The 53,500-nt window shown below is 69.7% G+C and carries 61 protein-coding genes (2 of these 61 running past the window's edge); 35 read left to right on the top strand and 26 right to left on the bottom strand.

The annotated features are described in order from the left end of the window. The 4 genes from astB to copD form a co-directional block, all read left to right on the top strand. Positions 1-1,307 carry the 3' portion of an N-succinylarginine dihydrolase gene (astB, locus tag AC1RRF_RS03515; RefSeq protein ID WP_492832851.1) on the top strand. Its footprint begins 28 nt before the window's first position, so only the last 1,307 of its 1,335 coding nucleotides appear in the window; its start codon lies off the left edge, out of view; its stop codon occupies positions 1,305-1,307. Positions 1,308-1,311: 4 nt separating this feature from the next. Next, a complete protein-coding gene (locus AC1RRF_RS03510; RefSeq protein ID WP_492832849.1) occupies positions 1,312-2,616 on the top strand; it encodes an MFS transporter in 1,305 nt (434 codons plus the stop codon). Between the two features lie 82 nt (positions 2,617-2,698). Then, positions 2,699-3,061 carry a copper homeostasis periplasmic binding protein CopC gene (copC, locus tag AC1RRF_RS03505; protein ID WP_492832847.1) on the top strand — a complete coding sequence of 121 codons (363 nt, stop codon included), beginning with the start codon at positions 2,699-2,701 and terminating at the stop codon, positions 3,059-3,061. A 6-nt stretch (positions 3,062-3,067) separates the two neighbouring features. Beyond that, on the top strand, positions 3,068-3,979 hold the full coding sequence (gene copD, locus AC1RRF_RS03500; protein ID WP_492832845.1) for a copper homeostasis membrane protein CopD: 912 nt from the start codon (positions 3,068-3,070) through the stop codon (positions 3,977-3,979). Between the two features lie 4 nt (positions 3,980-3,983). On the opposite strand, the gene AC1RRF_RS03495 is transcribed toward copD, so the two are convergent. From AC1RRF_RS03495 to AC1RRF_RS03485, 3 genes are read right to left on the bottom strand one after another with little or no spacing between them, the layout of a single operon-like run. Continuing rightward, a complete protein-coding gene (locus AC1RRF_RS03495) occupies positions 3,984-4,475 on the bottom strand; it encodes a YybH family protein (RefSeq protein WP_492832843.1) in 492 nt (163 codons plus the stop codon). A 34-nt stretch (positions 4,476-4,509) separates the two neighbouring features. Further along, entirely contained in the window at positions 4,510-4,989 is a 480-nt protein-coding gene (locus AC1RRF_RS03490; RefSeq protein ID WP_492832842.1) for a DUF411 domain-containing protein, read from the bottom strand. Continuing rightward, positions 4,986-6,083 (bottom strand): acyltransferase family protein, encoded by a 1,098-nt coding sequence (locus AC1RRF_RS03485; RefSeq protein WP_492832840.1) that lies wholly within the window; start codon positions 6,081-6,083, stop codon positions 4,986-4,988. The genes AC1RRF_RS03490 and AC1RRF_RS03485 overlap by 4 nt, the downstream gene beginning before the upstream one ends. 181 nt (positions 6,084-6,264) lie before the next feature. On the opposite strand from AC1RRF_RS03485, the gene AC1RRF_RS03480 reads away from it, so the two are divergent. From AC1RRF_RS03480 to AC1RRF_RS03455, 6 genes are all read left to right on the top strand, one after another. Then, the gene (locus AC1RRF_RS03480) at positions 6,265-6,543 is read left to right on the top strand and encodes a hypothetical protein (protein WP_492832838.1); all 279 of its coding nucleotides are present in this window, start codon (positions 6,265-6,267) and stop codon (positions 6,541-6,543) included. Beyond that, entirely contained in the window at positions 6,540-6,980 is a 441-nt protein-coding gene (locus AC1RRF_RS03475; protein WP_492832837.1) for a Spy/CpxP family protein refolding chaperone, read from the top strand. The genes AC1RRF_RS03480 and AC1RRF_RS03475 overlap by 4 nt, the downstream gene beginning before the upstream one ends. Positions 6,981-6,988: 8 nt before the next feature. After that, positions 6,989-7,558 carry an RNA polymerase sigma factor gene (locus AC1RRF_RS03470; RefSeq protein WP_492832835.1) on the top strand — a complete coding sequence of 190 codons (570 nt, stop codon included), beginning with the start codon at positions 6,989-6,991 and terminating at the stop codon, positions 7,556-7,558. 96 nt (positions 7,559-7,654) lie between these two features. Further along, on the top strand, positions 7,655-9,442 hold the full coding sequence (locus AC1RRF_RS03465; RefSeq protein WP_492832833.1) for a copper resistance system multicopper oxidase: 1,788 nt from the start codon (positions 7,655-7,657) through the stop codon (positions 9,440-9,442). Then, entirely contained in the window at positions 9,439-10,557 is a 1,119-nt protein-coding gene (locus tag AC1RRF_RS03460) for a copper resistance protein B (protein WP_492832831.1), read from the top strand. The genes AC1RRF_RS03465 and AC1RRF_RS03460 overlap by 4 nt, the downstream gene beginning before the upstream one ends. 17 nt (positions 10,558-10,574) lie before the next feature. Further along, complete coding sequence (locus AC1RRF_RS03455) at positions 10,575-10,958, top strand: copper resistance protein CopC (RefSeq protein WP_492832829.1); 384 nt, start codon at positions 10,575-10,577, stop codon at positions 10,956-10,958. Positions 10,959-10,985: 27 nt separating this feature from the next. On the opposite strand, the gene phhA is transcribed toward AC1RRF_RS03455, so the two are convergent. Next, the gene (gene phhA / locus AC1RRF_RS03450; protein WP_492832827.1) at positions 10,986-11,861 is read right to left on the bottom strand and encodes a phenylalanine 4-monooxygenase; all 876 of its coding nucleotides are present in this window, start codon (positions 11,859-11,861) and stop codon (positions 10,986-10,988) included. 86 nt (positions 11,862-11,947) lie between these two features. Further along, positions 11,948-12,262, bottom strand: a complete 315-nt coding sequence (gene hspQ, locus AC1RRF_RS03445) for a heat shock protein HspQ (RefSeq protein WP_492832825.1) — start codon at positions 12,260-12,262, stop codon at positions 11,948-11,950. A gap of 148 nt (positions 12,263-12,410) precedes the next feature. Here hspQ and AC1RRF_RS03440 point away from each other — a divergent pair, with 148 nt between their 5' ends. Next, positions 12,411-13,547, top strand: a complete 1,137-nt coding sequence (locus tag AC1RRF_RS03440; protein ID WP_492832823.1) for a Ppx/GppA phosphatase family protein — start codon at positions 12,411-12,413, stop codon at positions 13,545-13,547. On the opposite strand, the gene AC1RRF_RS03435 is transcribed toward AC1RRF_RS03440, so the two are convergent. Genes AC1RRF_RS03435 through gyrA form a run of 5 tightly spaced genes read right to left on the bottom strand, consistent with a single transcriptional unit; the run spans position 13,529 to position 19,442 of the window. Continuing rightward, a complete protein-coding gene (locus AC1RRF_RS03435) occupies positions 13,529-14,437 on the bottom strand; it encodes a peptidylprolyl isomerase (RefSeq protein WP_492832821.1) in 909 nt (302 codons plus the stop codon). The two genes, AC1RRF_RS03440 and AC1RRF_RS03435, sit on opposite strands and share 19 nt — an antisense overlap. 23 nt (positions 14,438-14,460) lie before the next feature. Further along, on the bottom strand, positions 14,461-15,330 hold the full coding sequence (locus tag AC1RRF_RS03430) for a peptidylprolyl isomerase (RefSeq protein ID WP_492832820.1): 870 nt from the start codon (positions 15,328-15,330) through the stop codon (positions 14,461-14,463). Position 15,331: 1 nt separating this feature from the next. Then, positions 15,332-15,814 carry a pantetheine-phosphate adenylyltransferase gene (gene coaD, locus AC1RRF_RS03425; protein WP_492832818.1) on the bottom strand — a complete coding sequence of 161 codons (483 nt, stop codon included), beginning with the start codon at positions 15,812-15,814 and terminating at the stop codon, positions 15,332-15,334. A gap of 50 nt (positions 15,815-15,864) precedes the next feature. Further along, on the bottom strand, positions 15,865-16,647 hold the full coding sequence (locus AC1RRF_RS03420) for an aminotransferase class IV (protein ID WP_492834135.1): 783 nt from the start codon (positions 16,645-16,647) through the stop codon (positions 15,865-15,867). A gap of 14 nt (positions 16,648-16,661) precedes the next feature. Continuing rightward, positions 16,662-19,442, bottom strand: coding sequence for a DNA gyrase subunit A (gene gyrA, locus AC1RRF_RS03415; RefSeq protein ID WP_492832816.1), 2,781 nt, complete (start codon positions 19,440-19,442; stop codon positions 16,662-16,664). A 123-nt stretch (positions 19,443-19,565) separates the two neighbouring features. Here gyrA and AC1RRF_RS03410 point away from each other — a divergent pair, with 123 nt between their 5' ends. Continuing rightward, on the top strand, positions 19,566-20,132 hold the full coding sequence (locus AC1RRF_RS03410; RefSeq protein ID WP_492832814.1) for a superoxide dismutase family protein: 567 nt from the start codon (positions 19,566-19,568) through the stop codon (positions 20,130-20,132). A 46-nt stretch (positions 20,133-20,178) separates the two neighbouring features. Next, entirely contained in the window at positions 20,179-21,222 is a 1,044-nt protein-coding gene (locus AC1RRF_RS03405) for a 2OG-Fe(II) oxygenase family protein (protein WP_492832813.1), read from the top strand. Here the strand turns inward: AC1RRF_RS03405 and AC1RRF_RS03400 are convergent, their stop codons facing one another. Then, positions 21,223-22,485: a hypothetical protein gene (locus tag AC1RRF_RS03400; protein WP_492832811.1), complete on the bottom strand. Its 1,263-nt coding sequence runs from the start codon at positions 22,483-22,485 to the stop codon at positions 21,223-21,225. It abuts the gene before it with no gap. 213 nt (positions 22,486-22,698) lie between these two features. On the opposite strand from AC1RRF_RS03400, the gene AC1RRF_RS03395 reads away from it, so the two are divergent. The 3 genes from AC1RRF_RS03395 to AC1RRF_RS03385 all read left to right on the top strand — a co-directional run bounded on the left by AC1RRF_RS03395 (position 22,699) and on the right by AC1RRF_RS03385 (position 24,888). Beyond that, positions 22,699-23,991 (top strand): S41 family peptidase, encoded by a 1,293-nt coding sequence (locus AC1RRF_RS03395; RefSeq protein WP_492832809.1) that lies wholly within the window; start codon positions 22,699-22,701, stop codon positions 23,989-23,991. A gap of 15 nt (positions 23,992-24,006) precedes the next feature. Further along, positions 24,007-24,462: a MarR family transcriptional regulator gene (locus tag AC1RRF_RS03390; RefSeq protein WP_492832807.1), complete on the top strand. Its 456-nt coding sequence runs from the start codon at positions 24,007-24,009 to the stop codon at positions 24,460-24,462. 108 nt (positions 24,463-24,570) lie between these two features. Then, positions 24,571-24,888: a hypothetical protein gene (locus AC1RRF_RS03385; RefSeq protein ID WP_492832805.1), complete on the top strand. Its 318-nt coding sequence runs from the start codon at positions 24,571-24,573 to the stop codon at positions 24,886-24,888. An 82-nt stretch (positions 24,889-24,970) separates the two neighbouring features. Here the strand turns inward: AC1RRF_RS03385 and AC1RRF_RS03380 are convergent, their stop codons facing one another. Next, entirely contained in the window at positions 24,971-26,821 is a 1,851-nt protein-coding gene (locus AC1RRF_RS03380) for an ABC transporter transmembrane domain-containing protein (protein ID WP_492832803.1), read from the bottom strand. 134 nt (positions 26,822-26,955) lie between these two features. Here AC1RRF_RS03380 and rpmE point away from each other — a divergent pair, with 134 nt between their 5' ends. After that, complete coding sequence (rpmE, locus tag AC1RRF_RS03375) at positions 26,956-27,180, top strand: 50S ribosomal protein L31 (protein WP_291833002.1); 225 nt, start codon at positions 26,956-26,958, stop codon at positions 27,178-27,180. Between the two features lie 172 nt (positions 27,181-27,352). Further along, positions 27,353-28,915 carry a L,D-transpeptidase family protein gene (locus tag AC1RRF_RS03370; RefSeq protein ID WP_492832801.1) on the top strand — a complete coding sequence of 521 codons (1,563 nt, stop codon included), beginning with the start codon at positions 27,353-27,355 and terminating at the stop codon, positions 28,913-28,915. A gap of 6 nt (positions 28,916-28,921) precedes the next feature. Here the strand turns inward: AC1RRF_RS03370 and AC1RRF_RS03365 are convergent, their stop codons facing one another. The 3 genes from AC1RRF_RS03365 to AC1RRF_RS03355 form a co-directional block, all read right to left on the bottom strand. Beyond that, positions 28,922-29,290, bottom strand: coding sequence for a hypothetical protein (locus AC1RRF_RS03365; protein WP_492832799.1), 369 nt, complete (start codon positions 29,288-29,290; stop codon positions 28,922-28,924). Further along, positions 29,287-29,805 (bottom strand): protease adaptor protein RcdA, encoded by a 519-nt coding sequence (gene rcdA, locus AC1RRF_RS03360; RefSeq protein ID WP_492832797.1) that lies wholly within the window; start codon positions 29,803-29,805, stop codon positions 29,287-29,289. Before rcdA ends, AC1RRF_RS03365 begins: the two co-directional genes overlap by 4 nt. A 112-nt stretch (positions 29,806-29,917) precedes the next feature. After that, on the bottom strand, positions 29,918-30,142 hold the full coding sequence (locus AC1RRF_RS03355; RefSeq protein ID WP_492832795.1) for a DUF1192 domain-containing protein: 225 nt from the start codon (positions 30,140-30,142) through the stop codon (positions 29,918-29,920). 62 nt (positions 30,143-30,204) lie between these two features. Between AC1RRF_RS03355 and AC1RRF_RS03350 the strand changes: the two genes are divergently transcribed. Next, on the top strand, positions 30,205-31,176 hold the full coding sequence (locus tag AC1RRF_RS03350) for an NAD(P)H-quinone oxidoreductase (RefSeq protein ID WP_492832793.1): 972 nt from the start codon (positions 30,205-30,207) through the stop codon (positions 31,174-31,176). A 4-nt stretch (positions 31,177-31,180) separates the two neighbouring features. On the opposite strand, the gene AC1RRF_RS03345 is transcribed toward AC1RRF_RS03350, so the two are convergent. Further along, positions 31,181-32,215 (bottom strand): beta/gamma crystallin-related protein, encoded by a 1,035-nt coding sequence (locus AC1RRF_RS03345; protein ID WP_492832791.1) that lies wholly within the window; start codon positions 32,213-32,215, stop codon positions 31,181-31,183. Positions 32,216-32,437: 222 nt separating this feature from the next. On the opposite strand from AC1RRF_RS03345, the gene AC1RRF_RS03340 reads away from it, so the two are divergent. After that, on the top strand, positions 32,438-33,109 hold the full coding sequence (locus AC1RRF_RS03340; RefSeq protein WP_492832789.1) for a DUF1013 domain-containing protein: 672 nt from the start codon (positions 32,438-32,440) through the stop codon (positions 33,107-33,109). A gap of 74 nt (positions 33,110-33,183) precedes the next feature. Here the strand turns inward: AC1RRF_RS03340 and AC1RRF_RS03335 are convergent, their stop codons facing one another. After that, entirely contained in the window at positions 33,184-33,357 is a 174-nt protein-coding gene (locus AC1RRF_RS03335) for a YdcH family protein (RefSeq protein ID WP_492832787.1), read from the bottom strand. A gap of 128 nt (positions 33,358-33,485) precedes the next feature. Here AC1RRF_RS03335 and AC1RRF_RS03330 point away from each other — a divergent pair, with 128 nt between their 5' ends. The 3 genes from AC1RRF_RS03330 to AC1RRF_RS03320 are packed head-to-tail and all read left to right on the top strand — an operon-like array spanning position 33,486 to position 34,813. After that, on the top strand, positions 33,486-34,088 hold the full coding sequence (locus AC1RRF_RS03330; RefSeq protein ID WP_492834134.1) for a UbiX family flavin prenyltransferase: 603 nt from the start codon (positions 33,486-33,488) through the stop codon (positions 34,086-34,088). Further along, positions 34,085-34,549 carry a TIGR02444 family protein gene (locus AC1RRF_RS03325; RefSeq protein ID WP_492832785.1) on the top strand — a complete coding sequence of 155 codons (465 nt, stop codon included), beginning with the start codon at positions 34,085-34,087 and terminating at the stop codon, positions 34,547-34,549. The genes AC1RRF_RS03330 and AC1RRF_RS03325 overlap by 4 nt, the downstream gene beginning before the upstream one ends. Before the next feature lie 39 nt (positions 34,550-34,588). Then, positions 34,589-34,813, top strand: a complete 225-nt coding sequence (locus AC1RRF_RS03320; protein WP_492832783.1) for a YdcH family protein — start codon at positions 34,589-34,591, stop codon at positions 34,811-34,813. A 3-nt stretch (positions 34,814-34,816) separates the two neighbouring features. Here the strand turns inward: AC1RRF_RS03320 and AC1RRF_RS03315 are convergent, their stop codons facing one another. Then, positions 34,817-35,245 carry a GNAT family N-acetyltransferase gene (locus AC1RRF_RS03315; protein ID WP_492832781.1) on the bottom strand — a complete coding sequence of 143 codons (429 nt, stop codon included), beginning with the start codon at positions 35,243-35,245 and terminating at the stop codon, positions 34,817-34,819. Beyond that, positions 35,242-35,805 (bottom strand): GGDEF domain-containing protein, encoded by a 564-nt coding sequence (locus AC1RRF_RS03310; RefSeq protein WP_492832779.1) that lies wholly within the window; start codon positions 35,803-35,805, stop codon positions 35,242-35,244. Before AC1RRF_RS03310 ends, AC1RRF_RS03315 begins: the two co-directional genes overlap by 4 nt. 116 nt (positions 35,806-35,921) lie before the next feature. Here AC1RRF_RS03310 and purE point away from each other — a divergent pair, with 116 nt between their 5' ends. The 3 genes from purE (at position 35,922) to AC1RRF_RS03295 (ending at position 39,393) form a co-directional block, all read left to right on the top strand. Next, a complete protein-coding gene (gene purE, locus AC1RRF_RS03305) occupies positions 35,922-36,413 on the top strand; it encodes a 5-(carboxyamino)imidazole ribonucleotide mutase (protein WP_291841058.1) in 492 nt (163 codons plus the stop codon). Continuing rightward, the gene (locus tag AC1RRF_RS03300; RefSeq protein ID WP_492832777.1) at positions 36,414-37,493 is read left to right on the top strand and encodes a 5-(carboxyamino)imidazole ribonucleotide synthase; all 1,080 of its coding nucleotides are present in this window, start codon (positions 36,414-36,416) and stop codon (positions 37,491-37,493) included. 145 nt (positions 37,494-37,638) lie between these two features. Continuing rightward, positions 37,639-39,393, top strand: a complete 1,755-nt coding sequence (locus AC1RRF_RS03295; protein WP_492832775.1) for a DUF885 domain-containing protein — start codon at positions 37,639-37,641, stop codon at positions 39,391-39,393. Positions 39,394-39,410: 17 nt separating this feature from the next. Here the strand turns inward: AC1RRF_RS03295 and AC1RRF_RS03290 are convergent, their stop codons facing one another. Then, positions 39,411-40,112, bottom strand: coding sequence for a COQ9 family protein (locus AC1RRF_RS03290; RefSeq protein ID WP_492832773.1), 702 nt, complete (start codon positions 40,110-40,112; stop codon positions 39,411-39,413). A gap of 187 nt (positions 40,113-40,299) precedes the next feature. On the opposite strand from AC1RRF_RS03290, the gene rpsU reads away from it, so the two are divergent. Next, a complete protein-coding gene (rpsU, locus tag AC1RRF_RS03285) occupies positions 40,300-40,551 on the top strand; it encodes a 30S ribosomal protein S21 (protein WP_291840936.1) in 252 nt (83 codons plus the stop codon). An 82-nt stretch (positions 40,552-40,633) separates the two neighbouring features. Here rpsU and AC1RRF_RS03280 read toward each other — a convergent pair whose 3' ends face one another. The 3 genes from AC1RRF_RS03280 to AC1RRF_RS03270 all read right to left on the bottom strand — a co-directional run bounded on the left by AC1RRF_RS03280 (position 40,634) and on the right by AC1RRF_RS03270 (position 43,496). Next, a complete protein-coding gene (locus AC1RRF_RS03280; RefSeq protein ID WP_492832771.1) occupies positions 40,634-40,984 on the bottom strand; it encodes a hypothetical protein in 351 nt (116 codons plus the stop codon). A 161-nt stretch (positions 40,985-41,145) separates the two neighbouring features. Further along, positions 41,146-42,537, bottom strand: a complete 1,392-nt coding sequence (locus AC1RRF_RS03275) for an ABC transporter permease (protein ID WP_492832769.1) — start codon at positions 42,535-42,537, stop codon at positions 41,146-41,148. Further along, positions 42,534-43,496, bottom strand: coding sequence for an ABC transporter ATP-binding protein (locus AC1RRF_RS03270; RefSeq protein WP_492832767.1), 963 nt, complete (start codon positions 43,494-43,496; stop codon positions 42,534-42,536). Before AC1RRF_RS03270 ends, AC1RRF_RS03275 begins: the two co-directional genes overlap by 4 nt. 151 nt (positions 43,497-43,647) lie before the next feature. Here AC1RRF_RS03270 and AC1RRF_RS03265 point away from each other — a divergent pair, with 151 nt between their 5' ends. The 7 genes from AC1RRF_RS03265 to AC1RRF_RS03235 all read left to right on the top strand — a co-directional run bounded on the left by AC1RRF_RS03265 (position 43,648) and on the right by AC1RRF_RS03235 (position 50,958). Continuing rightward, complete coding sequence (locus AC1RRF_RS03265) at positions 43,648-45,063, top strand: sensor histidine kinase (RefSeq protein WP_492832765.1); 1,416 nt, start codon at positions 43,648-43,650, stop codon at positions 45,061-45,063. Positions 45,064-45,200: 137 nt separating this feature from the next. Continuing rightward, positions 45,201-46,631, top strand: coding sequence for a phosphate ABC transporter permease subunit PstC (pstC, locus tag AC1RRF_RS03260; RefSeq protein ID WP_492832763.1), 1,431 nt, complete (start codon positions 45,201-45,203; stop codon positions 46,629-46,631). Beyond that, on the top strand, positions 46,624-47,928 hold the full coding sequence (gene pstA / locus AC1RRF_RS03255; protein WP_492832761.1) for a phosphate ABC transporter permease PstA: 1,305 nt from the start codon (positions 46,624-46,626) through the stop codon (positions 47,926-47,928). Before pstC ends, pstA begins: the two co-directional genes overlap by 8 nt. Before the next feature lie 5 nt (positions 47,929-47,933). Further along, positions 47,934-48,800: a phosphate ABC transporter ATP-binding protein PstB gene (pstB, locus tag AC1RRF_RS03250; RefSeq protein ID WP_492832759.1), complete on the top strand. Its 867-nt coding sequence runs from the start codon at positions 47,934-47,936 to the stop codon at positions 48,798-48,800. Continuing rightward, positions 48,800-49,510 (top strand): phosphate signaling complex protein PhoU, encoded by a 711-nt coding sequence (gene phoU, locus AC1RRF_RS03245; protein ID WP_291835803.1) that lies wholly within the window; start codon positions 48,800-48,802, stop codon positions 49,508-49,510. Before pstB ends, phoU begins: the two co-directional genes overlap by 1 nt. A 23-nt stretch (positions 49,511-49,533) precedes the next feature. Beyond that, positions 49,534-50,223, top strand: coding sequence for a phosphate regulon transcriptional regulator PhoB (gene phoB / locus AC1RRF_RS03240; protein ID WP_291835800.1), 690 nt, complete (start codon positions 49,534-49,536; stop codon positions 50,221-50,223). A gap of 33 nt (positions 50,224-50,256) precedes the next feature. Next, on the top strand, positions 50,257-50,958 hold the full coding sequence (locus AC1RRF_RS03235) for a DUF4336 domain-containing protein (RefSeq protein ID WP_492832757.1): 702 nt from the start codon (positions 50,257-50,259) through the stop codon (positions 50,956-50,958). Positions 50,959-50,981: 23 nt separating this feature from the next. Here the strand turns inward: AC1RRF_RS03235 and AC1RRF_RS03230 are convergent, their stop codons facing one another. Then, positions 50,982-51,509 (bottom strand): dihydrofolate reductase family protein, encoded by a 528-nt coding sequence (locus AC1RRF_RS03230; RefSeq protein ID WP_492832755.1) that lies wholly within the window; start codon positions 51,507-51,509, stop codon positions 50,982-50,984. Between the two features lie 66 nt (positions 51,510-51,575). On the opposite strand from AC1RRF_RS03230, the gene AC1RRF_RS03225 reads away from it, so the two are divergent. Then, positions 51,576-52,154: a TetR/AcrR family transcriptional regulator gene (locus AC1RRF_RS03225; RefSeq protein WP_492832753.1), complete on the top strand. Its 579-nt coding sequence runs from the start codon at positions 51,576-51,578 to the stop codon at positions 52,152-52,154. Positions 52,155-52,185: 31 nt separating this feature from the next. On the opposite strand, the gene AC1RRF_RS03220 is transcribed toward AC1RRF_RS03225, so the two are convergent. Further along, a complete protein-coding gene (locus AC1RRF_RS03220) occupies positions 52,186-53,286 on the bottom strand; it encodes a dipeptidase (RefSeq protein WP_492832751.1) in 1,101 nt (366 codons plus the stop codon). 53 nt (positions 53,287-53,339) lie between these two features. Next, on the bottom strand, positions 53,340-53,500 hold the 3' portion of the coding sequence (locus tag AC1RRF_RS03215) for a MarR family winged helix-turn-helix transcriptional regulator (protein ID WP_492832749.1). Its footprint extends 346 nt past the window's final position; only the last 161 of its 507 coding nucleotides appear in the window; the start codon falls outside the window, past its right edge; the stop codon is at positions 53,340-53,342.

The following is a 53,500-nucleotide window of genomic DNA, read 5'->3' as shown; positions in this document are numbered from 1 at the left end:
ACGGTCTGATCGGCCCGACCCACTCCTACGCGGGTCTCTCCCCCGGCAACCTCGCCTCCAGCCGCAACGAGGGCCAGGTCTCCAACCCGCGCGCCGCCGTCCTGCAGGGCCTGGACAAGATGAAGCGGCTGGCCGACCTCGGCCTGCCCCAGTTCGTCCTGCCGCCGCACGAGCGGCCCAACCTGCCCTTCCTGCGCGGGCTCGGCTTCTCCGGCACGGACGCCCAGGTCGTCGAAAAGGCCTGGAAAGAAGCGCCCACCTTCGCCGCCGCCGCCTTTTCGGCCTCGCCCATGTGGGCCGCCAACGCCGCGACGGTCACGCCCAGCGCCGACAGCGCCGACGGCCGGGTCCACTTCACCCCCGCCAACCTCGTCACCAACTTGCATCGCTCCCTAGAGCATGGACAGACGAAGCGCGCGCTGGACGCCCTCTTCCCCGACCCTGATCGCTTCGCCGTCCACGACGCCCTGCCCCCGGTCGCCCATCTGGCCGACGAAGGCGCCGCCAACCACGTCCGCCTGTGCGCCGACCACGGGGAGCCCGGCGTCAACCTTCTGGTCTGGGGTCGCGAAGCCTATGAGCCGTGGACCGGCGCCTATCCCGCCCGCCAGACGCGCGAGGCCTCCGAGGCCTTGGCCCGCCGTCACGGTGCATCCGGCGCCGTCTTCGCCCGCCAGTCCAGGGCCGCCATCGCCGGCGGGACCTTCCACAACGACGTGGTCTGTGTCGGCGCGCTGGAGACCCTGTTCCATCACGACCTGGCCTTCGAGGACACCGCCGGGACCCACGCCGCCATCCGCGCCGCCGCAAAGGGTTTCGAGCCGATCTTCGTCGAGGTCTCGTCCGCCGACCTGCCCCTGGCCGACGCCATCTCCAGCTATCTGTTCAACTCCATGCTGGTGCGGATCCCGGGCGAGGATCGCCTGACCCTGATCTGCCCGACCGAGACCCGCGACAACGCCCGCAGCCATGCGGTCGCCCAAGCGCTGACCTCGTCCAACGGCCCCATCGGCCGGGTCGAGTACGTCGACGTCCGCCAGTCGATGCGCAACGGCGGCGGCCCCGCCTGTCTCCGTCTCAGGGTGGTCCTGAACGACGCCGAACTGGCCGCGACCAATCCCGCCATGCGCCTGACCGAGGGCCTGCACGGCGCGCTCAGCGTCTGGGGCGCGACCTGGTACCGCGACCGCCTCGGCGTCGCCGACCTGGCCGACCCGGCCCTGCTGGATGAAAGCCGGGGCGCGCTGGACGAGCTGACCTCCATCCTCGGCCTCGGCTCGGGCTTCTATCCGTTCCAGAGGGACTGACCGCATGACCGATGCCGCCCCGACCGAAGCCATGTCGCCCGCCCGGCGGTTGCGCAACATCATCGGCGGTTCGGCGGGCAATCTGGTCGAGTGGTTCGACTGGTACGCCTATGCGGCCTTCACCCTCTATTTCGCCCCGGTCTTCTTCCCCAAGGGCGAGCCGACGGCCCAGCTGCTGTCGAGCGCCGCCATCTTCGCCGTCGGCTTCCTGATGCGGCCGGTCGGGGCGTGGATCATGGGAATCTACGCCGACCGCAAGGGCCGCAAGGCGGGGCTGACCCTGTCCGTCACCCTGATGTGCACCGGCAGCCTGATCATCGCCTGCACGCCCGGCTACGCGACCATCGGCCTGGCGGCCCCCGCCCTGCTGCTGCTCGCCCGCCTGATGCAGGGCCTCAGCGTGGGTGGCGAATACGGCTCCTCGGCCACCTACCTGTCCGAGATGGCCACCAAGAACCACCGTGGCTTCTGGTCCAGCTTCCAGTACGTGACCCTGATCTCGGGCCAGCTTCTGGCCCTGCTGCTGCTGATCCTGCTGCAGAACACCCTCAGTGAAGAAGCGCTGGCGTCCTGGGGCTGGCGCATTCCCTTCTTCGTCGGCGCGGCGCTGGCGGTGATCGTCTTCTGGCTGCGCCGCCGCCTCGACGAGACCCGCGCCTTCGTGACCTCCGACGCCAAGGCGCCGCCGAAATCCAGCGCCGCGCTGCTGATCCTCAAGCATCCGAAGGAGGCCCTGCTGGTCATGGGCCTGACCGCCGGCGGCACGCTCGCCTTCTACGCCTACACCACCTACCTGCAGAAATTCCTCGTCAACACGACCGGCTTCACCAAGGACGTGGCGACCGAGATCAGCGCCGCCGCCCTGTTCCTCTTCATGTGCCTGCAGCCCGCCGTCGGCGCCCTGTCCGACCGCATCGGGCGCAAGCCGGTGATGATCGCCTTCGGCGTCACGGGCGTGCTGTTCACCGTGCCGATCATGTCGGCCCTGGCCACGGCCGACAGTCCCTTCATCGCCTTCCTGCTGGCGCTCTCGGCTCTGGTGATCGTCAGCGGCTACACCTCGATCAACGCCGTGGTGAAGGCCGAGCTCTTCCCCGCCCACATCCGCGCCCTGGGCGTCGCCCTGCCCTACGCCATCGCCAACGCGGCCTTCGGCGGCACGGCGGAATATGTGGCGCTGTGGCTCAAGGGCGCCGGGATCGAGAGCGCCTTCTTCTGGTACGTGACCGCCATGATCGGCGTCTCGTTGCTGGTCTATCTGTTCATGCGCGACACCAAGCACCAGAGTCTGATCGCCCACGACGACTGAGCGCCTTCGCCGTCATGAGGGGCGGCCACGCCCGACGCGTAGATATGCACAGGGCCGGATCGGTCCTGTCAGGAGACCGAGCATGCGCCGTTTCAGCCCCGCCCCCTTCATCGCCCTGGCGGCGATGACCGCCTTCGCCGCCGGCCCGGCGGCGGCCCACGCCCGGCTGGTCACCGCCACCCCCGCGCCGAACTCGACCGTGGCGCCCCCCTCGACCGTCAGCCTGACCTTCAGCGAACGCATGGCGCCCGCCTTCTCCGCCTTCGACCTGGTCAACGCCGCGGGCGAAAAGGTCCCGGTGCGGATCGCGGTCGGCGAGGACGGCAAGACCCTGACCGGAACCCTGGCCCGCCCGGCGCCGGCCGGGGTCTATCGCGTCGACTGGCGCATCGCCTCGGGCGATGGCCACCGCATGACCGGCTCCTACACCTTCACGGTGCGCTGACGCGTGATGGAGGTCGCGGTCATCGGGCTCCGCTGGCTCCAGTACGGCGGAGCGGTCGTCCTGCTCGGGACGCCGCTGTTCCTGCTCTACAGCTTCAGGGGGTCAGAAACTCCGAACCTGGCCTGGGCGCGGCCCGCGCTGATCGGATCGGCCCTCGTCGTCGCGCTCGGTTCGCTGGCCGCCCTGATAGCCCAGACCGCCGTCATGGCCGGCGCCTTGAGCGAAGCCCTCAAGCCCTCATCGCTGTCCTTCATGGTCACCGGCACGGCTCTGGGCATGGCCATGGTCGTTCGCGGCGGCGCGGCCCTGCTGGCCCTTGCCGCCCTCCTCGCCTTCAGGCCTGGCAGCAGGCTCTGGGTCTTCATGGCCGCGGCGGGGTCGGCCATCGCCGCCAGCTTCGCCTGGACCGGCCACGGCGCGGCGACGGAAGGCCCCGGTGGACCCGTCCATCTGGTCGCCGACATCGTGCACATGGTCGCCGCCGCCCTGTGGCTGGGCGCCCTGGCGGCCCTCGCCGCCCTGCTCGTGCGGCGGACGGCGTCTGACGATCCGGCGATCCATCGCGCCCTGCACGGCTTCGCCGGCCTGGGGACCCTGGCGGTCGTCCTGCTGACGCTGACCGGCCTGGTGAACAGCGGGTTCCTGGTCGGCCCCGCACGCCTCGGCATGCTGGGCTCCAGCCTCTACGGCCAGCTGCTGATCGCCAAGCTCGGACTGTTCGCGCTGATGCTGGCCATGGCGGCCCAGAACCGCTTCCGCCTGACCCCCGCCCTGGGGTCCGTTCTGGAGAGCGGCGCAGACCCCCGGCCGGCGCTTCAGCGGCTCCGGCGCAGCGTCGTCGCCGAAGCCGCGGTCGGCGCCGCTCTGCTCGCCGTCGTCGCGGTCATGGGCACGCTGGCGCCGCCCTCGGCCCTGTGAGCGCCTAGCGCGGCGTCCGCGACGACCAGTGGATATGATGGATGCGCCAGCCGTCGGCGTGCCGCTTCAGCACCATCGTCTCGGCGGTCAGCCGGTCCACGGCGCGGCCGTTGAACTGCCCCGTCGTGCGGCCCTCGCTGGTGATCCAGGCCACGTCGCCGGCGGCCCATCCCGACCGGCGCGACACCGTCGCCTCCGAGGCGGCGGCGAAGGCGGCGTCCGAGCCGAGGTGGTGGGAGGCGTATTCGTCCCGCGACCGCTCCGCCCCGCCCTCCTCGAAGATCATCACCTCCGGCGCCAGCAGGGCCAGGGCGGCGGCGGTGTCGCCGGCCTTCAGCGCGGCGTGGAAGGCGTCGACCACCGCGGCGGCGGGCGCGGCTTCAGCGGCGACGGCCCCGGCGGCGGGGCTGTGGTCGTGGGCGTGATCCTGCGCGAAGGCGGGCGCCGCACACAGCATGGCGGCCGAAAGGATCAGGACGAGGCGGGTTCGGGACATGGTCGGCTCCGTTGCGTCAGGTTCGAGGGTGGTTTCAGGTGGCCGCGCGATTGTGGCGGGCGAACACGCGCGGCGCGCCCGACCGAAGCACCAGCAGGGTGTCATAGGGATCCTTGTGTCCCTGCGGCGTCTCCATGCCGGGCGACCCCAGCGGCATGGCCGGCACCGCCAGCCCCACGGCGGTCGGCCGTTCGGCCAGCAGGCGGACGACATCCTGCGCCGGCACATGGCCGTCGATCAGATAGCCGCCGACCAGGCCGGTGTGGCAGGACGCCAGCGCGTCCGGAAAGCCCCGGCCGCGCCGAATCGGCTGCAGGTCGTCGACCACGACGACGGTGGTCGTGAAGCCCGCCCGGCGCATATGCGCCACCCATCCGTCGCAGCACGGGCAGGTCGGGGTCTTGTAGACCGTCAGGGCGCGCGAAGGCGCGGTCTGGGCGCAGGCGGCGCCCCCCATGCCCACGGCAAGGCCCGCGCCGAGCAACAGGCGGCGGTTCAGAGTGGTCGTGTTCAAAAGGGTTCTCCCTGGTCGCTGCGGATGGATCGCCGGGACTCGACCGGATCGGTCGATCCCGGGGCGAGTCGGATACGAAGAAGGCGCCGCCCCGGCCGCTCGACGAACAGATGGATGGCGGCGGCGGCGGCGAGCGTCAACGCCAGCAGGGCGGCCAGTTCCACCGGCCCCATCCGGTACTGGCTCCCCAGACCGAAGATCGCCTGCGCCGCGTTGCGCCACGCCATCAGGACGGGAATGTGGACCAGATAGAGGGCGAACGACGCCTCGCCGGCGAACAGGACCGCGGGATGGGACAGGAAGCCCCGGACGCCGGCCTTGGCCATCAAGGCCAGCGCCAGGACGAAGGGGCCCGCCGCGACGACGATGATCCGGTCGTCCGCGCCGACCTGCATGAGCGCCAGCAGCGTCGCGGCGGCGGCCGATGCACCGATCGCGGCGGCCCGCGCCGACGGCGCCAAGCGTTGGCCGAGATAGTAGAGGCCGACGCCGTACAGGAACTCGGGGATGATGCGCAGGACGCCCATGCTGTCTTCGGCCCGGGGCAGGACCCGGCCGAACTGGGCCCGATAAAGCGCATCCAGCGCCACGAAGAGCACCCCCGCCAGCATGATGATGACCAGGGGCCGGGTCCGCAGCCGCAGGGCCAGGGCGGCGTAGGCGGGGAAGGCCAGATAGGCGAACCATTCGGCGGACAGCGACCACGCCGGCCCGTTCCACAGCGCCATGCTATCGCGCGGAAACCACGCCTGAACCAGAAGCAGCGTGCCGACGAAATCCGCCGGATTGAACCGGCCCGGCTCCAGGCCGATCCCGAGCATGGGCGCGACCAGCACCAGACCCAGCATCGCCAGCAGGATGAAGAGGTGGGCCGGATAGATCCGGGCGAACCGCGCCGCCAGGAACCGCCGGTAGTTCGGCGGCGCATCTCCCTGCAGATAGACGTGGGTCAGGATGAAGCCCGACAGGATGAAAAAGACATCCACCCCCAGACGGGCGCGGTTCAGCAGTCCGCCGTCCCCCGGCAGGGTCCATTGAAGCTGGTAGTGGAACAGGACGACGCCAAGGGCGAGGAAGAACCGTACGCCGGTCAAGGGGTCGAGCGTGTCGGGAAATGGAGCCCCTGCCGGGCCTGGCCTTCCGCTCACGTCACCCCCCTTGCGACCGGGCTGTCCCGGCCGTTCTCTGCTATCTACGCAGGGCGGGGGCGGCCCCCTCGCGAGGGGAAACCCATGCCGCCGCGTAGGACGGATGGGACGTGACGGAAGGTGTGCGATGACTGACGATATTCAAACCTTGATCGCGGCCACGGCGTCCGGCGACGAGGCGCGGCTGGGCGGTCTGGAAGACGGGGTCTGGATCCGCATCGACCAGCGCCGCGCCCAAATGCGGATGGGACAGGTCCGGGTCGCCGCCGTCGCCTTGGCCCTGGTCATCGGCGGGGTGAACGGCGGCCTGATGTTGGCCACGTCCCGACCCGCGCCGTCCGAAATGCAGGTGTTCGCCGTCTCGGCCGGCGCCTCGCCCCTCACGCGTCTGGACGCCCGCGGATGAAGAACGCCTGGACCTCCATCCTGATCACGGCGGTGCTGGCCGCCCTCGCCAGCGGCGCGGCCACCTGGGTCAGCGCGACCTGGATCCTGCGCGACCGCCAGCCGCCCAGCCTGCACAGCGTCGTCCATGAAAAGCTCGATCTGAACGCCGAGCAGGATCGACGCCTCGACGCCATTGAGGCCCGCTTCGCCCCGCGCCGCACAGCCCTGGAGGCCGAGGTCCGCGCCGCCAACCGCGAACTGGCCGCCGCCATCGCCGTCAACCGGGGCGACACCCCGGAGGTCCAGGCGGCGGTCGATCACTTCCACACGGCCATGGGCGATCTGCAGAAGGCGACCCTCGCCCATATCTTCGAGATGCGATCCGTCCTGACCCCGGCCCAGGCCGAGGTGTTCGACGCGGCGGTCGCCGACGCCCTGCGCCGCGACGCCGGTTAAGCGCCGTCGTGGACGGCGAAGCGAACATTGAAGTCCGCGCGACGCGCGGAGACCGGGCCGCCTTCACCACCCTGATGGCCGCCACCAAGCGGGACCTCCACCGCTTCATCCGCCGCTACGTCGGCGACGAGGATGAGGCGCATGACCTGCTGCAGGAGACCTATGTCGCCGCCTGGCTCGCCATCCGGCGCTATGACCCGGCGCGGGCCTTCGACGTCTGGCTGCGCGCCATCGCCGTGAACAAATGCCGCGACTGGGGCCGGCGGCGCGCGGTCCGGCGCGTGGTGCGCGGGGTCATGGGCCTGGACGCGCCCGAGGCGGCGGCGGTGGGCGACGACGCCCCGGCGCCCGAGGCCCGGCTGGATGATCGGCGCCGCGCCGAGGCCCTTCAGCGCGCCCTGTCCGACCTGCCCGACGCCCTGAAGGCGCCCCTGCTGCTCGCCACGCTGGAGGGCCGGTCGCAGGCCGAGATCGCCGCTATCCTGGGCGTCACGGTCAAGGCCGTGGAGACCCGGATCGCCCGCGCCCGCAAGGCGTTGACGGAACGGATGGCGGCGCCCTCCGCCGCCGGGACCTGATCCGAAACCGGGCCTGTGGCGAGCCGCCGCAGGGGGAAGCCGGCTCCCGTGCGTATCTGAACGAACAGCCGAATTCGCCCGAGGACCGCCCGCCCCATGCCGACCCCACGCCTTGATCGCCGAGCCCTTCTACGCGGAGCCGCCGCGGGCGGGGGACTGCTGGGCCTGCAAGGCCTGATGCCGGCCTGGGCGCAGACGGGTTCGGCGGGCCTGCGGGCCGATCTGCCCACGCTGACGGGGCCGAACATCGACCTGACCGTGGGCCATTCCGACTTCACGGTCGGCGGCCGCACCGGCCATGCCTTCACCGTCAACGGCCTGTTGCCCGCGCCCCTGCTGCGGATGCGTGAGGGCCAGAACGTGCGCCTGTCGGTGACCAACACCCTGGATGAGGACACCTCGATCCACTGGCACGGCCTGCTGCTGCCGTTCCAGATGGATGGCGTGCCGGGAGTCAGCTTCCCCGGCATCAAGCCGCGCGAGACCTTCGTCTATGAGTTCCCGATCCGGCAGTCGGGCACCTACTGGTATCACAGCCACTCGGGCCTGCAGGAGGCCATGGGCCACTACGGCCCCATCGTCATCGACCCGGCGGGCGCCGATCCGGTCGGTTATGACCGCGAGCACGTTCTGGTCCTGTCGGACTGGAGCTTCATGCATCCGCACGAAATCCTGGCCAAGCTCAAGAAGAGCCCCGGCTACTTCAACCACCAGCGCACCACCCTGTCCGGCCTGATCTCGGGCGAGGACCGGATGAGCCTGGAAGAGCGCCGGATGTGGGGCTCGATGCGGATGGACCCGCGCGACATCCTGGACGTCAGCGGCTCGACCTACACCTATCTGATCAACGGCCACGGCCCACAGGAGAACTGGACCGGCCTGTTCCGACCCGGCGAGCGGGTGCGGCTGCGCGTCATCAACGCCTCGGCCATGTCGATCTTCAACGTCCGCATCCCCGGCCTGGCCATGACCGTGGTCCAGGCCGACGGCGAGCACGTCCGTCCGGTCGAGGTGGACGAGTTCCAGATCTCTGTCGCCGAGACCTATGACGTCATCGTCCGCCCGACCGAGGACCGCGCCTACACCATCGTCTCGGAAGCCATCGACCGCTCGGGCATGGGCCGCGCCACCCTGGCCCCGCGCCTGGGCATGACGGCCGAGATTCCGCCGCTGCGCGAGGTTCCGAACCTGACCATGACCGACATGGGAATGGGCGGGGGAATGGGCGGCATGGCGGGCATGGATCACGGCGCCATGGCCGGGATGGATCACTCGGCCCACGGCGCCGCCGATGGAGCCGCCGCGCCGATGGACCACGGCGCCATGAGCATGCGCGACCCGAACAACGCCCCCGCCGACATGGCCGTCGGCGTAGGGGTGGACGCCGTCGCGCCGGCGCCCGCCAACCGTCTGGGCGAACGGCCGCAAGGCCTGCAGGACGTCGATCACCGGGTGCTGGTCTACACCGACCTGCGCGCCCTCGAGCCGAACCGGGACACGCGCCCGCCCTCACGCAGCATGGAAATCCACCTGACCGGAAACATGGAACGGTTCATGTGGGGCTTCGACGGCCGCAAATTCTCGGAGCTGGTCGAGCCGATCCGGTTCGAGCTGAACGAGCGGGTCCGCGTCACCCTGGTCAACGACACCATGATGGCCCACCCGATCCACCTGCACGGCCACTTCTTCCAGCTGGTCAACGGCCACGACGGGCATCAGCCGCTCAAGCACACGGTCAATGTCGCGCCGGGCTCGAAGGTGACCTTCGACCTGACCGCCGACGCGCCCGGCGACTGGGCCTTCCACTGCCATCTGCTGATGCACATGCACGCGGGGATGTTCAACGTCGTCACGGTCCGGCCGATGCAGGAGGCCGCCCGATGAGCCGCCTCCTGTTCACCGCCGTAGCCGTTCTGCCGCTCATTCTGGCCGCCGGTTCCGCCGCCGCCCAATCGACCGATCCGCACGCCGGGCACGTCATGCCCGCGCAGACCCCGCCCCCGGCCGATCCCCACGCCGCCCACACGCCCGCTCCCCCGCCGCCGCCCGCCGCCGATCCGCACGCCGGTCATGACATGAGCGGCATGCAGACCCCTCCGGCTCCCGCCCCGGCAGCCGATCCTCACGCGGGACACAACATGAGCCCCGCCCCGGCGGCGGCCGACCCCCACGCCGGGCACGATATGAGCGGCATGACCGCCGGCGCGCCGAACATCCCGACCAGCGTGGACGCCGTCGGCGGCCGCATGGTCGAGACCCCGCCCCCGGCCTCCGCCCGCGCCGCGCCCGCCCATGCGGCGGACCTGCTGTTCGACCCGGCCGCCATGGCGGCGGCGCGCAGGCAACTGTTGGTCGAGAACGGCGACGTACGCACCACCGCCGTCCTGATCGACACGCTCGAGGCCCGCTTCGGCGACGGCGAGGAAGGCTATGGCTGGGAGGCCCAGGGCTGGACCGGCGGCGACATCAACCGCTTCTGGTGGAAGACCGAGGGCGAGGGCGATTTCGGCGGCAAGCTGCACGACGCCGAGATCCAGGCTCTCTACAGCCGCGCCATCGCCCCCTTCTGGGACGTTCAGGCCGGCGTGCGCCAGGACTTCCGCCCGGACGGTCCGGCTGCCACCCACCTGACCGTCGGCGTGCAGGGCGTCGCCCCCTACTGGTTCGAGATGGGCGCCGCCGCCTTCCTGTCGACGGACGGCGACCTGACCGCCCGCCTCGAGGCGGAGTACGACCAGCGTCTCACCCAGAAATGGATCCTGCAGCCCGCGCTGGAGCTGGATCTGTCGGCCCAGGACGTCCCGGAACTGGATATCGGCTCGGGCCTGACCTCGGTCACGGCGGGCCTTCGCCTGCGCTACGAAATCCGCAAGGAGTTCGCCCCCTACGTCGGCGTCGAATGGAGCCGCTCGTTCGGAGATACCGCCGACTACATCGAGGCCCGGGGCGGCGAGGCGGACGACACCCGTCTCGTCGTCGGCCTCAAGGCCTGGTTCTGATCCAAGGAGACCACCCCATGATCCGCCTTCTCACCCTCGCGGCCGCCCTCGCCTTCGCCGGAGCCGCCGCCGCCCAGGACCCGCACGCGGGCCATGCCATGCCGGCGCCGGCCGCCGCGCCGCAATCGGGCGTCACCACCGTTCCCGCCAACGGCGCGATGACCCATGGCTCGCCCGAGCGGTTCAGCCTCACTTTCCCGCACCCCATGGTCCTGAAGGCGCTCACCCTCACCGCCGAGGGTCAGGCGCCGGTCGAAGTCGCCGTCCCCGCGACCGCGGCCGCCACGACGGTCGGCGTCGCCCTGCCGCGCCTGGCCCCGGCGACCTGGACGGCCGCCTGGACCGCCGAAGGCCCGGACGGTCACCGGATGACGGGATCCGTCAGCTTCATGGTGCACTAGCCGGCCCGGGACGGGCGGCCGGGCGGCTCAGGCCGCGAACCGTCCGCCCTTGGCCGCATAGGCCTGGGTGCCTTCGGTGAAGACCTCGTCGGTCGGCAGGATGGTTTCGATCGGGATCGCGTCCGCGCCCTGCAGCCGGTCGTAGATCGGGCCGAAGTCCTTCAGCGTCTCGCCCTTCAGCGCCTCGATGCTGTCGATAACGAAATAGACCTGCTGGAAGTCGTCGATCCGATACAGGGTCTTCATCACCCGCTCCAGGTCGAAGCCCAACCGGTTCGGCGACGGGTCCTCGATGGCGAACACGCTCTCGGTCGCCGAGGAGACGATGCCGGCGCCGTAGATGCGCAGGCCGCCGGTGTCCTGCATCAGGCCGAACTCGACCGTGTACCAGTACAGGCGCGCCAGATTGGGCAGCATGCCCAGCGACGCCGCCCTTTGCCCGCCCTTGCCGTAGGCCTCCATATAGGCGGCGAAGTCGGGGTCGGTCAGCATCGGCACGTGGCCGAACACGTCGTGGAAGATGTCCGGCTCCTGCAGGTAGTCCAGCTGGTCCGGCTTGCGGATGAACTGGCCCGAGGGGAAGCGGCGGTTGGCCAGGTGGTCGAAGAACACCTCGTCCGGCACCAGTCCGGGCACGCACACCACCGTCCAGCCGGTCAGGGCCTGAAGCTTGGGGTTCATCAGCGAGAAGTCGGGGATGCCGCCCGTGTTCAGATCCAGGGCCTTCAGCCCCTTGAAGAAGACGTCGGCGGCCCGGCCGGGCAGGATCTTCATCTGCCGGGCGTACAGCGTGTCCCAGGTCTTGTGCTCGGTCTCGGTATAGGCGCGCCAGTCCTGCGGGATCGTCCAGTCTTCGGCCGCGCCTTCAGGCGGCTTGTCGAAGACGTGCTCGAAATCGGACATGACGGTGCTCCTGCATCCGGGCTCTGGCGGCCCCTTCCCGACAATCTAGAACCCGGCGCGGGCGCGCGCCAGCGGTGTCAGCCGCGTCAATGGATCGCCTGCTCGCGCGGCGCGTGACGACCGCGGGCGTCGACGGTGAAATAGCGCTCCTCCGCGTCCCGGGTCAGGGTCGACAGCTCGGGGTCGTGCTCCAGCGAATCCTCGGACGCATAGGCCATGAAGCCGCCGTCGCTCCCCAGCGCCAGCACCTGATAGAAGGGCTGGTTCGGGGAGATCGCGCCAGTCGCGCCGGGCTGCCCGGCGAAGACGGGGTCCACGTCGATCACCACGCCGCGAAACCCCGCGGAACGATGCCGAACGATCTGGCCGAGGCCGAAACGGGCTGAGACAGGATGGGTCATGCCATCACAGCTACGCTCCCGAACCTGAGCCGGATCATGTGACCGCCGTTCATTTTCGCGACAGACACGCTTGGCGCGGACGAGTTTCGCGGTCTAGGCTGTTCGGGACGGGCGCCGTTCCGGACCGCCCACCTTGAAAGATTCGGCCATGCCGGAGACCGAAGGCGCCCCCTCGCGCCGCCGGTCCCAGGCCCGTCGATCCGACGGAGAGCGCGCCCGCGGCGGCGCGCCCGGCGGACCGGGGGCGTCAGGTCGTGAAGCGCCGCTCTACGGCGCCCTCGATCTGGGGACCAACAACTGCCGTCTGCTCATCGCCCGAGCGGCGAAGGACGGCTTTCGCGTCGTCGATTCCTTCAGCCGAATCGTTCGCCTCGGCGAAGGCCTGTCGCGCACCGGCCGGCTGGACGACGCGGCCATGGAGCGGGCCTATGAGGCCCTGGTGCTGTGCGGCGAACGCGTCGCCAAGCGCGGGATCGACCCGTCGCGCCTGATGGCCGTCGCCACCCAGGCCTGCCGCCAGGCCGAGAACGGCGCGGCCTTCATCGAACGGGTGCGGCAGGGCACGGGCCTGAAGCTTCGCATCATCGACCCGGTCGAGGAGGCCCGGCTGGCCGTCCAGGGCTGCCTGAACCTGTTCGATCCCAGCGCCGAGGCCATTCTGGTCGTCGATGTCGGCGGCGGCTCGACCGAGCTCAGCTGGCTGCGCCGCAGCGCCGCGGGCTTCGCGCTGGAGGGCTGGATTTCGGCGCCCATCGGCGTCGTCACCCTGGCCGAGCGTCACCCCGAGCCGATCGGCGGCGACCTGACCCCCTGGTATGAAGCCATGGTGGCCGACATGGGCGCCGCCATCGCCGACACGCCGGTCAATCCGGCCCTGCGCGAGGTCTTCGTCCAGGGCCGCGCCCATCTGGTCGGCACCTCGGGCGCGATCACCAGCCTGGCGGGCATCCACCTGGGCCTGCATCGCTACCAGCGCAATCTGGTCGACGGCCTGTGGATGACGCGCGGCGACTGCGAGGCGGCGGCGGAACGGCTGAAGGCTCTGGGACCAGAGGGCCGGGCGGCGGAATCCTGCATCGGTCCAGACCGCGCCGACCTGGTTCTGGCCGGAGCCGCCATCATGGAAGCGGTGCAGCGCGCCTGGCCGTCAGAGCGCGTACGCGTCGCCGACCGCGGCCTGCGCGAGGGCCTGCTGCTCCAGCGCATGCGCGAAGACCGCAAGCCGCCCCGCCGCAAGCGCCGGCGGGGACGCGGCCGCGGCGGCGCTCAGCCCCCGGTCACCTGAACCGGCAGGGTCACGTCGCAGACCGAGAAATCGGCCCCACGCGCCGCGCGGGCCTCGGTCACCAGGGTGCGGAAGCGCTCGGAGCCGGTGGCCAGCACCTGCACCGTCGGCCGCTCGGCGGCGGGAATGTCGGCGGCCACGCGCACCCGGGTCATGCGGTCCGGCTGGGCCGAGGCCATCATGCCGTTCTCGCCGTCTCCGACCTGCAGCGACCGGACCACGTCCAGCCCCGACACCGTCACGCCCCAGATGGTGTAGCGCTTGTCCAGCGCCGGATAGGCCTGGCGCATGATGAAGAACTGGCTGTTGGCGGTGTCATTGCCCTCGTCGCGGGCCATGCCGACCACGCCCGGGCAGTACAGGCCCCAGCCGTGCACCTTGCCGTCGCCGGTCTGGGCGAAGGCGGCGTCGGGCTGGGTCTGGACCGGCAGGGCGCCCAGGAAGCCGACTCGCGCCCCGGCGGGCTCGGCCACGGCGGCGAACGGCATGGCCGGGTCGCGGCGGAAGGTGAACTCGGCCTTCAGGTCGGGATAGGCGCTCTGGCCCTCGCCGCTGCCCAGCGGGTCGCCGGTCTGGGCCATGAACCAGTCGATCACCCGGTGCCACAGCAGGCCGTCGAAGAAGCCGTTATGGGCCAGCAGGCGGATACGCTCGACATGCAGGGGCGCGATCTGCGGCGTCATCTCGACCAGGACGCGGCCCTTGGTCGTGTCGATGACCAGCAGGTTCTCGGGCGCGACGGCGCGCCAGTCGCTTTCGGCGATCGTGGTCTGGGGCGTGGGGGCCGGAGGCGGCGGCGGCGGGCCGCCCGCGTCCTGGGCCAGGGCGGAGCCCGCGGACAGCGCCGCCACGGCGGCCAGTACGAGCGATCGTGCGAGCGTCAGTCTCATGGTCCCCTCCCCTTGCGTCCGGCTCAGCCGCCGGTGACTTCGGCGGTCGGCTGCACGTCGCAGACGGTGAAGCGCAGGCCCAGCCGAGTGCGAGCCTCGGCGACCTGGGCGGCGAAGGCCGGGCTGGTCGGAACCATGACCCGCGCGGTGGGCCGCTGTCCTTCCGGCAGGGCCGCCGCGGTCCGCACGCGGGTCATCACGTCGGGATCGGTCACCTGGCCGTTGTTGGCGCGATCCCCGGCCTTCAGCGCCTTGGCCGCGTCCAGTCCGGCCAGCACCCGGCCGAACGGCGTATAGGTTCCGTTCAGCGACGCATTGGGGCCGGTCATGATGTAGAACTGGCTGTTGGCGCTGTTCGGATCATTGGCGCGGGCCATGCCCACGACGCCGGTGCAGAACAGGCCGATGGCCGGGGTCTTGAAGTCGGCGGTCACCATCATCTGGGCGTCCGGCTGGGTCTCGACGGGCATGGAGCCGATGATCCCCATCTGTGTGCTTCCATTGCCCGGCGCGGTGGCGACGAACCCGTCGGCGCGGCCACGCCGGAACGCGAATTCGCCGGGCACGTCGGGCAGTTCGCTGCTGCCTTCACCGGTGCCCAGGGGATCGCCGGTCTGGGCCATGAAGCCCTCGATCACCCGGTGGAATTTCAGTCCGTCATAGAAGCCGCGGTCGGCTAGGGTGCGCACCCGCTCGACCGATTGGGGCGCCACGCGCGGATCCAGCTCGACCACGATCCGGCCCTTGGCGGTGTCGATGATCAGCAGGTTTTCCGGCGCGATCGTGCGCCATTCCGCGGCGGGCGCCGCCGTCTGCGACAGGGCCGCCGGGGCGGTCGCACCGGTCAGCAAGGCGGCCGACACAGCCGCCGCGAGGATCGTCTTGATACGCATTCTAGTCCTTGACCCTGTCCAGCACCGCGGCCGCGACGGCCGGGCTGACGAAACTTCCGATATCTCCGCCCAACCGGGCGATTTCCTTGACCAGCCGCGAGGCGATCGCCTGATGCCGCGGGTCGGCCATCAGGAAGACGGTCTCGATGTCGGCATTGAGGCGCTGGTTCATCGCCGTCATCTGGAACTCGTACTCAAAGTCGGCGACGGCGCGCAGGCCGCGCACGATCATCGTCGCGTCCAGTTCCTCGGCGAAATGCATCAGCAGGCTCGAGAACGGCCGCACCTCGACCTTGTCGCCGAACCTCGCCACCTCGCCCCGGACCATCTCGACACGCTCGGCGGTCGAGAACAACGGACCCTTGTCGTCGTTCTTGGCGACGCCGATGACCAGCCGGTCGACCAGCTTCACCGCCCGGCCGATGATGTCCATATGCCCGTTGGTGATCGGGTCGAACGTGCCCGGATACAGGCCTATGCGCATCGAAGTCCTCCCCGACTTTGGTCCGGTTTAGCAGGTGCGAAACCGACGGCCTAGATCGTCTGCGGCGCGTTCGACGCCCAGGCGGCCTGCAGCCGGTCGATCAGCGCGGGGTCCACATCCAGGGATCGTCCGTCGATGTTCCCGACCGGGCAGGCCGGCGTCGCGCTGTTGCAGATGAAGGCCTGCCGGAAGCCCGCCAGCGCGCCGCGATCGATCGGCCGCGTCTCGCTGTCCAGCCCGACCAGATCCAGCCCGTTCTGCAGCAGCGCCTGCCCCGTCCCGCGCAGCATCTGCGCCCGGGGCCAGACGATCCGTCCGTCCTCGACGAAGCCGATGTTCCAGATGCTTCCCTCGGACACCAGGCCGTCGGGACCCACGAACAGGGCGTCATCAAAACTCGACGCCTTGGCCATCCGCCGTGCGCGGGTCAGACCGAAGGTGGCGTTGTGCTTCAGGTCCGGCGCCTCGCGGGCATAGTCCTGCGTCTGCAGTCGCAGCGGATCGCACAGGGGATTGGCCGGATCAGAGACCACGGTCAGCACGCCGGGCTCGCCCATGGCGTCGGGCACGCGCAAGGTGACGGTCTCCAGGAACAGCTGCACCCGCAGGCTGCGCCGCCCCTCATGCCCCGCCAGCGCCGCCCGCATGTGGGCGCGCAGCCTCGCCTCGGGCACGACCACGCCGAACAGCATCAGCGCCTCGTGCTCCAGCCGGTCCAGATGCAGGTCCAGCCCGCGCACGGCGCCGTCCTCGACCTGCATCGAGGTGAAGGCGCCGTAGTTCGACATCAGCACGGGGGCCAGCGTCTCGACGCTGGCCGGTTCCCCGTCGATCCGGAAGGACGGGGTCAGGCCTCGCCCTCGCCGCCCTCGATCTCGCCGGCTTCGCCCTCGATCCCGTCGTCATCGCCGCCGCCGGAGTCCGGCAGACGTTCGACCGAGACGACCTTCTCGCCGTCGGCGGTCTTGAAGATGGTGACGCCCTGGCTCGAGCGGCTGACGATCCGGACCTGCTCCATCGGCGTGCGGATCATCTGCCCGCCCGAGGTGACCATCAGCAGGTCGTCGCTTTCCTCGACCGGGAAGGAGGCCGTCAGGCGCGTGCCCGCGCGGCCGCCCAGGCCGTGCGCCGTCAGCCCCTGCCCGCCGCGACCCGTGCGGCGATACTCATAGGCCGAGGAACGCTTGCCGAAGCCGGTCTCGGTGACCGTCAGGATGAACTGCTCGGCGGCGCCCAGTTCGGCGATCCGCTCGACCGTCAGGGCGGCGTCGGCGACGGCTTCATCGTCAGCCTCGACGGCGGGCGCCTCATCCTCGCTGTCGGCGCCGGCCAGCGCCTTGCGCATGGCGTTGGCGTGCTTGACGTAGGCGGCGCGCTCTTCCGGCGTGGCGTCCACGCGGCCCAGCACGGCCATGGAGATGACCTCGTCCCCGGCCTGCAGACGCACGCCGCGCACCCCGGTCGAATCCCGGCCCTTGAAGACGCGCACGTCGTCGGCCTTGAAGCGGATCGCCCGACCCAGGGCGGTCGTCAGCATGACGTCGTCCTCGGCGGTGCACAGGGCCACGCCGACCATGCGGTCGCCGTCTTCCAGCTTCATCGCGATCTTGCCGGCGCGGTTGACCGTGGCGAAGTCCGACAGCTTGTTGCGGCGCACGTCGCCCGAGCTGGTGGCGAACATGATGTCGTATTCACCCCACTCCGCCTCGTTCTCGGGCAGGGGCAGCACGTTCATGATGCTGTCGCCCGGTTCGATCGGCAGCAGGTTCACAAACGCCTTGCCGCGCGACTGCGGATTGCCCAGCGGCAGACGCCAGGTCTTCAGCTTGTAGGCCTTGCCGTTGGTGGCGAAGAACAGCACCGGCGTGTGGGTCGAGGCCGAGAACACGCCGACCACGGCGTCGTCCTCCTTCATCGCCACGCCCGAGCGGCCCTTGCCGCCGCGATGCTGGGTCCGATAGGCGTTCAGCGCCACGCGCTTGACGTAGCCGCCGTGGGTGACCGTGACGACCATGTCCTCGCGCGGGATCAGGTCCTCGTCCTCCATCTCGCCGTCGCCTTCCCCGATCAGGGTGCGGCGCGGCACGGCGAACTCATCCTTCACGGCGATCAGGTCGGCGCGGATCACGGCCAGGATGTTGGCGCGGTCCGACAGCAGCGTCAGGTGTTCCTGGATCGTCTCGGCCAGGGCGCGGGCCTCGGCGAAGATGTCGTCACGGCCCAGGCCGGTCAGGCGGCTCAGGGTCAGCGACAGGATGGCCCGGGCCTGCTCATCGGTCAGGTTCAGCTTGTCGCCGTCGACCAGCATCGAGCGCGGATCGGCGATCAGCTCGACCAGGGCGATCATGTCGCCCACCGGCCAGGACTTGGCCTGCAGACGCTCGCGCGCCTCGGTCGGATCGGCCGACGAGCGGATGATGTGGATCACTTCGTCGATGTTGGCCACGGCCACGGCCAGACCGACCAACACGTGGCCGCGGTCGCGGGCCTTGGCCAGTTCGTACTTGGTGCGGCGGACAACCACCTCTTCGCGGAAGTCCAGGAAGATCTGCAGCAGGTCGCGCAGGCCCATCTGCTCCGGGCGGCCGTGGTTCAGGGCCAGCATGTTCACGCCGAACGACGACTGCATGGCGGTGAAGCGCCACAGCTGGTTCAGCACCACGTCGCCGGACGCGTCGCGCTTCAGCTCGATGACCATCCGCATGCCATCGCGGTCGGACTCGTCGCGCACGTCGGCGATGCCTTCGATGCGCTTCTCGCGCACCAGTTCGACGATCCGTTCGATCAGGGTCTGTTTGTTGACCTGGAACGGCAGCTCGGTGACCACGATGGCTTCGCGGTCCTTGCGGATCGTCTCGATCGAAGCCTTGCCGCGCACGATGACCGAGCCGCGGCCGTCGCGCAGCGCGTTGCGCGGCGCCGTGCGGCCCATGATCTCGCCGCCGGTCGGGAAGTCGGGGCCGGGCACGATGTCCAGCAGGGCGTCGTCGCTGATGTTGGCGTCGTCCAGCAGCGCCACCGCCGCCTCGACGACCTCGCCCAGATTATGCGGCGGGATGTTGGTGGCCATGCCGACGGCGATGCCGCCCGCGCCGTTCACCAGCAGGTTCGGAATGCGGCTGGGCAGGACGACCGGCTCCAGCTCCTTCTCGTCGTAGTTCGGTTGGAAATCGACGGTGTCCTTGTCGATGTCGGCCAGCAACGCCACGGCGGCCGGGGCCATCTTGGCCTCGGTGTATCGCATCGAGGCGGGCATATCGCCGTCGACCGAACCGAAGTTCCCCTGGCCGTCGACCAGCATCAGGCCCATCGAGAACGGCTGGGCCATGCGGACCAGCGCCATATAGACCGAGGCGTCGCCGTGCGGGTGGAAGCGGCCCAGCACGTCGCCGACCACGCGGGCGCACTTCGAATACGACTTCTCGGGCGACATCTTCAGGTCGTGCATCGAGTACAGGATGCGGCGGTGCACGGGCTTCAGCCCGTCGCGCGCGTCCGGCAGCGCCCGGCTCACGATCACGCTCATGGCGTAGTCGAGATACGAGCGGCGCAGCTCGTCTTCGATGGTGATGGTGGAGATGTCGCCGCCCGCCGGGGCTGCGGCGTTTTCGTAGGTGTCGTCGGTCAAGGAAATCGGGCTTTAAATGGCCGGAATCGGAACGTGATCCGCTATCCGGTTTTCTAGCATCCAGGGTCTCCTTAAGCAAAAGGATCGCCCAGGTTCCAGGCTTACACACAGGGATTTTCAACCATGCGCCAGCGCCTCCTCGCCGCCCTCATCGCCACACCCCTCCTCGTGGGCGCCGCCGGGGCCCTGGCCCAGACGCCGGCCCCCGCCCCCGCGCCCGCGCCGCAACCCGTGGTGACCGCCGCGCTCAAGACCGCCGACGGTTCCGACGCCGGCACGGTGACCGGCTATGAAGGTCCCATGGGGATGATCTTCCGGGTCGAGGGCAAGGGCTGGCCGGCCGGCTGGCACGCGGTGCACCTGCACGCCGTCGGCACCTGCGAGGCTCCGGCCTTCACCTCGGCCGGCGGGCACGTGAACCACGCCGAGGGCGCCCGTCCCCACGGCCTGCTGAACAAGAGCGGCGGCCCGGACCTGGGCGACCTGCAGAACATCCACGCCGCCGCCGACGGCACCGCCAACGCCGACGTCTACCTGGCCTGGGAAGGTCTGGACGCCCACGAAAGCGACTATGTCGACGGCAACGGCCTGTCCTTCGTCGTCCACGCCAACCCGGACGACTACGTCAGCCAGCCCATCGGCGGCGCCGGCGCCCGCATCGCCTGCGGCGTGTTCCAGCCCGCCGGCTGATCCTTCGCGCTTGAAATTGCAGGGCCATCCCGCGCATCGTGCCGGGATGGCCCTGCTGTTCGGCGATCCCGCCCCGACCTTCTCGACCCAAGGCGTCAACAATCCGCGCTACGTCTTCGACACCGCCGCGGGCCGCTACCTGCTGCTCGCCATCGCGCCCGCGGGCCCGGCGGTCGAACGGGCGGCCGCGCTGATCGAGGCCCGCCGCGCCGCCTTCGACGACAAGCACGCCAGCGCCTTCATCCTGATCGTCGGCCCCGACGAGGCCCGGGCCGACCGCCAGGACAGCCTGCCCGGCCTCCGCTTCCTGTTCGACGAGGCCGGCGAGGCCGCCGCCCTCTATGGCGCGCGGGACGCCGAGCACTGGGTCCTGATCGATCCGGCCCTGCACGTCATGGGCATGGTCGGGGCGGAAGGCGCCGAGGCCCTGCTCGACCGCCTCGCCGGACTGCCGCCGCCGAACCGTCACGGCGGCTTTCCCGGCACGGCCCCCGTCCTGGTCACGCCGCGCATCTTCGAGCCCGGCTTCTGCGAGCAGCTGATCGCCCTGTATCGCCGGACCGGCGGCGAGCCCTCCGGCTTCATGCGCGAGATCGACGGCGTCACCACCCTGGTCATGAACGACCAGCACAAGCGCCGCTCGGACGTCCTGGTCGAGGAGGACGCCCTGCAGAAACAGGTCGTGGCGCGGCTGAACCGGCGCCTGATCCCGCAGATCGAAAAGGCCTTCAGCTTCAAGCCTACCCGGATCGAGCGCTATCTGGTCGCCCGCTATGACGCCGAGACCGGCGGCTTCTTCCGCCCGCACCGCGACAACACCACCAAGGGCACCGCTCACCGCCGGTTCGCGGTCTCGATCAACCTGAACGGCGACTACGACGGCGGCGACCTGCGCTTCCCCGAGTTCGGCGACCGCACCTACCGCCCGCCCCCCGGCGGCGCCTGCGTCTTCTCCTGCTCGATCCTGCACGAGGCCACGCCGGTCACCCGCGGCGAACGCTTCGCCTTCCTGCCCTTCCTCTATGACGAGGCGGCCGCGAAGGTGCGCGAGGCGAACCTGAAATACCTGGATCCGGCGCTGACGGGCTGATCAGGGCGCCGCCGTCTCCTCGACGCCGAGCAGGCTGGAGGCGGTGAATGTCGGGGCCAGAATGGCGATGTCATAGCCCAGTGCCAGCTGACGCCATTCCTGCGGCGCCGACGCCAGACCCTCGGACCTGAGCTTGCGCAGATCAACCAGCATCCAGGAGTCCGGCGAGACGTCAGCCGGTCGCGCAAGGGTGACGTCCTTGCGCCAATCCGGGCCTTCGTCATCCATCATGTCGAACGCGCTGACGGCTTGGGGGCGTCCGACGCCGCTATAGCCGGCTTCGGTGCCTCTGGCCCCGAGCACGATGATATGCAGGGCCGCGACGCCTTCGCCGTCCGCCCGCTCGGCCACATAGGCGCCGAGGTCTCGTTGATCGAGCGGATTGAGCGACTTGTAGAAATGCCAGGCGCCGAACTTCATCAGGACCCGCGCGCCGGGATTGTCCGCGAGATGGGCCGCCAGGGTGCGCTTCATCAGCCGCGCCCGGCGCCCGTTGGGGTCGCCCTGTCGGCTCTGCGACGCCAGATAGATGGCGCGGGTCTCCGTCAGCAGGCCGAACAGATACTGGACGCGTTCCCCCCCGTCCTGCGAGACGGCGGCCGCCGCCCGGTCAAGCGCCTCCTGCGTGACCGACAACAGGAACAGGTCGCCGGGGGAGCCCGAGACGAGCGCCGCGGCGGTCGCCTCCTGATCCTGGGCGGCCAGTCCGGTCAGGGCGGCGCGCGCGACGGGGCCGGGGCGGGCGGCGAGCATCTCCTCAAGCAGGTGGCCGCTGGAACCGAGGAATTCCTGGTCGAGGCCCCACAGCGCGAAGTCCGGGCCGGCGGCGGCTGCGCAGTCGCCCGCCATCCGGACTTCATCGCGCCCGCTGAAGAAAGCCATCCCGTCCGGATGGCTGCGCATGAACGCGGCGATCCGGGCTTCGCGATCCTCTGACCGCATCACCGAATCCACGACGCGGGCGGCCTCCGGACCGGTCTCGATGGCCATGGCGGTCAGCCCGGCCGGCGCCATCAGGCGGCAGATCTGGGTCGTGAACGCGGGGACCTCCCGGCTCATATGGCTCTCGCCGATCAGGACGTAACGGCTGGCGGCGACGGCGTCGGAAAGCGTGGCCGCGCCCGCGCCCGAGAACCCGGCCGGACCGACGTCCAGGGGCGCGACCGCCTGAGCGAGGCGGGCCTGGAAGGCCGGCGGCGTCGCCTCCTCGGCGGCGGAGGCAGTCGCGAGGGCGGCCAGACCGGCCAGAATCATCGTCGACAAACCCCAATGAACTCTCCGCACGCGCCGCCCCTCCGGTTAAAAACCTAGAATCAAACTGGTCTTCGTGTAGCGAGGCCGGGAGCCGACGCCCACTGAACTCGCGGTAATTTCCACCCCGCCATCATCGGCGCTCCTCGGATCGGCGCCGGCGGCCGGTTGACAGCGCACTTTAATACAACATATTGCGCAATATATTTTACAGTAGGCCTCCCGATGTTCCTCCGCCTCTTCGCCTGCCTGTTGGCGATCGCGACCCTGGCCCCGGCGTCAGTCGCCGCCCAGACCCTTGATCGGGAGGCGCAGCGGCAGTTGGTCGCCCGCCTCGAGACGGCGCTGCGCGAGAACTACGTCTTCCCCGACCGCATCCCCGCCATATCCGCCGAACTGGACAGACGGGTTCAGTCCGAGCCGATCGACAGCGAGCCGTTCGCCGCCAGCCTCGCGCAGGGATTGGTCAAGGCGAGCAACGACCTCCACTTCTCGGTGGAGTTCGATCCGGACGCCGTCGTCGCCGACCGCCGGGCGAAATCCGCCGGCGACACGACCACCCAGGCCCAGCGCGATAGCGAGCGGGCGGCCAATTTCGGCTTCCACGACGCTCGCCGGCTGGACGGCGGACTGACCTATATCCGGTTCGATTTCTTCGCCGACCCGCAATACGCCCAGGAGATCGCCGCCGGGGCCATGCGGTTCGCCGAAGGCGCCCAGGGGCTCATCATCGATCTTCGCTACAACAACGGCGGCGTCCTGGAGATGGCGCAATTCCTGATGAGCTACCTCTATCCGGCAGGCAAGGATCAGAAATTCTTTGACTATTTCTACAATGAGAACGGCGCGCGTGTGGAGCGGAGCCAGTGGAGCCTCGCCGCCGTGCCCGGCGAACGGTCGAGGACCCTCCCGGTCGTGGTGCTGACCGGATCGACCTCCTTCTCCTCCGCCGAATGGATGGCGTTCTCGCTGCAGCGGCTCGGCCGCGCGACCGTCATCGGCGAACAGACCGCCGGCGGCGCCCATCCGGTCACCCGCGTGCCGATCGACGACCGGTTCATGCTGCAGGTGCCGTTCGGTGAAATCCGCGATCCGGTCACCGGAAAGGATTTCGAGGGCGTCGGCGTCACCCCCGACCTGGCCGTGCCCGCCTCGGACGCCCTTCTGGCGGCGCAGCGGTTCCTGCTGAAAAGCCGGGCGGAAGCGGGCGACGCCGAGGCGCGCTGGGCCCTCGCTCCCGTCGAGTTCGCGATCTCGGGCCCACCCGTGACTCCCTCGGACCTGGATGAGGCGGCCGGAGCCTACGAAGGACGGACGCTCGTTCGCACCGCGACCGGCCTGGCCTACCACTGGCGTGATCGCTTCGTTCTCGCGCTTGATCCGATCGGCAAGGATCTGTTTGCGGTCCAGGGAACGGATGACTACCGGTTCCGGCTGGTGCGAGAAAATGGTCGGGTGAGCGGCCTCGAACGCGTGTGGAAGTCTGGCGAGACAGCCGCTTATCGCCGCCTGAATTAGGGAGCCGTGGGGCGAATGATCGAGTTGGACCGCACCTTCCTGGGCCGCCTGAGCGAGCAGCTGAGCGACCTGATCGAGCAGCAGTCGGCGCAGGTGTTCCAGCGGGCCGGCATCGTCATTCCGGTCAGGTCTTCGTCTTTGATGACCGCCATCGCGATGCTCGGCCCGGTCTCCGCCGCCGATCTCGTGCGCGCGCTGGACCGCTCACACCAGCTCATCCAGCAGAAGATCCCCAAGCTGCTCAAATTGGACCTGGTCAGCCGCCGCCCCTGTCCCGACGACCAGCGCGTCATTCTGATCGAGCTCACCGCCAGGGGCCGCGAACAATTGGCCCTGCTCGATCGTCTGGACGCGGAGTTCGAGCGGGCCTACGCCGAGATGGAGGAAGACGCTGGCCCGGTGTTCGACGGAATCAATCGCGCCATCGCCGCCCTCAAGGCCCGCCCCCTGATCGATCGCATGGCCGTCTGACGGTCCGCGACGGGTCGTAGGGACCTCGGCCTGACTTCCACGCCCGGTCCGTCGCCCGGACGCCCTTACGTCCGCTTTTGACGCACCGGTCTGTCATCCTGCCCGGGCATGATCAGCCAGTTTCTCCTCGATGACGGCTCTCCGGACGTGCCGGCGATCCATCGCTTCGCCGTGGTCCAGGCGGCCGCAGCCCGTCGTCAGGGTCGCCCCCGCGCCGTCCGCGACTGGGGCCGGGTCGTCAGAAAAGCCTTGCGCGCGCTCCGTTTCGCCGCCCGCCTGAAGGCCAGACGGTTGCGCGACGATCCGCACTCTTCGCACTCGCTTTTTTCTGGAACGCCGGAAAAAGGTTTCGAGCCGACCGTTCCGACCTCCATGCCCCATCCCGACCGCCGCCGGACCTTCCGCGAAGGGCGATGGCGACGATGAAGCGGCGTCTGACCCCGAAACCGGCACACGGCTCACCTCTCCATCGCCCGTTCAAGGCGATGGGCAAGTGAGCGCGTCGCCCTCACTCCGCCCGGAACTGCAGCTCCGCCAGCCGCGCATACAGCCCGCCCTTGGCGATCAGGGCCGTATGCGTCCCCTCCTCGACCACCTTGCCGTCCTCCATCACCACGATGCGGTCGGCGCGCAGCACGGTGGCCAGGCGGTGGGCGATGACGATGGTCGTGCGGTCTTCCATGGCCTGGTCCAGCGCCGTCTGCACCAACCGCTCGTTCTCGGCGTCCAGCGCCGACGTCGCCTCGTCCAGCAGCAGGATCGGGGCTTCGCGGACCAGGGCCCGGGCGATGGCCAGACGCTGCCGCTGGCCGCCCGACAGGCTCTTGCCGCGCTCGCCCAGCGGGGTGTCGAACTGCTCGGGCAGGGCCTCGATGAAGCCCAGCGCCTGCGCCTTTCCGGCCGCCGCGCGGACCTCCTCCTCGCTCGCCGTTTCCCGCCCGAAACGGATGTTTTCATTGGCGGAACCCGAGAACAGGGGCGCCTCCTGCGAGACCCAGGCGAAGCGGCCGCGCACCGCCACCGGATCGGCTTCGCGCACGTCCACCCCGTCCACCGACACCACCCCGCCCTGCGGATCGTAGAAGCGCAGCAGCAGGCGGAAGACGGTCGACTTGCCCGCCCCCGACGGCCCGACCAGGGCCACGGTCTCGCCCGGCCGCACGGTAAGGCTGAAGCCCTTCAGCGCCGGCAGATCGGGCCGACCCGGATAGGCGAACTGCACCGCCGACATCGACACCTCGCCCACCGGCGGCTCCGGCAGGGCGATGGGCTGGTCCGGCGCGGCGATGGCCGTCTGGGCCCGCATCAGCTCGTCGATCCGCTCCATGGCCCCGGCGGCCTTCTGCACGTCGCCCCAGCTCTCGCCCAGGGCGCCCACGGCGCCCGCGGCGAAGACCGACAACAGCACGAACTGCAGCAGCGCCCCCGGGCTCATCCGCCCGGCGATTACGTCCTGCGCGCCCAGCCACAGCACCAGGGTCACGCCGCCGAACATCACCACGATGATCATGGCCGTCATCAGGGCCCGCGCCCGCATGCGGATCAGGGAGGTGTTGAAGGCGTCCTCGACCGCCGCGCCGAACCGGGCCACCGCGCTGGCGACGCGGCCGAAGGCCTGCACCGTCTCGATGGCGTCGACGCTCTCGCCGGCGAAGCCGACCGCGTTGGCGAACCGGTCCTGGGTCGCCACGGTCAGCTTGCGCACCCGGCGCCCGAACAGGAAGATCGGCCCCAGCAGCAGCGGCACCACCAGCAGCACCAGGCCGGTCAGCTTGGGACTGACTACGAACAGCAGGATGGTCCCGCCCACCAGGGTCAGGAAGTTGCGCAGGGCGAACGACACCGAGGTCGTCATCAGGGTCTCGACCAGGGCGATGTCCGTGGTCAGGCGGCTCAGCACCTCTCCGGTGCGGATCTTCGCATAGAAGGCCGGGTCCAGCGTCAGGATGCGGTCGAACAGCCCCTTGCGCAGGTCGGCCACGACGCGCTCGCCGGTCTTGGTCACGTAGAAATAGCGCACCGCCGTGGCGACGCCGAGGAACAGGGCGTTGGCGCCCAGCATCAGGAACCACAGGTTCAGGCCCGCGCCGCCGTTCTCGAACCCGTGGTCGATGGCCCCGCGCGCCGCCGCCGTCAGGCTCAGCGAGGTCGCCGTCGACACGATCAGCCAGAAGGCCGCCATGGTCAGATGGCCCTTGTGGCGCAGGGCGTAGGGCAGCAGCCGGGCCAGCGGACGGATGTCGCGGCGCTTCTCGCGGCGGTCGCCCGCCTCGGCCATCTGCTCGGCCAGGACCGCGCCGGCGCCCGGCCGTCCGCGAAGGTCAGGGGCGTCGGCGATCGGTGCGGAGGTTTCGGTCATGGCCGCGCCTCTTGCCCCGGAACGCCCCCCGGTGTAAACGCCGCCGCTCATTCCCGCCGCTTCCGTGGCGGGTTTCTCATTTTACGCGCACCGACGGTCGGCATTCGTCATCGCGCAGAGACCGGACGACGACCATGAAGGCGGATACGCACCCCGACTACCACTTCATCACCGTGGTGATGACCGATGGCACCAGCTATCAGACCCGTTCGACCTACGGGAAAGAGGGCGCGACCCTGAACCTGGACATCGATCCGTCGACGCACCCGGCCTGGACCGGCGGCAACCAGCACATGCTGGACCGCGGCGGCCGCGTCTCGCGCTTCAACAACAAGTTCGCCGGCTTCATCAAGAAGTAAGCCGCTTCCGGTCTGGCTTTCCAGCCACACCGCAGGTGCAAGACGACAAGAAGGCGTCGGTCTCCGGACCGACGCCTTTCTGTTTGGCCGGAACGCCGATAATGTCGTCTGCGTTGGGCTTTCGGGGCGTGGGCGTTGGGTCCGTGCGACGGAACGGACGAAGAGCGACGTGATGAATCGAAGGCAACTGGGTCTGGGCGCGGCGGTTTCGGCGCTGGCGTCCTCGTTCGGCGCGAGCGCGCTGGCGCAGACCCGCGATCCGGGCGCGGTCGCCTTCTACGACAGCTTCAACGATCAGCTGGCCCGCCTGCCCGCCACCCTCCAGCCCGACGTGCGCGCCTTCTACGAGCTGAACGGCTGGCGTCCGGTGTGGACCGCCGACCGCCTGCGCGCCCTGCAGGCCGCCGCGGGCCGGGCCGAGCGCCACGGCCTGTCGCAGGCCGACTTCTTCGACTTCCCCGCCCTGGCCGCCGACCGCGACGCTGCGGAGATGAAGACCACCGCCGCGGCCATGACCTACGCCCGCGTCCTCGCCGAAGGCCGCGTCCGCCCCGAGGCGGTCGAGGACCTGTGGGAGATGCAGAAGAACCGCGTCGATCTGCCCGCCGGGCTGAACGACGCCCTGGCCTCCAGCCGCCTGCTCGACTGGTTCGAGGGCCTGGCCCCGACCGACATCGGCTATTCCAACCTGTCGGCCGGCTATGTCCGCTATCGCCGCCTGATCCGCGACAACGGCGGCTGGCCCGCCTTCCGCATCGGCGCGAACATCGAGCCGGGCGGCAGCGACCCCCGCGTTCCGATCATCGTCCAGCGCCTCGTGGCCGAGGGCGACCTCTCGGCCGCCGACGGCGCCCGCATCGCGGCCATGGGCCCGGTCTACGGCCCCGACCTCGAAGCCGGCATGCGCAGCTTCCAGGTCCGCCACGGCCTCGTCGCCGACGGCCGCATCGGCACCGGCAGCCAGCGTTCGCTCTCGGCCTCGGCCGAGGATCGCGCCCGCCAGATCGCCCTGAACCTGGAACGCCGCCGCTGGCTCAAGCGCGAGGTCAATCCCGAGCGCATCGAGGTCAACACCGCCGCCGCCATCATGGTCTACTGGAAAGACGGCCGGCCGGTGCACTCCAACCGCGTCGTCTGCGGTTCGCCCAGCAACCAGACGCCCAGCCTGGAGAAGCCGTTCGCCTCGGTCGTGGCCAATCCGCCCTGGTACGTGCCGGCCTCGATCGCCCGCAACGAGATCCTGCCGCGCGGCCCCGGCTACCTGGCCAGCCAGAACATGTACGTCCAGAACGGCACGGTCATCCAGCGCGCCGGCCCGACGGCCGCGCTCGGCTATGTGAAGTTCGAGCTGCGCGACAGCTACGCCATCTTCCTGCACGACACCCCGTCCAAGGCGGCCTTCAACCTGGCCATGCGCCAGCGCAGCCACGGCTGCGTGCGGGTCCAGAACGCCGTCGACTTCGCCCGTCTGCTGCTGTCGCCCGATCCCGCCCTGCTGGCCCAGTTCGACACGGCCCAGGACACCCGCGAGACCAAGCGCATCCAGACCGGCCGCGAGATCGGCGTGCGCCTGCTCTACTGGACCGCCTTCGTCGACGGCCAGGGCCGCGTCGCCTTCCGCGAGGATGTCTACGAACGGGACGCCAAGCTGGCCGACGCCCTCGGCATCGGCGTCAGCCTGCCCAAGCCGGTGGACGACGGCCGCGGCCGCGACGCCAACGACGTCGGGCCGTAAGGTCTTCTAAGGGATCGTCCGCACGTCGATCTGAATCGCGGCGCAGCTGGCGGCGGCGATGTCGATCCGCTGCGGAAGGCCTGAGGTGACGTAACCGCCTCGCGTCCGGTGAATGCCGCTCTCGTCGCGGCACATCACGATGAAGCTGTTGTCCGAGAAGCGGGCGGTCTTCAGCACGCGGCGACGCGGCGCCAGCTCGCCGGTCCAGGAGAACTGGCCCGCGTTGACCGTCTCGACCGACAGGGTCAGCGGCGCCGTGCTCCGGTTCTCGATGATGATCAGCGAACGCTCGCTCACCACCCAGGCGGCCGCCAGCCCGGCCAGGATCAGGACCGCTGCGCCCAGGGCGATCAACAGCCGCCAGCCGCGCTTCACTGGCGAAACGCCGCCGCCAGCCGGTCCAGCTGGCTCTGCACCGGGTTGATCGCCTCTTCCTCGGGCGCGTCCAGGTACATCTTGCGATCCAGGTGCACCACGCGGTCGTACAGCCGCTCGGAGCGCACCAGGTACTCGACCAGGGCGATGGGCAGTTCGCCATGAGTCGGCTCGGCCTCGACCTTGCGCTCGGTCAGGCGGTAGCGCGGCTCGCAGGCGGCCAGGGCGCTCATGTCCCCTTCCCGCACGGCCCGCTGCACCAGCAGCCACGAAGCGATCTGCATCAGCCGGGTGGTCAGCTTCATGCTCTCGCCCGCATAGGCCAGGGCGGCGGCGCGCGACAGCAGCTTGGATTCCCGGCGTCCGTCCCCGTCCAGATAGGCGGCAGTCTCCTCGACCAGCTCCATCCCCTCGCGGAAGGTGCGGTCAAACAGCTCCGAGCGCGCGAAATCGTCCACCACCGCTTCGCGGCTGCGGCCCGAAGGCGTCAGAAGGGTCGTGTCGTCGGTGGACATAAACTCAACCAAACTCATGGAGTGCCAGCATCCGTATCATGGCCGGCACGGTTGCGCGCGGACAGACAGCCGACTGCAACGCCTGTGCCATACCCGTAACGGGGGAAAACCCTCAGCTGCGGAAATTGAACAACGCATCCGCGGCGTTACGTTGCGAGGACTTGCCGTCGATGGCCGCCTGCGACCGGGCGACCTCCGCCTCCAGCGCGGCGATCCGCTCCTTCAAGTCCTCGACGGAATAGCCGTCCAGGTCCTCCCGTGTCAGTGCGATCAGGGGCGCGCCGCGCGCCGGGCGCGGCTCAAGATCCTCGAACACTGCCGCCTCCTTCGTGGCCATCAGGGACGTAACCCCCTATCTGAACGCCCGGACACGGACGATTGCAAGGACGGGAACAGCGGATGCGGGTGATCGAAATCGCGGGGGGCGCCGGTCCGGCCGAGGCCCTGACCCTCTCCGAACGGCCCGATCCGGTCGCCGGGCCCGGCCAGATCCGCATCCGGGTGCGCGCCGCCGGCGTGAACCGTCCCGATCTGCTCCAGCGCCTGGGCATGTACCCGCCGCCGCCCGGCGCGCCCGATCTGCTGGGGCTGGAGGTCGCGGGCGAGGTGGATCAGGTCGGTCCCGGCGCGGGACGCTGGGCCGTCGGCGACCGCGTCTGCGCCCTTCTGGGGGGCGGGGGCTACGCCGAATACGCCGTGGTCGACGCCCGCCACGCCCTGCCTGTCCCGGAGGGTCTCGATTTCGTCCAGGCCGCCGCCCTGCCCGAGACCGTCTGCACCGTCTTCGCCAATGTCTTCGAGGCGGGCGCGTTGAAGGCCGGTGAGACCCTGCTGATCCACGGCGCGACCAGCGGCATCGGCGTCACCGCCATCCAGATGGCCAAGGCGGCGGGCGCGACGGTCATCGCCACCTCGCGCGGCGCGGCCAAGGCGGAGGCCGCCCGAGCGCTGGGCGCCGACCTGAGTCTCGACGCCACGACCGGCGACATGGCCGACGCCATCCGCGACTTCGGCGGCGTCGACGTGGTGCTGGACATGCTGGGCGCCGAGTACGCCGAACTCAATCAGGCGGTGCTGAAGCCGTTCGGGCGCTGGGTCGTCATCGCCACCCTGACCGGCGCGGCGGTGCAGATCGACCTGCTCAAGCTGATGATGAAGCGGATCGTGTTGACCGGTTCGACCCTGCGCGCCCGTCCGGCGGACGAAAAGGCGCGGCTGATCGCGGCGGTCGAGGCCAAGGCCTGGCCCTGGGTCGTCTCGGGCGCCCTGCGGCCGCCGGTCGAGGCGGTCTTCCCCCTGGAACGGGCGTCGGCCGCCCACCTCAGGCTTGAGGCGGGCGGCCACGTCGGCAAGGTCGTGCTGACGCTCTAGACGCCTAGCGCCGCGTCGGACGCAGCGACGAGATGCTGTCGTTCATGCCCAGCAGCACCAGGTTCCGCATGTCGCCGCGGATGGTCTGGCAGCGGCCGCGGAAGTAGGCGTCCGTGCAGACCTCCCACTCGCCCTCGACCTGAACGGAACTGATCTGGTCGTTGAAGCCGGTGCTGCCCAGGTTCGCCATCTCGCCGTCGTAGCGCGTCGAGGCGCCGCGGAAGTTGGAGTCCTGGTAGACGGTGATCGACTGACGGCCCCAACCGCCACCGCCGCCGCCGTTGTCGTCCTCATACTGGCCGCGCCACGAACCGCAGACCAGCAGGCCGTTGTCATTGCGGATTTCGTCGTTGCGGCAGCGGCTCAGTTCGATCGACGACCGGCGAGGCTGGTTGTTGCGCGACCGGCAGGAGGCGTAGAGCCGGTCGCGGCGGACTTCGGCGCCGCTGCAGCTGTTCTGATAGTCGCCGCGCGGAGGCTGGTTGGGGTTCCACCCGCCGCCGCCGCCGCCCTGATCCTCGAACTGGCCGCGCCACGAGCCGCAGACCAGCAGGCCGTTGTCGTTGCGGATTTCGTCATTGCGGCAGCGGCTCAGCTCGATCGAGGAGGTCCGGAAGCCGGGGCTGCGCGTCCGGCAATCGGCGTACAGCCGGCCCCGTTCCACCCGGGTCCCGCCGCAGCTGCTCTGATAGTCGCCGCGCGGCGGTTGATTGGGGTTCCAGCCTCCGCCTCCGCCTCCGCCGCCGCCGCCGTTGTCGTCCTCGTATTCGCCCCGGTTCGGCCCGCACACCAGCAGGCCGTTATCGTTGCGGATTTCATAGTCGCTACAGCGGTTCAGTTCGATCGAGGTGCCGCGGATCTGATTGTTGCGTGCGCGACAGTCCGCATACAGGCGGCCTCGGTTCGTATAGGCGCCGCTGCAACTGTCACGATAGTCGCCGCGCGGCGCGGCCCGCTCCTGGCCGCCTCCTGACATGGCCGCCATCTCCTGGCCGCCCCCCAACAGAACCGCCACGGCGGCGAGAGTCTGGATCAGCATAGGTCCCTCCCATTGCTCAGCTAGACGCACAACGCGCCATTGCGGCCAATGTTCACGACGGAGATGAACCTTAGCTGTACAACGGATCGGCAGTCGTTTCCTTTTCCACCGAATAGGCCTATATCCATAACATCAGCGCCCGGCCGAAAGGTCGGGCGCCGTCGTATCCGGAACCCGCCGACCCCCGGTCTGGGCGGGCCAAATCAAGAAGCGAAGACGCCTATGACCGACATTCTGATGCCCAAGGCCACCGCGGTCTGGATGGTCGACAACACCTCGCTGACCTTCGAGCAGATCGCTGACTTCTGCGGCCTGCATCCGCTGGAAGTGCGCGGCATCGCCGACGGCGACGTGGCCCGCGACATCCGCGGCGTCGATCCCATCACCGGCGGCCAGCTGACCCGCGAGGAGCTGGACAAGGCCCAGGACAACCCCGACTACCGCATGAAGGCCGTGGTCAGCCGCCACGCCGAACTGATGAAGTCGGCCAAGCCGGCCCCGAAATACACGCCGGTCTCGCGCCGCCAGGACCGCCCGGACGCCATCGCCTGGTTCGTCCGCAATCACCCGGAAGTGACCGACGCGCAGATCTCCAAGCTGCTCGGCACCACCAAGGCCACCATCGAGAGCGTGCGTAACCGCACTCACTGGAACTCGGCCAACATCAAGCCGGTCGATCCGGTGACCCTGGGCCTCGTCGGCCAGCTGGCGCTGGACGATCTGGTCAAGAAGGCCGCCGACAAGAAGGCCAAGGACGACGCCAAGAAGGGCGGCGCCACCCTGCAGGCCGTCGACGCCCCGACTGAACCGGTCGAGCCGGAGTTCGTCCCGGAAGAGCGCGAGCGCCGCGGCGCCGAGCCGACCGCCGCGTCCGTCTTCGGCACCCGCGAATAGGGTTTCGACACCCCATGAAAAACGGCCCCGGAGATCGCTCTCCGGGGCCGTCGTCATTTCGGGAGGTCTGAGCCTTAGTGCGCCCGGGCCTCCAGACTGGTGATCTCTTCCTTCAAACGAAGCTTCTGCTGCTTCAACTCCCTGACGTGAAGCGAGTCCGAGGCCGGGCTGCGGGTCTCGCGCTGGATGGTCTCATCCAGGTTGCGATGACGGTTTCCCAGTTCGCGGATACGAGCTTCGATGGTCATGGCTTGCGCCTCCATGTCTAAGGGACCACTAGAGTGAGCGCCCGGCTTGACCGCCTGTGGAATCACATTCCGGTGAGGCTGGCGGCCTTCCGGACGCCCGTAGCCTGGAGCCCGAATTGGCCGAAGATGTGAACGGAGCCGCAGGAACCTCGCCGCGGCGTCTCGTTGTTGGAATTTCCGGAGCGTCCGGCGTGACTTACGGCGTGCGCGCCCTGGACGCCCTGCGCGCGCTGGGGGTCGAGAGCCACCTCGTGGTGACCCGCGCCGCCCTGCTCACTTTGTCGCAGGAGACCGATCTGTCGGCGGACGATCTGCTGGGCCGCGCCGACGTCGTGCACAAGCTCAATGACGTGGGCGCCAGCATCGCCTCCGGCTCCTTCCGGACCATGGGCATGCTCGTCGCCCCCTGTTCGGTGCGGACCATGGGCGAGATCGCCACCGGCGTGACCTCCACCCTGCTGACCCGCGCCGCCGACGTGGTGCTGAAGGAGCGGCGGCCGCTGGTGCTGATGGTGCGCGAGACGCCCCTGCACCTGGGCCACCTGCGCACCATGACGGCCCTGGCCGAGATGGGCGCGGTCATCGCCCCGCCCCTGCCCGCCTTCTACGCCAAACCCGCCTCCATCGCCGAAATGGTCGATCAGTCGGTCGGGCGGGCGCTGGATGTGTTCGGTCTCGACTGGTCGGCGGTGAAGCGCTGGGACGGGCTCAAGGGCCCGGCGTCCGAATGAGCCTGTGGGATTGGTCGGTCCGCGCCTGGGCCGTGGAGGGCGTACAGAACGCCGGCCTCGACCTGCAGGACGCCCAGGGCCAGAACCTGCCGCTGCTGCTGTGGGCCGCCTGGTGCGCCCGGACGGGCCGCGCGCCAGACGCCGACGACCTCGAGGCGGCCTGCGACACCGCCCGCGTCTGGCAGGAGACCACGATCGCCCCGCTACGCGCCATCCGCCGCACCCTGAAGACCCGCACGCCCGATCTCGACGACGCCGACCGCGAGGCGGTGCGGGCCCAGGTCAAGACCCTCGAACTGGACGCCGAGCGGCGGCTGCTGACGGCGCTGGAGGCCCTGGCCCCCGAACCGTCCGGCGCGGCCAGGCCGGTCCTGCCGGCCCTGATCGCCGTGGCCCGGGAATGGGCGCCGATCACCCCGCGCCGCTCGCTCGAACTCCTCGCCGACCGCCTTCCGACCTGACGGCCGGCGCGCTATAACCGCCCGGTCCGGGACCCCATCATGAACGACGACGAACCGTTTCTCACCGAGGAAGAGCTGGCGCTGCACGCCCGGCTCAAGGAACTCCAGCAGGAGCACGCCGACCTCGACGCCTCGATCGAGGCGCTCGGCCACATGCCGATCCCCGACCAGCTGATGATCGCGCGCCTTAAGCGCAAGAAGCTGACGCTGCGCGACGAGATCGTGAAGATCGAGAACCGGATCCTGCCGGACATCATCGCCTGAGCCTCAGGGCAGCATCATCGCCATGCCGATGGACTTCGGAGCGGTGGGCCCGAAGCCGAACTGTTCGTACAGCCGAGGCGCCTGGCCGTCGGCGATCAGGCTGACATAGGCGTGGGACGGCGCCCGCGCCTTCAGCTCCGCCATCAACGCCGCCATCACCGCCTTGCCGAGACCGCGTCCCTGGTGTCCGGGCTCCACGGCCATGTCGACGATCTGGAAGAACAAACCGCCATCGCCGATAACCCGGCCCATGGCCACCGCGCGGCCGTCCTGTTCGATCACGGCGGCGCACCAGGTGTTCGGCAGGCCCGCCGTCGCCCCTTCGAGCGTCTTGGGCGTCAGACCCGCGACCTCCCGCAGGCGGCGGTAGTCGGTGATCGCCGGCGTCTGCAGGACCAGGCGATATCCGTCGGGCAGGTCCGCCACCCTCATCGCCCCTTCTTGCGCACCCACATGGCGGCGTCGGCCTCGGCCAGCCAGATTTCCGGATCGGCCTGGCCCGCATAGGCCCGCACGCCGAACGAGCCGCCCAGTCCGGCGCCGCGGCCTTCCCATTCGAACGGCTCGGTCTCCAGGGTGGCGGCGAGGCGGCGGGCCTTCTCACGGCCTTCCTCCAGCCCGGCGTTGAGCATCAGCAGGCCGAACTCGTCGCCGCCCAGACGACCCAGGGCGTCCGACTCACGCAGATTGGCGCGCATCATCTCGGCCACATGCACCAGGGCGGCGTCGCCGGCGGCGTGGCCCAGCTGGTCGTTGACGCCCTTGAAGCCGTCCAGGTCGAGGTAGAGCAGCACCGCCGGGACATCGTGGCGCTGGCAATAGGCCATGGCGCTCTTCATCTGGGCGACGAAGCCGCGCCGGTTCAGGGCGGGGGTCAGGACATCGTGATCCGCCGCCGCTTCCGCCGCCTCGGCGCGCAGACGCAGGGCCTCAAGCTCGGCGCGCAGGCGCTCGATCTCGGCATACGGGTCGATAGTGGCCGCGTCGGTCACGGAAGCTCCCCGGCCGGCGACTCAACACGTCCGGCCAGTGCGGAGCCTAACGCCGTCGGTTGCGGGCGCAACGCGAGTCCTGTATCGCGCCGCTTTCCGCGAAAGGGCGCGACTCTATGGCGACCGAGACCCCGCCGGTGGCGATCATCATGGGCAGCCGTTCGGACTGGCCGACGATGAAGCACGCGGCCGACGCCCTGGACCGGCTCGGCGTGGCCTGGGACGCCAAGGTGGTCAGCGCCCACCGCACCCCCCAGCGTCTGGTCGAGTTCTCCACCGGCGCCCGCGCCGCGGGCTACAAGGTCATCATCGCCGGAGCCGGCGGCGCCGCCCACCTGCCGGGCATGGCCGCCTCGATGACCGAACTGCCCGTGCTGGGCGTGCCGGTGCAGTCCAAGGCGCTCAAGGGCCTCGACAGCCTGCTCTCCATTGTCCAGATGCCCGGCGGCGTGCCCGTCGCGACCCTGGCCATCGGCGAGGCGGGCGCCAAGAACGCGGGCATTCTCGCCGCGCAGATCCTGGCCCTCAACGATCCGGTGCTGATGGGACGGCTGAGCGCCTTCCGCGAAGCCCAGACCGAAGCCGTGCACGAGTCGGTCGAGGACTGAGTGAGCGTTTCCCCCCTCTCCCCCGGCTCAACCATCGGCATTCTCGGCGGCGGACAGCTGGGCCGCATGCTCAGCCAGGCCGCGTCCCGCCTCGGCTTCAACGTCGTCATCCTCGATCCGGAAGAGAACAGCCCGGCGGGCCGCGTCTCCCAGGGCCAGATCGTCGCCGCCTATGACGATCCCACCGCCCTGACCGTGCTGGGCCGGGTGGCGCAGGCGGTGACCTTCGAGTTCGAGAACGTCCCGGCCTCCTCGGTCGCAACCCTGGCGGAGAGCGGCGCCCTGGTCGCCCCCGGCCCCCGCGCCCTGGCCGTGGCCCAGGACCGCGTCGAGGAGAAGACCTTCCTGAACAGCGTCGGCGCGACCACGGTGGACTTCGCCGCCGTCGACAGCCTCGACGACCTGCTGGCCGGGCTGGAGCGTTTGGGAACGCCCGCCCTGCTGAAGACCCGCCGCGACGGCTATGACGGCAAGGGCCAGGTCTGGGTCCGCTCGGCCAAGGAAGCCGCCGACGCCTGGCACGCCATCGGCGAACGCCCCGCCATCCTGGAAGCCAAGGCCGCCTTCACCCGCGAGCTGTCGGTGATCGCCGCGCGCGGCCGCGACGGCGCGGTGGCCGTCTATCCGCTGGGCGAAAACATCCACAAGGGCGGGGTCCTGAAGACCACCCTCGCCCCCGCCGCCGTCGACGCGAAGACCGAAAAGCGCGCCAAGACCATCGCCGCCGCCGTCCTCAACGGTCTCGACTATGTCGGCGTGCTGGGCGTGGAGCTGTTCGATCTGGGAGACGGCACGCTGCTGGTCAACGAGATCGCGCCGCGCGTCCACAACACCGGCCACTGGACCCAGGACGGCTGCGTCTGCGACCAGTTCGAGCAGCACATCCGCGCCATCGCCGGCTGGCCGCTGGGCCCGACCATGGCTCATTTCCGCGTCGAGATGACCAATCTGCTGGGCGACGAGGTCGACCAGTGGACAAAGCTGGCGGCCAAACCCGACATGCGCCTGCACCTCTACGGCAAGGCCGAGGCCCGGCCGGGACGCAAGATGGCCCACGTGAACCGGGTGAAGCCGCTCTAGGGGCAGGACCGGCTCCCCTTTTTGACGACCGTCCGCTCGACGCCCCCTTGACCTGACGCCCCCCGCCGTCACGATCCCTCCGTGCTCTCGTGACGGCCTCCACCGGAACGGGAGGCGACGGGCTGCACTGGGGGAGACCTTCAGTATGCCTATGGAACGCCGCCGCTTCCTGCAGAGCGCCACCGCCCTCGGCCTGCTCGGCGCCGCACAGCCGTCGCTCGCCGCCGCCGAAACCGGAGACGCGCTGGACGCCGTCCTCGCCGAGATCGCAAGGGCGCCGCAACGGCTCCGGTCCAGTTCGCTGCTTTTCCGCGAAACCGACACCGCCCTGCCCGACCTGTCGTTCGAAGCCTCCCGCCAGGCCGCCGACGAGGCCCGCGCCCAGATCGCGCGCCTGACGCCGTTGCGAGGCGCCGGCCTCGACGGCGACCGCCGCGACACCCTTGAAGCGGTGATCTGGGACCTGGAAGGCGGCGTCGAGTCCCAGCGCTACTACTGGCTGGACTCCCCGCTCAGCGCCGACGGCTCGGCGCTGAGCATCGCGACCGGCCGGCTGGCCACGGCCCCGCTGCGCACCGCCGCCGCGCGCGACAACTACCTGTCGATGCTGGAGGGCTTCCCGGCCTACATCGACCAGATCCTTGAAAAGGTGCGGGGGCAACAAAGCCGGAGCATCATCGCCCACCGCGAGACCGTCGCCGCCGTTCTCCTGCAGATGGATACGCTGCTGGCGTCGCCCACCGCGACCTTCGTCCCGGCGCCGGCGCGCCTGGCCCACCTGTCCGAGACGGAGGCGGCGCGCTTCACCGCCCAGGCCGGAAGGCTCCTCGCCGACCGGATCATGCCGCCCCTGCGTCGGCTGGCGGTCTATCTCCGCGACGACTACATGCCCGCAGCCGCGGACACGGTCGGCCTGTGGCGCCAACCGGACGGCGACGACTTCTACCGTTTCCTAATCCGCTTCAACGTCACGCTCGACATCGACCCCGAGGACGCCCACCGCCGGGCGCTGGACACCGTCGCCGAAGCGGAACGGGACATGGCCGAGCTGCGTCGCCAGATCGGGTTTGACGGCTCGGCCGAGGCCTTCCACCACACGCTCGAAACCGACGCCCGCTGGAAATCGGCGACCACCCAGGATGTGGCCGCGCGCTTCGAGGCCGGCCTGGCGGGCTTCGACCCGCATTTTTCGCGCTTCTTCGAGACGCCCCCGATCACGCCCTACTCCGCCGCGCCGCAACCGCCGGAGTACAACGACATCATGGTCAACGGACGCTACCAGTGGCCAACCGACGAGGATCCGCAGGGGACCTATCTGTTCAACGGCGGAAACCTGGACACCACCACCTGGTTCTGGAGCACGCCGCTGATCCATCACGAGCTGGTGCCCGGGCATCATCTCCAGTTCGACCGCGTCCGCGCCAGCCGCACCTTGCCTCCGTTCCGCAAGTCACTGGTCATGTCGGGCCATACCGAGGGCTGGGCTGAGTATGGGCGCAGCCTGGTGGTCGAGGCCGGGGTCTATGACGGCGATCCGATGGCCCGCTACGCCGACCGCCTGATGGACCGCCGCATGGCGATGATGGCCGTCGCCGACACCGGCATGCACGCCAGGCGCTGGTCGCTGGACGAAGCCGTGCGCTATTTCTCGACCAACGCCATCACCATCCCGTCCCTGCAGCGGCGCGCCATGCTCGGGATCGCCACCGAATATCCGGGCTTCCTGCTCTGCTACTGGGCCGGCGGTACGGAATTCACCCGCCTGCGCCGCGCGACGGCGGCCAGGGCCGGATCCGGCTTCGACCTTCGCCGGTTCCACGAGGTCATCCTGTCGGGCGGCGTCCTGTCCTTCCCGGTCCTTGAAGCCAGGCTGAACCGTCACTTCCCCGGCGTCGCCTGATCGCTCGCGCGCGGACCTTACCGGCCGGCGGTGTCGTCGGTCGGGTCCGTGCGCTGGCCGTACCGCAACCGGCTCAGCGCATCCGCCACCTTGCGCAGCGGGGCGTCGAAATCCTTGCCGGCCTTCCACTTCTCGAAGGTCATGACGTTCTCGATGCGGGCGGCGACGAAGGCCTCGGCGGCCTCGCGTCCGTCGAACAGCCGCATCGTCAGGGCGGGGATCAGGATGCCCGACAGGATCGCCCGCTTGGAATAGTGGTTCCAGTCGGTCGCGGTGTCTCCGGCCCAGTTCCACAGCAGGTCGGCGCTCTCCCACGCCAGCTTCAGCCCAAGGTCGGCGTTGACCGGCAGGGCCAGGAAGGCGGCGCATTTCTTCGAGGCCTCCAGATCGGCGGCCGCGGCCTCCAGCCGCTCGGACACGGCGCGGGCGATTCGCTCGCGCATCTTCAGCGACCCCGCCTCCACCGACGCCAGGGCGGCCATGGCCCGGTCGTCGTGGCGACGCGACAGCAGGGCGGCCAGGTCCCGGGCGCCGTTGGGAAGCAGCAGCTCCTCGTCGCCCAGCGACAGCCCCTTGTCCGCGCAGGCGGCGCGCACCAGCCGCGCGTTCCAGCCCAGGGCGGGCGCGCGGGCCACGGCGGCGTCCAGGACGGACTGTTCCATCCGGTCCGCCCAATCGCCTTCGGGCTGCGCGTTCGACAGGTGCGGTGCGTCGGTCATGGATGCACCATAAGCCCGTCCGGCGGGGGTTTCGAGCCTCCAGAAGTGATCGCGACCATATGGACAGCGTGGGTCGGCTCGTGTATCAGCCCGCCTTCATCCGCGGACCCTGTTCGCCGGAAGACGATTTTATTTGTTCGCCCGTCTCCCTCACAGGACGCGGCGGGCGGCCAAAGGAGAGTTCAACCTGGTACAGATTTTCGTTCGCGATAATAACGTCGATCAAGCGCTGAAAGCCCTCAAGAAGAAGATGCAGCGCGAAGGCAGCTTCCGTGAAATGAAGCGCCACGTTCATTACGAAAAGCCGTCGGAAAAGCGCGCCCGTCAAAAGGCCGAGGCTGTCCGTCGCGCCCGCAAGCTGGCCCGCAAGCGCGCCCAGCGCGAAGGCCTGCTGCCGGCTCCGAAGCCCCGCGTGCCGGGCGGCGCCGGTCGCAGCTAAGCGACGGCCTCACGGCTGAAAGATCAAAGGGCCGCTCCGATGGAGCGGCCCTTTTCTTTTGCCTCACGGCCCCGCGGAGCGGCTATTCGCTGAGGAGAATCTGCGCGCCCGCGCGAACGATATCCCGGATCGCGGCGGGGCTGACCGGCCCGGAATAGCTGAATCCGAACGTCGTCCTCCCTGCCCCGGAACCCATCACCCGGAACACCAGGCCGCTGACGATGAAACTGCCGTACGCGGTGTTCAGGGCCACGGCGACCGTCAGCATCCCGCCCAATGCGCCGCTTGGGGACGACCCGTCCCACCGGACCGCCGCGATCGTGTTTCTCATGACGTCGCCCTGAACCGCCGCGGGCATCGTCTCGGCCTTGGCCGTCTGCGGTTCGCCTCCCTTGGGAGACGGGCTCTTCGGCGTATCGGATTTGGCGACCATGATGACCCTCTCAGTCAGTGTCGGAGCCTGATCGGTACAGTCACGCTCCGGAACATACAAACAGGGATTGCATTACGGTCGAAATTCTCCCTGATCGTGCAAGCAAAGGGCCGCTCCGGTTTCCCGAAGCGGCCCCTGGTTTCCCGGAAATGGGAGGGCGGCTAGTTCCCGCCGCCCCGGATCGCCGCGCCGAAGCTCTTCCAGCTCAGCTTCACGTCCGACAGGGCCCCCGCGCGGAAGGCGCGGCCCGAAACCCAGACCATCAGCAGGGCGAAGGCGAACATTCCGGCCATGGCGCCGATCAGCTCGATCAGCGGCGGATTGGAATGGAGCCGCGCCATCATCAGGAAGGGTGTGAAGAAGGGCACCCAGGACAGGATCTGGATCACCGGCGCGTCCGGCGACTTCAGGGCCATGGACATGACCATGATCGGCACGACCAGCACCATCATGATCGGCCCCATCAGGGTCTGGGCGTCACGCGGCGTCTCGCAGAAGGCGCCGATGGCCGCGAACAGCACCGCGTACATCAGGTATCCGCCGACCATGAAGGCCGCGAACCAGGCCAGCATGCCGCCCTGCACCAGGATCTCGCCGACCATCACCGCGTAGTCGGGCTGGAAGAAGGCCAGCGTGCCGACCCCCAGTCCGCCCCACGCCAACAGCATGGTCAGTGTCAGCATGGCGACGCCCAGCACCTTGCCCGTCAGGATTTCCGTGGTCGACGCCGAGGACAGCAGGACCTCCAGGATCTTGTTCGACTTCTCCTCCATCACGCTGTTCAGCAGGATCGAGGCGCCGGTGATGATCAGCGACCACAGCAGGAAGCCGCCGCCCATGCCGATCAGCATCGGGAGGCGATCGCGGAACGACACCTCGCCGTTGCCAGTCGATTGCGGCGAGAAGGCCTTCACCTCGGGCCGGAATTTCTCGGTTGCCTCGACCACGCTGGAATCAATCCCCGCGCTCTCGAACACCGTCCGGCGGTTGGCCGAGCGCAGGGCGTCGCGGACGAAGTCCTCGACCGTGTCGTCGGTGGCGCGCGCGCTCCACACCCGCGCGGCGGGCTTGCCCTGTGCGTCGCGGGTCAGGAAGACCACGGCGTCCAGACGCTGGTCCTTGGGCGTGTCGTCTGTCAGGTGACGACGCACGGCCTCGTTCTGGGCCTGCCCCGGCGCGGCCGAGGCAATGTCAGCCGGCGTCGGAACGATGCGCAGGCTGGGCCGAGACAGGGAGGACATCGCCCCCTGCGTCGCGGACGGATTGGTCTGCGCGCCGGCGGCGGCGGCCTTCTTCATGGCCTCAGCCGCGCGCTCGCGCTGGCGATCCGCGTCCCGGCGCAACGAATCCTGAATGGAGGCGGCCAGGCCGGCGGCCCGCGGCCCCTCCTCGATCACCACCACCTCGCGAACCGGCTCGGACGAGCGGATCAGCAGCGGAATGGCGCCCCCCAGCACCGCGAACAGCGGGAAGGCCAGCAGCGACAGCCAGAAGCCCACGGTCATGGCGTAGGCGGCGTACTCACGCCGCGCGATCAGGAACATCCGGTTCATCGGGCGGCCTCCACGCCGGTCGGCTTCACGCTCTGGTCGACGTCGGGGCGGTCCCCGGTCAGATCGATGAAGGCGTCGTGCAGGCTGGGCTCGCGCAATTCGAAACGGCGCACGTCCAGGCCGGTCAGGAAGGCGGCCTTGAGCGCCTCCTGCCCCTGGGCGCCCTGGGCCAGCGCGGCCTTCAGCACCCGCACCTCGCCGTCGTCGGAAACGATCTCGACCCCGGCCACGCCGGGCAGGCGTTTGGCCTGGTCCGGCGCGATGGCGCCCTCCAGTTCAAGGAACCGGCGCGAGGTGGCGCGGGCCTCGGCCACCGTGCCCTCGAAGGCCTTCCGGCCCCGGGCCAGGAGCACCACCTTGTCGCACAGCCGCTCGGCGTGCTGCATCACATGGGTCGAGAACAGGACAGTGGCGCCGTCGGCGGCCAGGCCCCGGATCATCTGCTCCAGTCCTTGCTGGTTGACCGGATCCAGGCCCGAGAACGGCTCGTCCAGGATCACGAACTCGGGCCGGTGCACCACCGACGAGATCAGCTGAACCTTCTGGGCCATCCCCTTGGACAGCTCCTTCATCTTCTTGCGCTTGGAAGCGCCCAGCCCCTGGGCGTCAAGCATTTCCCGGGCCCGCTTGCGGCCCTCGCCCAGCGGCAGGCCCTTCAGCGAGCCGAAGAAGGCGATGGCGTCGACCGGAGTCATCTTCTTGTAGAGGCCACGCTCTTCCGGAAGGAAGCCGATGCGGTCGCGCACCCGGCGGCCGTCGTCGGCGCCGAGGATCTCGATCCGGCCCGAGGTCGCGGGCTGCAGCCCCAGGATCATGCGGATGGTCGAGGTCTTGCCCGCCCCGTTCGGCCCCAGGAAGCCGCAGATCGAGCCCTTGGGCACCTCGAAGCTGAGATCGCGCACGGCCTGGAATTCACCGTATCGCTTGCTCACGCCCTCAAGCGTCAAAGCCGCCGTCATAAGCCCCTCCTTGCAACAGAAGGGAAGCCTAGGGATGTAAAGGACGTTTGACAACCCGAAGCGGGACGCTTCGCGGATCGATTGTCATGAATTCCGTGTCATGTTCGGTGGATAGCGAGTCGCCCCGTGCGCCCGCTCCAGTGGAAGCGCAATGCCCTACGAAGCCGCTCAATCTCCCGTCGCCCCCTCCGCGGCCTCGCGCCTGTGGACCGTAGGGGCCAGCGCGGGCGTTTCGGTGGTCGTGCTGCTGACGCTGGCGGTCTTCTATCCGGCCCTGGCGCAGTGGCTGATCGGCGGCGCGGTGCTGGTCGGGGTCTCCACCTGGGCCGTGAATCGCCGCCCCCGTCCCGCGCTGAGCGCCGAGACGGCCGAGGCGGCCGCGCCCCCGGTCGTTCCCGCCGCCGACCAGCGGCTGCTGGACAGCGCCTTCGAGGCCCTGGCCGATCCGGTTCTGGTGGTCTCGGGCGGCGAGGCCGACGACATCGCCGGACGCCGCGTCGTCCTGGCCAACGGCGCCGCGCGCGACCTGTTCCGCATCCAGCGCGAGGGCGCCCTGCTGGTCTCCGCCGTGCGCGAACCCACCGTGCTGGAGGCGGTCGACGAGGCCCTGTTCGGCGGCATCGCCCGCACCACCGACTATTCCGGCGTCGGCGCCCAGACCCGCCACTGGCGGGCCCTGACCCGCCCCCTCCCCGCCCCGCCCGGCGAGGGCGCCACCCTGGCCCTGCTGGTGCTGCGCGACGAGACCGACGTACGGCGCATGGAGCTGATGCGCGTCGACTTCCTGGCCAACGCCAGCCACGAACTGAAGACGCCCCTGGCCTCGCTGGCCGGCTTCATCGAGACGCTGAAGGGCCACGCCCGCGACGATCCCAAGGCGCGCGACCGCTTCCTCGACATCATGGCCGTCCAGGCCGATCGCATGAGCCGGCTGGTCGCCGACCTGCTGTCGCTGAGCCGGATCGAGCTGAACGAACACGTCCCCCCCTCGGGCCGGGTCGACTTGGCGCGGGCGGCGGTGGACGTCATGGACGCCGTCAGCGTGCTGTCGGCCGAGCGCGACGTCAGCATCATCATGCAGGACCGCGAACTGTCGGCCCCGGTCCATGGCGACCGCGACGAGATCGTCCAAGTGGTCCAGAATCTGGTCGACAACGCCATCAAATATTCTCCATCGGGCGGCGCGGTCGACATCGTCATCCGGCCCGATGTGACGCTGGACGAGGCCGCCGCGCCCTGGTCGGGCGGCAATCGCGAGGGCGGGGTCACCCGCCTGCCCCTGGTCACCCCGGACCGCGAACCGGGCAATCGTTACGCCGCCATCACCGTACGCGACCACGGCCCCGGCATGGCCCGCGAACACCTGCCCCGCCTCACCGAGCGCTTCTATCGGGTCGAGGGCCAGAAGAGCGGCGAGCGGTCGGGCACGGGCCTCGGTCTCGCCATCGTCAAACACATCGTCAACCGCCACCGCGGCGGGCTGACGGTCGAAAGCGCGCCGGGCCAGGGCGCCGTTTTCACCGCCTATTTCCCCATCGCGCTGAAGGCGGAAAAGACCAAGGCGTGACGCGCCTGCGACAACGGGCCCGACAGCGTAACAGAACTGTCACGCGCCCGTCTTAATCCGCTGACCATTCCCGGGCAGTTTCCGCCCCGGGCGAACCGGGCGACCGGGGCCGCTCCGATTCTTCCTCCCGGATCCTCATGACCTGGCTTTTCCTGCCGATCCTGATCGCCGCAGCCGTCGCCGCCTATTTTGGCGCGCGCCGACTGGCGAGCCGACGCGCCCAGGGGGCCAAGGCCCATTCGCGACCCGCCCAGCACGGGGCCTACGCCCTGATCTGGACCGCCCTCCCGGCGCTTGCCGTGCTGCTGGCCGCCTCCGTCTTCTCGGGTCCGGTCCAGCACCAGCTCATGGCCTCCGGCGCGCCTGAGGCCGTCCAGCAGCTGGAGCCCTTCCGCCGCCAGGCCTTCTACGCCGACGCCCACGCCGTCGGCGCCGGGCAGCAGACCATGCAGATCTGGCCCGCGCCCTACGCCGAGCTCCTGCCCGCCGAGGGCCGCCGCGCCGCCCGCATCGAGCTGATGCTGAGCCTGGCCGGGATCACCGGCGCCGCCCTGGCCGCCCTGCTGGGCGCCCTGTTCGTGTTCAGCCAGATCCGCCCCGACATGCGCGCCCGCAACCGGGTCGAGGGCTGGATCGTCGGCGCCCTGTTCGCCTGTTCCGCCGTCGCGGTCCTGACCACCGTCGGCATCGTCGCCTCGCTGGTCTACGATTCGATCCGCTTCTTCAGCTCGGTGCCCGTCACGGAGTTCTTGTTCGGAACCCAGTGGAGCCCGCAGACGGCCATCCGCGCCGACCAGGTCGGGTCGTCCGGCGCCTTCGGGGCCCTGCCGCTGTTCGCCGGCACCTTCCTGATCATGATCATCGCCATGTGCGTGGCGGCTCCGGTCGGCCTGTTCTCGGCCATCTACCTGTCGGAGTACGCCGGGCCGGTCTTCCGCGCGACGGTGAAGCCGGTCCTCGAAATCCTCGCGGGCGTCCCGACCGTGGTCTACGGCTTCTTCGCCGCCCTGACCGTCGGCCCGGCCATGCGCGTCTTCTTCCACACCATCGGCGGCTGGTTCGTCGGCGGGCCGCTGGACGGCCTGGGCCAGTACCTGATGCTGGTCCAGAACCAGATGGCCCTCGTCGCCGGCGGCGTCATGGGCATCATGCTGATCCCCTTCGTCAGCTCCCTGTCGGACGACATCATCAACGCCGTGCCCCAGTCGCTGCGCGACGGCTCCTACGCCATGGGCGCGACCAAGTCCGAGACGGTCAAGCGCGTCCTGCTGCCCGCCGCCCTGCCCGGCGTCGCCGGCGCCATGCTGCTGGCCATGTCGCGCGCCATCGGCGAGACGATGATCGTGACCATGGCCGCCGGCCTCGCCGCCCGCCTGACGCTGAATCCGCTCGAGACCGTGACCACGGTCACCGTCCAGATCGTCACCCTTCTGACCGGCGACCAGGAGTTCAACAGCCCCAAGACGCTGTCGGCCTTCGGTCTCGGCCTGACCCTGTTCCTCGTGACCCTGCTGCTGAACATCGTGGCCCAGCGCATCGTCCAGACCTACCGGCAGCAATATGACTGACGCCGCCGACAACGCCCCCGCTTCCGCGACCGACGCCGCGCGCGTGGACCGCCTGCGCTCGGGCCTGAAGAAGCGCTACGCCCGCGAGAACCGCTTCCGTCTGTACGGCCTGCTGGCCATCGGCGTGGCGGTCGGCTTCCTGCTGCTGCTGCTGGGCCGCATCATCGACCAGGGCCACACGGCCTTCTACGCCCATACGGTGACCCTGCCGGTCTATATGGACCCGGCCCGCGTCGACCGCGCCTATCCGCAGGGCACCAATTTCGAACAACTGGTCGCCGAGCAGCAGCTGGTTCGACTGGGCGTGCAGGACGACGCTCAGGGGACCTTGGCCACCGAGATGCGCGGCCTGTTCTCGTCGGAACTGAAGTTCACCGCCGCCGAGCGCATCCAGAAGCAGCCGGGCCTGATCGGCCAGACGGTGATGATCGCCGCCCCCGCCTCGGACGACGCCGACCTCTATTTCAAGGGCGAGATCTCCCGGTCCACGCCCGCCGACCAGCGCCGCCTGTCGGACCAGCAGATCGACTGGCTGGACCGGATGAAGGCGGACGGCCACGTCTCGGCCCACTTCAACACCGCCCTGTTCACCAAGGGCGACTCGACCGAGCCGGAACTGGCCGGGGTGCTGGGCGCCGTCATCGGCTCGGCCCTGATGCTGCTGGTCACCGCCCTGATCGCCATTCCGCTGGGCGTCGGCGCGGCCCTGTACCTGGAAGAGTTCGCGCCCAAGAACCGGATTACGGACATCATCGAGGTCAACATCAACAACCTCGCGGCGGTGCCGTCGATCATCTACGGCCTGCTGGGCCTGGCCCTGTTCATCAACTGGCTGCACCTGCCCCGCGCCAGCCCGCTGGTCGGCGGCCTAGTCCTGGCCCTGATGGCCCTGCCGACCATCATCATCGCCACCCGCTCCTCGCTGAAGGCGGTGCCGCCGTCGATCCGCGAGGCCGCCCTGGCCATGGGCGCCTCCAAGACCCAGACGGTCTTCCAGCACACCCTGCCCCTGGCCATGCCCGGCGTGATGACCGGCGCGATCATCTCGATGGCCCACGCCCTGGGCGAGACCGCCCCCCTGCTGCTGATCGGCATGGTCAGCTTCGTGCCGGGCATCCCCCACAGCGTCGTCGAGCCGACGGGCGCCCTGCCCTCGCTCGTCTACATCTGGGAGAACGCTTCCGAGCGCGCCTTCCACGAGCGGACCGCCGCCGCGATCCTGGTCCTGCTCGCCTTCATGATCGTCATGAACGCCGCCGCCATCCTGCTGCGCCGGCGCTTCGAACGCCGGTGGTAAGCCCCATGTTCTCCAAGATTTTCCGCGCCGCGGACGGTTCCGAAGGCGGCGCCCCCGCCGGCGAGACCCCCGTCATCGCTGCTCCCGCCGTGACCCATGGCGGCGGCCCCGTCGGTCCGACCAAGATCGCCGCGCGCGACGTGTCAGTCTTCTACGGCGGCAAACAGGCCCTGTACGACGTCTCGCTGGACATCCCGGACAAGACGGTCACCGCCCTGATCGGCCCGTCGGGCTGCGGCAAGTCGACCTTCCTGCGGACCATGAACCGCATGAACGACACCATCAGCCACGCCAAGGTCACCGGCCGCATCGAGATGGACGGCGAGGACATCAACGCCCGCGCCGTCGATCCCGTCCTGCTGCGCGCCCGTGTCGGCATGGTGTTCCAGAAGCCGAACCCCTTCCCCAAATCGATCTACGAGAACGTGGCCTACGGCCCGCGCATCCACGGCCTGGCCACCGGCAAGGCCGACCTGGACGTCATCGTCGAAGCCTCGCTGAAGCGCGCCGGCCTGTGGGAAGAGGTCGCCGACCGCCTGCACTCGCCGGGCACCGGCCTGTCGGGCGGCCAGCAGCAGCGTCTGGTCATCGCCCGCGCCATCGCGGTCGAGCCTGAAGTCATCCTGATGGACGAGCCCTGCTCGGCCCTGGACCCCATCGCGACCGCCAAGATCGAGGAACTGATCGACGAGCTGCGCGAGCGCTATTGCATCGTCATCGTCACCCACTCGATGGCCCAGGCCGCGCGCGTCTCGCAACGCACCGCCTTCTTCCACCTCGGCCGCCTGGTCGAGACCGGCCCGACCGAGGAAATCTTCACGAATCCCCGCGAGCGGCGCACCCTCGACTACATCACGGGGCGCTTCGGCTGATGAACCAGCACACCGTCAAGGCCTACGGCGACGAACTGAACCAGCTGACCGCCGAAGTCGCCCGCATGGGCGGCCTCGCGGAGGCCCAGGTCGCCGACGCCGTCGAGTCCGTCGCCCGCCGCGACGTGGCCCTGGCCAAGGCCGTGGTCGAGCGCGACGTCCGCCTGGACGCCATGCACCGCGACATCGAGAAGAAGGCCATCCGCCTGATCGCCCTGCGCCAGCCGGTCGCCTCTGACCTGCGCAAGACCCTGTCGGCGATGAAGCTGGCGGTGGACCTGGAGCGCACCGGCGACCTGGCCAAGAACATCGCCAAGCGCGCCCTGATCCTGGCCGAGGGCGAACCGATGCAGCCCCTGACCCGTTCGATCGAGCGGATGGGCAAGCTGGTCTCCATGCGACTGCGCGACGTGCTGGACGCCTATGCGGTCGGCGAAGTTGATCGCGCCATCGCCGTCTGGAACACCGACGACGAGGTCGACGAGCACTACAACAGCCTGTTCCGCGAGCTGCTGACCTACATGATGGGCGACCCGCGCACGATCAGCGCCTGCACCCACCTGCTGTTCATGGCCAAGAACCTGGAGCGGATCGGCGACCACGCGACCAACATCGCCGAGACGATCCACTACGAGATCACCGGTCTGGAATTCACGGGCGAACGTCCGCGCTGGAATCCCGAGCCGGACGCTGATCTGCCCGCCGCCTGAGACTGAAGACCGGAGAGCCTGAAGTGCAGCCTTATATCCTGGTGATGGAAGACGAGGACGCGCTGGCCACGCTGCTGTCCTACAATCTCGAAAAAGAGGGCTACAAGGTCGTCGTCGCCTCCGATGGCGAGGAAGGCATGCTCCAGATCGACGAGCGCCTGCCCGATCTGGTCCTGCTGGACTGGATGCTGCCCAAGCTCAGCGGCATCGAGGTCTGCCGCCGCATCCGCGGCCGTTCCGAGACCCGCAACCTGCCGATCATCATGCTGACGGCCCGCGGCGAGGAATCCGACCGCGTGCGCGGCCTGGACACCGGCGCCGACGACTATCTGACCAAGCCCTTCTCGATGACCGAGCTGACGGCCCGCATCCGCGCGGTCCTGCGCCGCATCCGTCCGGGCCTGGCCGACGACCGCATCAACCACGGTGACATCGTCATCGACCGCGTCGCCCACCGCGTCCGCCGGGCCGGCCTCGAGATCCACCTGGGCCCGACCGAGTTCCGCCTGCTGGACCACTTCATGCAGCACCCGGGCCGGGTGTTCAGCCGCGAACAGCTGCTGGACGCCGTCTGGGGCTCGGACGTCTATGTCGAGGCCCGCACCGTCGACGTCCACGTCGGCCGCCTGCGCAAGGCCCTGAACGTCGAAGGCACCGTCAACCCGATCCGCACCGTCCGCTCGGCCGGCTATTCGCTGGATCTGGGGGGCTGACGCGACCCGGGCGGTCGATGAGGAGGTAAGCCGATGACCGCCTCGTCGCTGCAATCCTTCGGGCCGGAGATCTGGCTGGCCGACGGACCGGAAACCGAGGTGATCGGCTTCCGGTATCCGACGCGAATGGCGGTGATCCGTCTGACCGGCGGCGGCCTTCTGGTCTGGTCGCCCGTCGCCCTCTCGGACAGTCTTCAGGACCAGCTTGGGGACCTGGGCGAGGTTCGCCATCTGGTCGCGCCCAACAGCCTGCATCACCTGTTCCTCGCCGACTGGCGGCAGGCCTATCCCTCTGCCCGGCTCCACGGCGCGCCGGGGCTGAGTGGACGACGGCCCGATCTCACCTTCGACGCTGAACTCGGCGACGCGCCGTCCCCGGACTGGGCGGCCGATCTCGACCAGGTTCTCATGCGGGGCAACCGCATCACGACTGAGGCCGTCTTCTTCCATCGCCCCAGCGCCACCGTCCTGTTCACCGACCTGCTGCAGCAGTTCCCGCCCGGCTGGTTTCGCGGCTGGCGGGCGCTCGTCGCCCGTCTCGACCTGATGACGGAGGCCGAGCCCTCGGTCCCCCGCAAATTCCGCACCGCCTTCACCGACCGCCCCGCCGCCCGCGCGGCCCTGCGGCGCATCCTCGAATGGCCATTCGAAAAGGTCGTCATGGCCCACGGGCGTCCCGTAGAGCGGGACGGCCAGGCCTTCATCGCCCGCGCGTTCCGCTGGCTGACCGGCTGATCGCGCCTCTCACGCCGGCGCATCTATCCGAAGACGTAGCGCAGGTAGACGCAGCCCCGGTCCAACGGCTTGGCCTCCGCCAGCGTCGGCGATCGGCGCAGGCCTGTCGCCGGGAACAGGGGCGTCCCGCCGCCGAGCAGTTCGGGCATCACATAGATTTCGATGTCGTCGAGCGCGTCCCGCGCGATGAAGGCGGACTGCAGCCCGCCGCCGCCCATCATCCAGACGTCCCCGTCGTCCAGCGCCCTCAGTTCGGCGATCAGGGCCTCGACGTCATGACGCGCCTCCAACTCGCCCAGCGGCTTCGGGATCGGACGGGAGGTGACCACGATCACCCGCTTGCCGTCATAGGCCCAGGGCGTCGTCTGGGCGGCGAGGAAATCGTAGGTCCCCCGCCCCATCACTACAGTACGGATCGTTTCGGCGAACAGCCGGTAGTCGTGCTCGCCCAGGTCCATGTCGTCGTAGCGGAACAGCCAATCCAACCGACCCTCGCCGTCCGCGATATAGCCGTCCAGGCTCGCGGCGATGTATCCCCTGATCCTGGCCATCTGGCCCTCCATCGAAAATCGTGATGGAATATATAAACGAACGTTCGTTCATATTGAAAGACCTTGATGGCGCGGCCCCGCACGATCAATGACGCCAGCCTGCTGGACGCCGCCCTGGCCGTGATGCACGAACACGGCCCCGCGGCGCTGACCTTCGCGGCCGTGGCTCAGGTCACCGGTCTGGCGCCCGCCACGCTCGTCCAGCGCTTCGGCGGCAAGGACCGCATGACGGAGGCGGCCCTGCTCCACGCCTGGGACGATCTCGACGCCCGGACCGCCGCCGCGGACGCCGATGCCCCGGTCACGCCGGAGGGCGCGATCGCCTTGTTGATCGGCCTGTCGGGCCATGGAGATCGCGATCGACACGCTGACGGCCTGTTGCTGCTGCGCGAGGACTTCCGCAATCCGCTGCTGAGGGCGCGCGGCGACCGCTGGGGCGCGCGGCTGGCCGCGGCCCTCGGTCGTCGCCTGACCGCCGATCCCGGCCAAACGGATAGCCTCGGCCGCCTGATGGCCAACCAGTGGCAGGGCGCCATGATCTGGTGGGGGTTCTCTCGCGAAGGAGACCTGGAGACCTTCCTCGCCGCGGAACTGAACGCCTTCGCCCGCCTCCTGCAGGCGAGCTCCGCCGACGAACTGGCTTGATCGTCCCGGGGGCGGGCCCGCCCCGCCCTCTTCACCCCGTCCAGGTATCCTCGAAGACGCGCTGGAAATTGCCGCCCAGGATCTTGTCCACGACCCGTGCGCCGTAACCCCGTCGCCGCAGTTCGTCCGCGATCACCGTGAAGCGATCGGCCCGGTTCAGCCCGGTGACGAAAGGCGGCGGCCCCTCGCCGGGCGCGGCGACGCCCGAGGCCTTGCGCTGCTCGAGGCTCGCGTTCCACTCCGCCATGCTCTCGGGCGAGGTGTCGAACGGCCACAGCAGGGCGTCGCTGCCGATGCCGACATGGTCTTCCCCGCAAACGTCCAGCGCGTGGGTCAGGTGGGCGAAATAGACCTCGAGCGACGGCTGGGCCGGGGCCGTCGTCAGATAGCTGAGCTCATAGATCCCCATCACGCCGCCGCGGTCGGCCAGGGCGCGCATCAGGCGGTCGGTCTTGTTGCGGGGATGGGCGTGGACGGCGTCGCAGCCCGCATGGGTGATCAGCACGGGCTTGCGCGACGCCGCGACGGCGCCGAGGCTGGACATCTCGTCGCTGTGGCTGACGTCGACCGTCACGCCTCGGGCGTTCATGCGTTCGACCGCCTGCCGCCCCAGCGCGGTCAGGCCGGTGGACGGCGACGACATCGTGCCCGAGGCGAAGGGCGTCGTTCGGTTGTAGCTGAGCCCCATCACCAGGACCCCGGCGGCGCGGAACGGGTCGATCGCGTCGACGTCGCCCTCCAGCATCTCACCGGCCTCGAACGAATAGATGACGCCCAGCCGGCCCGTCGCCTTGGCGCGCGCCAGATCGGCGGTCCCGAGAATCTTCAGATAGACATCGGGGTTCAGGGCCACGGCCTTGTCGATGTCGGCGATGGACTGCGCCGTCTCGGCCCGGGACTGACTGCCGGAGCCGCCGATGGTCAGCTTGGCCGCCGTCAGGCCCGAGGCGCGGATCAGATCGCGCGCCTCCTGGTCGAGCGGCTTTTCGGGATCGATCGGCAGGACCAGATTGCCGTTGATCAGAACCGTCTCGCGACCCGCCTGGCCGCCGGAGGCGCCCGGGACGCCGGCGCACGCCGTCAGGGCTGAGGCGGCGGCTGCGCCCAGGAAGATGCGGCGATTGGCGGTCATGGGCTCGCGGTCTCCAACTTCAGTCGGAGAATATGTAGGCACCTACCTATATGTCAATCGGCGGACGCGTCCCCCGAGACCCGGGCCATGATCCGGTCGAACATCGACCGGCGGTCCAGCGCGTCGTCCAGCCGGTCGAGCAGGCGGACCAGATCCCCGGCCTCGTCGTTCAGCTCCAGCGCGGCGGCGTTGAAGGCCTCCCACAGCGGGGTGA

The sequence above is a fragment of the Brevundimonas sp. GW821-FHT12C05 genome, assembly GCF_058807475.1.
The sequence above is the reverse complement of the archived record's forward strand: the minus strand, read 5'-3'. Positions and strand labels throughout refer to the sequence as shown.

Bases quoted from the DNA above. Each gene is read 5' to 3' on its own strand.
- AC1RRF_RS03380 (WP_492832803.1), bottom strand. From the start codon at position 26,821: ATGACCGAAACCTCCGCACCGATCGCCGACGCCCCTGACCTTCGCGGA.
- pstC (WP_492832763.1), top strand. From the start codon at position 45,201: ATGACCTGGCTTTTCCTGCCGATCCTGATCGCCGCAGCCGTCGCCGCC.
- AC1RRF_RS03510 (WP_492832849.1), top strand. From the start codon at position 1,312: ATGACCGATGCCGCCCCGACCGAAGCCATGTCGCCCGCCCGGCGGTTG.
- AC1RRF_RS03390 (WP_492832807.1), top strand. From the start codon at position 24,007: ATGATCGAGTTGGACCGCACCTTCCTGGGCCGCCTGAGCGAGCAGCTG.
- AC1RRF_RS03475 (WP_492832837.1), top strand. From the start codon at position 6,540: ATGAAGAACGCCTGGACCTCCATCCTGATCACGGCGGTGCTGGCCGCC.
- AC1RRF_RS03370 (WP_492832801.1), top strand. From the start codon at position 27,353: ATGAATCGAAGGCAACTGGGTCTGGGCGCGGCGGTTTCGGCGCTGGCG.
- copD (WP_492832845.1), top strand. From the start codon at position 3,068: ATGGAGGTCGCGGTCATCGGGCTCCGCTGGCTCCAGTACGGCGGAGCG.
- phhA (WP_492832827.1), bottom strand. From the start codon at position 11,861: ATGTCCGATTTCGAGCACGTCTTCGACAAGCCGCCTGAAGGCGCGGCC.
- hspQ (WP_492832825.1), bottom strand. From the start codon at position 12,262: ATGACCCATCCTGTCTCAGCCCGTTTCGGCCTCGGCCAGATCGTTCGG.
- AC1RRF_RS03225 (WP_492832753.1), top strand. From the start codon at position 51,576: ATGGCGCGGCCCCGCACGATCAATGACGCCAGCCTGCTGGACGCCGCC.
- AC1RRF_RS03345 (WP_492832791.1), bottom strand. From the start codon at position 32,215: ATGCTGATCCAGACTCTCGCCGCCGTGGCGGTTCTGTTGGGGGGCGGC.
- rpmE (WP_291833002.1), top strand. From the start codon at position 26,956: ATGAAGGCGGATACGCACCCCGACTACCACTTCATCACCGTGGTGATG.
- AC1RRF_RS03385 (WP_492832805.1), top strand. From the start codon at position 24,571: ATGATCAGCCAGTTTCTCCTCGATGACGGCTCTCCGGACGTGCCGGCG.
- AC1RRF_RS03410 (WP_492832814.1), top strand. From the start codon at position 19,566: ATGCGCCAGCGCCTCCTCGCCGCCCTCATCGCCACACCCCTCCTCGTG.
- AC1RRF_RS03355 (WP_492832795.1), bottom strand. From the start codon at position 30,142: ATGGCCACGAAGGAGGCGGCAGTGTTCGAGGATCTTGAGCCGCGCCCG.
- AC1RRF_RS03270 (WP_492832767.1), bottom strand. From the start codon at position 43,496: ATGACGGCGGCTTTGACGCTTGAGGGCGTGAGCAAGCGATACGGTGAA.
- AC1RRF_RS03315 (WP_492832781.1), bottom strand. From the start codon at position 35,245: ATGAGGGTGGCGGACCTGCCCGACGGATATCGCCTGGTCCTGCAGACG.
- AC1RRF_RS03230 (WP_492832755.1), bottom strand. From the start codon at position 51,509: ATGGCCAGGATCAGGGGATACATCGCCGCGAGCCTGGACGGCTATATC.
- copC (WP_492832847.1), top strand. From the start codon at position 2,699: ATGCGCCGTTTCAGCCCCGCCCCCTTCATCGCCCTGGCGGCGATGACC.
- AC1RRF_RS03405 (WP_492832813.1), top strand. From the start codon at position 20,179: ATGGCCCTGCTGTTCGGCGATCCCGCCCCGACCTTCTCGACCCAAGGC.
- AC1RRF_RS03465 (WP_492832833.1), top strand. From the start codon at position 7,655: ATGCCGACCCCACGCCTTGATCGCCGAGCCCTTCTACGCGGAGCCGCC.
- phoU (WP_291835803.1), top strand. From the start codon at position 48,800: ATGAACCAGCACACCGTCAAGGCCTACGGCGACGAACTGAACCAGCTG.
- AC1RRF_RS03220 (WP_492832751.1), bottom strand. From the start codon at position 53,286: ATGACCGCCAATCGCCGCATCTTCCTGGGCGCAGCCGCCGCCTCAGCC.
- AC1RRF_RS03295 (WP_492832775.1), top strand. From the start codon at position 37,639: ATGCCTATGGAACGCCGCCGCTTCCTGCAGAGCGCCACCGCCCTCGGC.
- AC1RRF_RS03495 (WP_492832843.1), bottom strand. From the start codon at position 4,475: ATGTCCCGAACCCGCCTCGTCCTGATCCTTTCGGCCGCCATGCTGTGT.
- rcdA (WP_492832797.1), bottom strand. From the start codon at position 29,805: ATGTCCACCGACGACACGACCCTTCTGACGCCTTCGGGCCGCAGCCGC.
- AC1RRF_RS03455 (WP_492832829.1), top strand. From the start codon at position 10,575: ATGATCCGCCTTCTCACCCTCGCGGCCGCCCTCGCCTTCGCCGGAGCC.
- coaD (WP_492832818.1), bottom strand. From the start codon at position 15,814: ATGCGCATAGGCCTGTATCCGGGCACGTTCGACCCGATCACCAACGGG.
- pstA (WP_492832761.1), top strand. From the start codon at position 46,624: ATGACTGACGCCGCCGACAACGCCCCCGCTTCCGCGACCGACGCCGCG.
- AC1RRF_RS03235 (WP_492832757.1), top strand. From the start codon at position 50,257: ATGACCGCCTCGTCGCTGCAATCCTTCGGGCCGGAGATCTGGCTGGCC.
- AC1RRF_RS03395 (WP_492832809.1), top strand. From the start codon at position 22,699: ATGTTCCTCCGCCTCTTCGCCTGCCTGTTGGCGATCGCGACCCTGGCC.
- AC1RRF_RS03275 (WP_492832769.1), bottom strand. From the start codon at position 42,537: ATGAACCGGATGTTCCTGATCGCGCGGCGTGAGTACGCCGCCTACGCC.
- AC1RRF_RS03435 (WP_492832821.1), bottom strand. From the start codon at position 14,437: ATGAGACTGACGCTCGCACGATCGCTCGTACTGGCCGCCGTGGCGGCG.
- AC1RRF_RS03340 (WP_492832789.1), top strand. From the start codon at position 32,438: ATGACCGACATTCTGATGCCCAAGGCCACCGCGGTCTGGATGGTCGAC.
- pstB (WP_492832759.1), top strand. From the start codon at position 47,934: ATGTTCTCCAAGATTTTCCGCGCCGCGGACGGTTCCGAAGGCGGCGCC.
- AC1RRF_RS03460 (WP_492832831.1), top strand. From the start codon at position 9,439: ATGAGCCGCCTCCTGTTCACCGCCGTAGCCGTTCTGCCGCTCATTCTG.
- AC1RRF_RS03325 (WP_492832785.1), top strand. From the start codon at position 34,085: ATGAGCCTGTGGGATTGGTCGGTCCGCGCCTGGGCCGTGGAGGGCGTA.
- AC1RRF_RS03480 (WP_492832838.1), top strand. From the start codon at position 6,265: ATGACTGACGATATTCAAACCTTGATCGCGGCCACGGCGTCCGGCGAC.
- AC1RRF_RS03440 (WP_492832823.1), top strand. From the start codon at position 12,411: ATGCCGGAGACCGAAGGCGCCCCCTCGCGCCGCCGGTCCCAGGCCCGT.
- purE (WP_291841058.1), top strand. From the start codon at position 35,922: ATGGCGACCGAGACCCCGCCGGTGGCGATCATCATGGGCAGCCGTTCG.
- AC1RRF_RS03320 (WP_492832783.1), top strand. From the start codon at position 34,589: ATGAACGACGACGAACCGTTTCTCACCGAGGAAGAGCTGGCGCTGCAC.
- AC1RRF_RS03350 (WP_492832793.1), top strand. From the start codon at position 30,205: ATGCGGGTGATCGAAATCGCGGGGGGCGCCGGTCCGGCCGAGGCCCTG.
- AC1RRF_RS03280 (WP_492832771.1), bottom strand. From the start codon at position 40,984: ATGGTCGCCAAATCCGATACGCCGAAGAGCCCGTCTCCCAAGGGAGGC.
- AC1RRF_RS03265 (WP_492832765.1), top strand. From the start codon at position 43,648: ATGCCCTACGAAGCCGCTCAATCTCCCGTCGCCCCCTCCGCGGCCTCG.
- AC1RRF_RS03290 (WP_492832773.1), bottom strand. From the start codon at position 40,112: ATGACCGACGCACCGCACCTGTCGAACGCGCAGCCCGAAGGCGATTGG.
- AC1RRF_RS03335 (WP_492832787.1), bottom strand. From the start codon at position 33,357: ATGACCATCGAAGCTCGTATCCGCGAACTGGGAAACCGTCATCGCAAC.
- AC1RRF_RS03430 (WP_492832820.1), bottom strand. From the start codon at position 15,330: ATGCGTATCAAGACGATCCTCGCGGCGGCTGTGTCGGCCGCCTTGCTG.